The following is a 46,099-nucleotide window of genomic DNA, read 5'->3' on the forward strand; positions in this document are numbered from 1 at the left end:
TTTAAATGCGGAATAAGAATGTCGTTCAGGCAGGTAATAAAGCCCCACATAAAGAACAGTGTGGTAAGCGAGGCCAGAGCAAAACCGAATTTGCCACGGGTCTCTTGCCCCTCGGCCCCTGAAGGCCCTGGAGGAATTGAAACGGGAGCGCCGGACGCCATAGTGTTCTCCTTAATCTTATTATCATTATGGGGTTATCAATAACGGCTTATAGATGCCAATCATTGGGGTGCTTTGTGTCGCATCAGGTGTCACAAAGCGGCTGTGTCACAACACCGCTGTTGCAATATAGCTATCAGTAAAACGTCAGGCCTGCTCACCGGCCTTCACCGATAAGAAGATTGCGCCATAGCTGTCAAACGCCACCTGAAGGCCCCCAGCAGTGCTATCAGTTACAAGTGCCGCACCGCCAAGACCATGGCCACTGAGCTCAGTAGCCGTGCGGTAAGCGCTCAATTGCTGCGCCCGCTTATCATCAGATAAATTGAAGGCACAAAGCACAATTTCGTCACCAAGGCGCCTTTCAAAGGCAAGAACAGGCTCTTTGGTGTCAATAAATTTAATATCACCACCCACCAAAGCGGGCTGAGTACCGCGCCATGCCATAAAGCGGCGGAACTGATTCAGGATGGAATCAACCACCTTTTCCTGGCTTGCCACGCTTAAACTGCGATGAGTTTCCGGCAAAGGCAACCAGGGAGCGCATTCACCAAAACCCATAAAATCCCCTTCACTTTGCCATGGCATGGGGGTACGGCAACCATCACGACCTTTGAAGTTTGGCCAGAAGGCGATGCCGAATGGGTCTTGCAGCGCATCGAAGGGGATCTCGGCTTCGGTCAAACCAAGCTCCTCGCCCTGATACACACACAGGCTGCCGCGAAGACTGCCGAGCAGCGCCGACAGCATTTTTGCCATTTGCGGTGTGCCCTTGCCCTGACCCCAGCGGCTCAATACCCGCTCCACATCATGGTTACCAATGGCCCAGCACGGCCAGCCGTCGCCAATGGCATTTTCCAGTGCTTCCACTGTGCTGCGGATATAAGCGGCGCTGTAATCCTTGGTGAGCAGCTCAAAGCTGTAGGCCATGTGCAGGCGGTTATCGCCTTTGGTGTACTCGGCCATGGTGGCGAGAGAGTCTTCGCTTGAGACTTCACCTAAGGTCACTGTGCCCGGATAGCGGTCAATCAGCGCGCGCAAATCTTCAATAAAGCCCAGGGTTTCGGGGCGTTCATTGTTGTACCAGTGGTACTGATAGGCGTAAGGATTGTCTTCCGAGAAGCCCCGGCCCTGACGCTTGTCAGTGGGTTTGGCGGGATTGTCGCGAAGCTCGGCATCATGGAAGCAGAAAGTGATGGCATCGAGACGGAAACCGTCCACGCCCTTTTTGAGCCAGAACTCGACGTTATCGAGCACGGCGCGGCGTACGGCTTCGCAATGGAAATTAAGATCGGGCTGGCTTTTAAGGAAGTTATGCAGATAGTACTGCTGGCGTCTTGGTTCCCACTCCCAGGCGCAGCCACCGAAAATGGCCAGCCAGTTGTTGGGCGCCGTGCCGTCTTCGCGGGGATCGGCCCACACATACCAGTCGGCCTTGGGATTATCACGGCTCTGGCGGCTCTCGGCAAACCAGGCGTGTTCATCTGAGGTATGGCTTAATACCTGATCGATAACCACTTTCAGGCCAAGTGAGTGCGCTTTGGCAATCAATTCATCGAAGTCAGCCATGGTGCCGAACATAGGGTCGACATCCAGGTAGTCACTGATGTCGTAGCCGAAATCTTTCATAGGCGAGCGGAAAAACGGCGAGATCCAGATGGCATCCACATTCAGGCTGGCAATGTAATCCAGGCGCTGGATGATCCCTTTCAGATCGCCAATGCCGTCGCCGTTGGTGTCCTGCAGGCTGCGCGGATAAATCTGGTAAATGGCAGCGCCACGCCACCAGGGAGTATTGCTCATTCTCGCCCCTTTTCTTTCTTCTTATTGAAGCCTTTACGGCTTTTACCCCACTTGCCTGTTGGCCGATTGTTGCCTTTTGGTAAGCGTGGCTGACTCGGTTTCATGTTGCATGGAGGATACGTGACAAGCAAAACCCCCAGCAATACACCTGCATACGTATGCACAGTATCGATGCATGCAGCCACAGCAAACCTGACATTATTAATCTATAATTATCATCACGTTAGACATCAGACGATTTGTTAATCGCTTGTTGAGACCAGCCCCTTGATCCAGTGGCTAACCCCGGGGGCAGTCTTTGAATACGTATGCACTCGGTTGTGAAGCCAAATAAGGCGGGAGTAGTATCTTCACCGTTGCGCAACATGTTGGTCATAAAAACAGCTCTTATGCAGTCAATTAAGTGCTTGGATGCCCAATAACACCAATAAACAAAGACTGTTGTCCCAACACTTCAGGTTCGCAGGCACCCTAGGCCCGGCGACACAAAGGGGAAAGATGAATGATGCAATTTAAACCAAGTGTGCTCACCCTGGCGCTTATTGCCGCCGGCGCAAGCATGTCAAGCTATGGCGCCGAAGAAGCAGCCAAGACACAAACTGCCAATGAAGAGCCAATTGAGGTCATCCAGGTAACGGGTATCCGCCGCTCACTGCAAGAGTCCCAGGCCACCAAAATGGCCAACTCCTCCGTGGTGGAAGCCATTTCCAGCGAAGACATCGGCAAGCTGCCGGATGTGAGTATCGCTGAATCTCTGGCCCGCCTGCCCGGCGTTGCCGCTCAGCGTCTCGATGGCCGCGCCAACGTGATTTCTATCCGTGGTCTGGGCCCGGATTTCACCACCGCCACTCTCAATGGCCGTGAGCAAGCGTCGGTAAACGACAACCGTGGCGTTGAATTTGACCAATATCCTTCAGAACTGCTCGATCAGGTGGTGGTCTACAAGACCCCGGATGCAACCCTGATGGCGCAGTCCATTGGTGGTACCGTCGATATGCGTACCATCAGCCCCCTCGCCCATGGCGAACAGACATTCGTTGTCGGTGCCCGTGGTGAATACAACGATTTGGGCGCTCTGAACAGTGACAGCACCGACAAGGGCTACCGCTTCAACTTCTCCTATGTGGATCAATTCCTGGACGACACCCTGGGTGTAGCCGTGGGTTATGCCCGCATGAGTTCACCCAACCAGGAAGAGCGCTGGCAGGCCTGGGGTTACCCAGAGCTGGACTATGATGCCAACAACCCCAAGGTCCTTGGCGGTGCCAAGCCATTCGTACGCTCAAGCGAACTCGAGCGTGACGGCGTACTGGCCGTGGTTGAATATCAGCCAAACGATAAGTTCCACAGCCTGTTTGACCTCTACTATTCAAAGTTTAAAGACCAGCAGCAGCTGCGCGGTATCGAAATTCCCGGTCAGTGGGGCGCAGGCTGGGGTAACACCGGCATCACCGCTACCAACTCGGCCGATGGTCTGGTAACCGAAGGCGTTATCAACGCTGCCGGCGTAGTTGTACGTAACGACGTTAACACCCGCGACGCCGATGCCCTGTCTATTGGTTGGAATAACCAGTATCAAATCAACGACAACTGGGCAGTAGAAGCCGATATCGCCCTCTCCCGCGCCAGCCGTACCGACTTAGGTATGGAAAGCTACAGCGGCACTGGCCGAGGTAATGGCAATGGCGCCACCGATACCCTGGGCTTCATGTACGATGGCGATGGCCGTTATCAGTTCAGCCACAACCTGGATTACGCCGATCCGGCGCTGATCAAGCTGGGCGGCGCCTTCAGCTGGGGTAACCCAATTGGGCCCGACAGTCAGGACGGCTTCATCAACAAGCCTGAAATCGATGATGAACTCAAATCGATGCGTCTTGCCGCCGAATACACCTTCGATGACGGTGCGGTGCGCAGCATCGAGTTTGGCGTAAACTACACCGAACGTGAAAAGAGCAAGCTGGATCAGGGCTTCTACCTGACCCTGAAACAGTACCCAGACATGCTCACTGTGCCAGAAAAGTACCTGCTGGACCCAACCTCGCTGGAATTCTTCGGCATGGGTGACATGCTGAGCTACGACTCACTGGCGTTCTACAACGATGGCAACTACATCGAAACCAACGCCGATACCGTGGACTTGAGCCGTGCCACCAACTCCTGGAAGGTGTACGAAGAAGTGACCACCGCCTTCGTGATGGCCAACATGGAAACCGAAATCGGCGGTCTGCCGCTGAGCGGTAACTTCGGGTTGCAGGCAGTGCACACCGATCAGAGCTCTGACGGCACAGTTGCGACAGTTGATTCAGGCTCAGTGGTGAAAACACCAATCACCGCCGGCGACAGCTACCTAGAGTGGCTGCCAAGCATGAACCTGACGCTGGAAGTGGCCGAAGATCAGGTGGTGCGCCTTGCAGCCGCCCGTACCCTGACCCGTGCCCGCATGGACAAGATGAATGCCAACGTCAACTTCAGCTACAACGCCAATCCAACCGATGGCGTGAACTGGAACGGCGGCGCCGGTAACCCTATGCTGCGTCCCTGGCTGGCCCGCCAGTACGACATCAGCTACGAGAACTACTTTGCCGATCAGGGATACTTCTCTGTGGCCATGTTCTACAAGGACTTGGAAAACTACATTTTCGATCAGCAAAGCAACTTCAACTTCGGTGAAGTCTTCCCTGACGTACCAGGCAACCCAATCGGTAACGTTACCCAGCCTCAAAATGGTAACGGCGGCTATATCCGCGGTATCGAAGCCACAGTGCAGCTGGACTTTGGCTACTTCGCCCCGGCAATGGAAGGCTTCGGTGTGTACCTGAGCGGTACCTACAACGAAAGCGAAGTGAAGGAAACCGCCGACTCAGAGCCAACCACGCTGCCAGGCCTGTCTGAGAAGACCTTCAACGCCACCATGTACTATGAAAACAGTGGCTTCCAGGCACGGGTAAGCTCACGCTACCGCTCAGACTTCCTCGGTGAAGTGACCAAAATCAGTCTGCAGCGCGAAAACGTGAACATCATGGCCGAAACCGTGGTGGACGCCCAGATTGGTTACGACTTCTCTGAGAGTGGTATCGATGCACTGTACGGCCTGTCTGTACTGCTGCAGGTAAACAACCTCACCAACGAGCCGTTTATCTCCTACTTTGGCGATGACAAGCGCTTCGTACGTGATTACCAGAACTATGGCCGCAACTTTATGCTGGGCGTGAACTACAAGTTCTAAGCCACGCGGCTCCCTGACTGCCCTCGCCTTCGGTGAGGGCATTTTTTTATCCGCCATTGCCTGATAACGTTCAGTTAACATTGCGATGGCAGCGAGGGGAAAGCAGATGACAGAAAAGCACAGCGCCATTACCTCGGTACTGATTGTTGGCGGCGGCAGCGCCGGGTGGATGAGCGCCGCCCTGCTGGCCAGAGTCTTTAAAGGCAGGCTTGCCATCTCCCTGGTGGAGTCCAGCGAAGTCGGCACCATCGGAGTTGGCGAGGCAAGCATCCCGCCGCTGACGCTGTTTAATCAGGGCCTTGGCATCGACGAAGCCGAGTTTTTGCGCCATACCCAGGGCAGTATCAAGCTGGGGATTGAATTTCAGGGCTGGGGCGACAAAAACAGCTGCTACATGCATGCCTTTGGCGCCATGGGCAAAGATCTGGGGCTTATCCCCTTTCATCAGCTGTGGCTGAAACGCTTTCTTGGCAGTGGCGATACCGGCAATAGTGCCAACCCGGCGAACGACTTTTGGCGCTACTCGCTCAACAGCCAGGCCGCCAAGGCCAATCGCTTCGCGCCCATGGCGCAGATTAATGGCACGCCGCTCTCCGGCCTCACCCACGCCTACCATTTTGACGCCGGACTCTACGGCGCCTTCCTTAAGGACTACAGCACGGCGCGCGGTGTGACTCACATCGATGGCCATATCGCCTCGGTGGATCTTGAGCATAGCCACCACGAGCGGCGCATCGCCTCGGTCAGCTTAACAAGCGGTGAGGTACTCAGCGCCGATTTTTACATCGATTGCTCCGGCATGAAGGCGCTGCTGATAGAAGAGGCGCTGGGTGCAGGTTTTGACGACTACAGCGCGCTGCTGCCATGCAACCGCGCAATAGCTGTGCCGTCTGAGCGCACCGAGCCACTGACCCCATACACCCAATCCATTGCCTTTGAAGCCGGCTGGCGCTGGCGGATCCCCCTTAATCATCGCACCGGCAATGGAGTCGTGTATTCCAGTGAATTTATGTCAGACGATGAGGCCGAAACTAAGCTGCTTGAAGGCCTGGATGGCAAGCCACTTGGCGAGCCAAGGCGGATCCGCTTTACCACAGGCAGGCGTAAGCAGCAGTGGGCCGGTAACTGTGTCGCCATAGGCCTGTCCAGCGGCTTTCTGGAGCCGCTGGAGAGCACCAGCATACATCTGGTGCAATCTGCGCTGCTGCAGTTGGTGCGTTTCTTCCCGGCCAGCAGTGATTTCAAGGCCTGCCGCGACGGCTTTAATCGCGCATCACAGCAGGAATTTGAAGAAATCCGCGACTTTATCCTGCTTCATTATGTACTGAACCGCCGGGATGAACCCTTCTGGCGCGCCCGTGCGGCGGTGGCATTGCCCGAAAGCCTGGCCAGCCGGATGGCGCTTTTTGCCGAAAACGGCAGCCTTGAGCGCCACTCGGATGAACTCTTCTCTGCGCTTGCCTGGCAACAGGTACTGTTGGGGCAAGGATTGGTGCCGATAACCCACGCCCCGATAGCCGATACAGTGCCGGGGGCTGAGCTTGCAGAATATCTTGAAAATATACATAAAATTCAGCAGCGCGCGCTCTCATCGCTGCCACTTCACAGTGAGTTTTTGGCTAAACTGTCTCGCTGAAAGGATTTGAATTATGGTCAACGTTCGCTTTTCCCCGGGCCGCATCTTAGCCCCCACCTCCGCAGTCACCTTTACAGGGCGCCTTGTTGTCAGCAGCCTGATGTTGTTGCTGTTATCCGCCTGCGATGATGCGTCAGCTGTCAATATCCAGTCTCAGGAACATCAAGCTGGAAGCCAAATCCAGGTGTCGCCGCCAAACTGGTGGGCTGGCATGCAAACGCCCACTGTGGAGCTGATGCTCGAGGGTAAAAATCTGCAAGGCGCTAAGGTCAGTATTGAACGAAGCGGCCAAGCCCAAGGCGTAAGCATAGTGAGCACACAAACGGCCGACAGCCCCAACTACCTGTTTGTGACCCTGGATGTCTCCAAAGCGCAGCCCGGCACTTTCACCCTGAATATTGCCAAACAGGGCGACACCATCAGCCTTCCCTACCGCCTTGATGAGCGTAACTTAAGCCCGGCGCACCAGGGTTACTCCAATAAGGACGTGATTTATCTCATCACCCCGGACAGGTTTGCCAACGGCGATACCGGTAACGACAATGTGCAAGGCTATGCCGATCGCGCCAAACCCGACTTTGATGGTGGCCGCCACGGGGGCGATCTGGCCGGGATCGCGCGCAGACTCGATTATCTTAACGACCTTGGGGTCACCCAGCTTTGGATAAACCCTCTACTGGAAAATGCCCAGCCTGAGTATTCTTACCATGGTTACTCCATCACCAATCACTACCAAATCGATCCACGCTTTGGCAGCAATGATGATTATGCGGCGCTCGGCCTCAATGCCGGCAAGGCTGGCATGGGACTTATCATGGATGTGGTACTCAATCATATCGGCTCGGGCCACCCCTGGATGCGGGACTTGCCGTTTCACGACTGGGTAAACCCGCAAACTAAACACACCAGCCACAGGCGCACTGCCGTACAAGACCCCTATGCCGCCCCCGCTGATACCGCAGCCTTTGCCGATGGCTGGTTTGTGGAGTCGATGCCCGATCTGAATCAGCGCAATCCGCATCTGGCGCGATATCTTATTCAAAACACCCTCTGGTGGATTGAAACTGCCCGTCTCAGTGGCCTTCGAATCGACACCTGGTCTTACTCAGACAAAGCCTTCTTGAAGGCCTTTTCCCATGCAATGCTTACCGAATACCCCAAGTTGAGCATGGTGGGTGAAGAATGGAGCAGTAACCCTGTGGTGGTGAGTTACTGGCAAGCCGGAAAGCAAAACCCCGATGGCTATGACAGCGAACTGCCGGGGCTAATGGATTTCCCCCTGTATGAAACCCTGCTGCAGGCCGTAAATGAAGACGAAAGCTGGGGCACGGGCCTTATTCGGCTATACGAGGCCCTGGCCAATGACAAGCTCTACCCCAATGCCGAAAATCTGGTGCTGTTTGAAGGCAATCACGACACCAACCGCCTCTACAGCCTGCTTGGACGCGACATGAACAAGTTCAAGCTGGCGCTTGCCTATGTGCTGCTGTCAAATCGGATACCACAGATTTTCTATGGCACTGAGTTTGCCATGCAAAGTCCGGTTGAGGGCCGTAACGATGGCGCTGTGCGCGCCGATATGCCCGGTTTCACACAGCAAGCCTTTGGACAAAAAGAGATAAACGCCATGGCTGCGGAGGCCAAAGAAGCCTTTGCCTTCACCCGCGCATTATTGCATTACCGCAAAACAAGCGACGCCATTCACCATGGCAAACTGGTACACTTTGTTCCCGAAAACGGCCTCTATGTGCAGCTGCGGCTCGCACCCGAGAACCAGGGGCAAAAAGCTCAGAACAAAGGCAAAAGCCTGATGGCTATTTTCAATAAAAACAATGACTCAACCAAGTTGAACATGCAGCGCTTCGCCGATTTCCTGCCTATTGGCCACCCAATAGCAGATATTCTTGAACAGCAACATTTTTCGCTGCCAGCCACGCTGGACGTGTCAGCCCCAGTGACCTTATTGGAGTTTTAATGGCCATGGATTTGTTTACTACAGCACCCGCCTGTCACCCTGTTCGTTTTAAAGTGCGCAGCCTTTGCACTCTGGGAACATTGGCTGCCCTACTTACAATCAATGGCTGCGCCGCGCCCGCAGAGAGTGCTGACAATACCGAAATCAATGCCTACACCAGGCCCGACACTGCGCAAAAGTCCCCTCTTATCTACCAAATGCTGCCACGGGTGTTTGGTAACCAGAACCTGACCAATAAGCCCTGGGGCAGCATCACGGACAATGGCAGCGGCAAGTTTGCCGATATCGACGATGCCGTGCTGGCCGATATCGCCGATTTGGGTGTAACCCACGTGTGGTACACAGGAGTGCTGCACCATGCGTCGCTCACCGACTACAGCGCCTATGGCATAGATAAAGACGATGCCGACGTGGTCAAGGGTATCGCAGGCTCGCCGTACGCCATTCGCGACTATTACAACGTCAATCCGGATCTGGCTATCGACCCGGCAAAACGTTTGGATGAGTTCAAAGCCCTGATTGAGCGCACCCACACGGCAGGCCTTAAGGTGATTATTGACATAGTGCCCAACCATGTGGCGCGTCGTTACCACTCCACCAGCGCCCCCGAAGGCGTTGAGGATTTTGGTGCACGGGACATTACCTCGGTTGTGTTCGATAAACACAATAATTTTTACTATGTGCCCGGCAGCGACTTTCAGGTACCCCAGGACACCAACAGGCCACCAGCCGCAAACCTTGACGCAGTTGGTGCCGCTCAGGATGGCCACTTTGCGGAAAAACCGGCCAAATGGACCGGCAATGGCTCAAGCGCAGAGCAGCAGCAGGCCAACCAGCCGGGGCTGAACGCCCCCAAGCCAGACGACTGGTATGAAACCGTCAAGCTCAACTACGGCGTCCGCCCCGATGGCAGCCTTAGCTTCCCAACGCTGCCTGCTGAGCTTGCCTTTGCAGCAATAGCAGACCATCAGGCCTTTTGGGCACGGCAGACCGATTTACCGGATACCTGGCTTAAGATGCGTGATATCAGCCGTTTCTGGCTGAGTATGGGAGTGGATGGCTTTCGGTTTGATATGGCAGAAATGATGCCTGTGGCCTTCTGGAGCTTCCTTGCCAGCGATATTAAGGCTCAGCGCAGCGATGCTCTACTGATAGCCGAAGTGTATAACCCCAGGCTATATCCGTATTTTATCGGCTTTGGCAAACTGGATCTGCTGTACGACAAGGTCGGCCTGTACGACACCTTAAAGGCCGTCAGCCAGGGTAAGGCACCCGTAGGCCATATTCAGCAGCGATTAGGTGAAATCAAGCCCTACGCATCCCATATGCTGCATTTCCTTGAAAATCACGACGAGCAGCGTATCGCCAGCCCCGAATTCCTCGGCGACGCGCAAAAAGCCTTACCTGCACTTGCGGTATCAACCCTCGCGACCGAAGGGCCCTTTATGCTCTATTTCGGTCAAACCCTGGGGGAAGACGGCAGCGAAACAGGCGGATTTGGCAAACCCAGTCGCACCAGTATTTTCGATTATGTGGCTGCTCCCGCTATGGCGAGGTATCTGCAAACAGACGATAAGGGCACCTTTGGCAGCCACAGTCAGCCGCAGGAGCTGGCACTTCGGGCCAACTATCGCGCCCTGCTCGCTCTGGCTGCAGAAATCAAGTCTGACCCTGTTGCCAGGTTTTCAGTGTTTCAAGGCGCCAAGATGACCAATGGCCAATTACGTAAAAACAATTACGTCAGTATTGCCCGTGGCGACTATGTCATTCTGGCAAACTTCTCCGATGCACAGGTGACAGATATTGGCAATCCTGCCAAGCCATTCGCCCAATTTGAACGTATGACCAAGCCCCGACGTACTGAGGCTGAGGCTAAGGCTGAGGCTACGGCACAAAGCCCCGAAGATGCCATGCCAGAGCTGCTGTTACGCCAGCCCCAGGGAACAGAAGGCGAAGGACTGGCGCCCTGGGGCGTGAATGTCTATAAATTGCCTTCAAAATAATTAGTACCAACATAAAAACAGCGGATCTGGTTCAACCTCAGGTCCGCTGTTTTTGTCTCTATTTTAGCAGTGTGAAGGTTCTGACTGCGATCCTACACCTCGCATCCGGCGGCATGGAATCGAGTGTACGCGACCGTTTGGCTTTTACTCAGAAACAGGCTTTTACTCAGAAGCAGGCTGTTACTCAGAAGCAGGCTGTTACACAGGATCATGCCCTCACTCAGACGCTTTATCTTCCAGCCCAAGCCCCAGATTGAGCCGATACATTTCTGCCAGCAAGGCGCCAGCCTCCCGATGCGTAGAGGCTTCAAGCCCGGCCGTCACCCCTTGTTGATCGTCAGACTTACGCTGCTGCCCCAACTTGGCTTTGCCTTCAATTTTTTCGATTTGGATTTCAAAAGCAACGATGGCAGCGCTCAACCTGGCCACGTAATCCGCTGGCATCAGCACGCCCGATAACAGTCCTGGCTCAAAGCGGTTTACTGTTTCCATCAGGGTATCCATGGCCTGCGCCCCCTCAAGCAGCGTCACCCGTCCTTTTACCTGCACTGCGGTGTAGTTCCAGGTAGGAACCGCCGGGCCTTTGGCGTACCAGTTGGGGCTTATGTAGGCATGGGGCCCGGAAAATATCGCCAACACCGACTTGCCATCCAATTCTTGCCACTGGGGATTGGCTCTGGCCATATGGCCATAAAGTCTGGTGCCGCAATCACTTAAAATCAGCGGCAAGTGGCTTGCTTCAATGCCGCCTTCGGCAGAAATCAGCAGTGCAAACGGCTCACGCTTGATGAGTTCACAGGCTTGCGCCTGGTCGAGTTGTAACTTTGGCGGAATGTACACGAATAACTCCCTGCTGAACGGTTTGGCTAAAGGCCACAGATAAAGGTTTCGCAGACCGGCGTTGACGAAGTAACAGGCGAGCGGCCCCTGGGCAATAAGGAGTCCTGACATAGACAGCATGCCGATGGCTGCACCCTGCAATGCCAACACCAGCTTAACAGGCCGGACTGCAAGCCTGAAGCATAAGCAGCAAAATTAAATAAAATTCAGTCAGTAAGCGAGCCAACCCGCTATCGACAGCCTGCCAGGGCGTGTTACGCCAAGGTTATTGCGCCGGTATGAATACGTATGTAGAGAGTTGTCAGTCACATTGCTGCAACTTAGGATGAACACGCTGATTATGAGCCCCCTTGGGGGCTGGGTCGTTACGGAAGAATGGACCTTCCGGCTTTGGAGTACCTTCCCGGGTTTCGCTTCCACGAAACAGGGACAAGGTCTTGGGCGGCGAGCGTCTGAGGGAGGCTCTCGCCGCTGATTTTTTCATCAGGCATTCATAGCATGGCACGGGCGACTAACGCCCTGTATCCCAAAGCATAACTGTACCCATCAGCATCAATGCCCAATAATAACAGACAAGGCCGTTCCCAAAGAGCGCAGCCATTGTCGGTCAACAAGCAGGACACCTATGAATTCATCCCGGACCACCGCCTTTGACAGTGCCGAGGCAAGCCTTACCCAGCCCAGCGCGCATCTGAAACCCATGCTGTCGTTCTGGCAAATTTTCAATATGTGTTTTGGCTTCCTCGGCATTCAATTTGGCTTCGCCCTGCAAAATGCCAACGTCAGCCGCATTTTCCAAACCCTGGGCGCCAGCATCGATGACATTCCTATTCTGTGGATTGCAGGCCCCCTTACCGGCCTGTTGGTGCAGCCCATTGTGGGGCACCTGTCCGATAACACCTGGAACCGTCTGGGCCGTCGCAGACCTTATTTTTTAATTGGCGCCGTGCTGACCACACTGGCGCTTTTTGTCATGCCCCATTCCCCTTATCTGTGGGTTGCCGCAGGCATGTTGTGGGTGATGGACGCCTCTATCAATATCGCCATGGAGCCTTTTCGCGCCTTTGTCGGCGACAAACTGCCGGAAAACCAGCGTGCCAAAGGCTTTGCCATGCAAAGCTTTTTTATCGGTATTGGCGCTGTAGTGGCCTCAGCCTTGCCCTATCTGTTGTCTAATTACGCCGGAGTGGCCAATACCGCGCCCGAAGGCCAGATTGCCGATACAGTGCGTTACTCCTTCTACCTTGGTGGCGTGGTGCTGTTTTTGGCGGTAGGTTGGACCATAATCACCAGCCGTGAATACAGCCCTGAGCAAATGGCCGCGTTTGAGGAAGGTGATGCCAAGGGTAACAAAGTCGATAAGGCACACAGCCGCAGTGCTGCCCAGTATCGCAGTGGCGCCCTTGTCTGGTCAGTGACCGGCCTTATTATTACCGCCCTGACCGCCGCGCTCTCGCTTGATAAGCAGCTATATATTCTCGGCTTTGGGGTATTTGCCTTTGGCCCGCTGCAATATTACTGTGCTGGCGTGGTCAGTCGCTGCGCCGGTGAAGCCAATGCTGAGGCTCGCAGCAAGCAAGGCATGGTGTTCACTGTGGTGGATGACCTTTTCCATATGCCAGAGGCCATGAAGCGCCTGGCCTGGGTACAGTTTTTTTCCTGGTTTGCCCTCTTTGCCATGTGGATCTACACCACAGCGGCGGTGACCTCCTTCCATTACGGCACCTCAGATGTGCTTTCCAAGGCCTACAACGATGGCGCCGATTGGGTCGGGGTGCTGTTTGCCGCCTACAACGGCTTTGCGGCGCTTGCCGCCATGGTTATTCCGCTGATGTGCATGGTGTTTGGCCTGCGCGCGGCACACATGATTAACCTTTGCTTCGGCGGTATGTCGCTGATGAGCTTTTTCATCATCAAAGACGGCAGCATGCTGTGGCTGCCCATGATTGGTGTTGGATTTGCCTGGGCGTCGATTTTGTCTGTGCCCTATGCCCTGCTGTCCACCAGCCTGCCTGCGGGCAAGATGGGAACCTATATGGGGATTTTTAATTTCTTCATTGTGATCCCACAGCTGCTGGCCGCAACTGTGCTGGGATTCATCCTTAAAATGGTGTTCGCCAACGAGCCCATTTATGCCCTGATTGTTGGCGGACTCTCCATGGTGATTGCTGCCCTGTGTATGTTGCGCCTGCCAAGCACCGCGCCGTCCAACAACGCCTGATACCAATTAAAAACGGGAGACATTCACGTGCCATCCATGACCTCATTTTTACGCCCCAATGCCCGCCCCAATGCCCATCACGGTGCTCGCAAAGCTACGCAGCTGAGCGCCCTGTCCTTCGCCGTTGTGGCCGCCCTCGCTGCAGGCTGTAACGACAATACTCCCAAGCAGCCTGAAGGCAGCAGCGCAGCGCCAGTGACTGTGAGCATTGCCCCCGGCGCGCCCGGCGCAACGCCAACCTGGGCCTTTGCCGGCAAAACCGGTATCGGCACCAGTTATGAGCCCTATATCGATGGTAAGTACCAGGGCAGCGATGCCAATCCGCTGAGCCGGGTGTGGTTCTCTGTCGCCAATGGCGTACTGACCGAAACCATGTACGGCCTTATTCATAATGCCCAGCTGCGGGAGCTGTCTTTTATTATCAAAGGGAAAGACTTCATCGACTTTGAAGCCAAAGACACCAGCCACAGCCAGCGCTACCTGCATACCGATGCACAGGGGCGCCCTGAGTCGCTGGCATTGGTGCTTGAAAACAGCGACAAAGATGGTCAGTACCGTATCGAAAAGCAGCTTATTACCGACCCCCACCGCGACGCGCTGGTGATGAAAGTGACTATTACGGCCATGGCCGATGGCATCACCCCGTATCTGTACGCCGATCCGCAAATGGATAACGGCGGCGCCGACGATATCGCCTACCTCTCCAACGGCGGTTTTATGGCCGCCCAGGGCACAACGGCCGCAAACGCTGACACCAGTGCAATGAGCATTCGTGCCAGTGTGCCTTTCGTGGCCCGTCAGGTTGGGTTTGAAGGCGCTTCAGCCGGGGTGGAAAACATCCAAAAAGGCGCAGCCCTTAACGGCTTCAGCCAGACCTTTGAAGGCGCGCCCAATGAGGCAAAAAATCTTGGTAACATCGCCCTGACTGCTGAGCTTGCTTCGCTGAACAAGGGCGATACCCTCAGCTTTGAGGTGGTGCTCGGCTTTGGGAAGGCCAGCAGTATCGAAGCGGCCGCGAGCCTTGCCGATGAGGCCGCGAAGAAAAGCCTTGCCGCCGGTTTCGATGCCCTTGCCGATGATTTTGCCGGCAATGACAAGACCCCGGGCTGGCGCCAGTACCTTAAATCGCTGCCGGCGCTCAATGCCATGGCGCAGCAAACTGCCGATGGTGGCAGCCTGCTGAACCTCTCGGCCATGGTGCTCAAAGCTCAGGAAGACAAAACCCACGCAGGGGCGCTGATAGCATCCCTGTCCAATCCCTGGGGCGACACCATAGCGGCAGTCACCCCAAGCACAGGCTATAAAGCTGTTTGGCCACGGGACTTTTACCAGTGCGCCATGGCATTTTTGGCCATGGGCGATATCCAAACCCCCAAGGTTGCGTTTGAGTACCTCAAACAAATTCAGGCAGGGCCGGAGCTCGATGGCTATGAAGGCGTTCCCGGCTGGTTTTTGCAAAAGACCCACGTCGATGGCGAGATTGAATGGGTTGCGGTGCAGCTGGATCAAACCGCTATGCCGGTGATGCTCGGCTGGAAACTCTGGCAAGCGGGCGTGCTCAGCGATGATGAGGCCCGCAGTTGGTATCAGGAGATGCTCAAACCGGCAGCGGACTTTCTGGTGAGCGGCGGCGCTGTGAGTCTTGACTGGAACAAACGCAGCATCACGCCGCCCAAAACCCAGCAGGAGCGCTGGGAAGAGCAGGAAGGCTATTCCCCTTCCACCATGGCGGCGGTGATTACAGGCCTGAATGCAGCTGCCGCGCTGGCCCGTCATGCAGGTGATGAGCCCTCTGCCATGACTTATGCAAAAGTCGCCAGCGACTACGCAGCCCAGCTTTCATCACTTACGGTTACCAGCACAGGCCCACTGGCCGCACATCCCTACATAGTGCGTCTGTCACCCAATGGCGAGCCCAACAGCAGTGCCAAACTGGCCGACAACAACGGCAGGCCCGGTCTTGATCAGCGTGAAGTGCTGGATGCCGGCTTCCTTGAGCTGGTGCGCTACGGCGTGGTCAGCGCCGATAACCCGCTTATCCGCGACAGCCTGGCATTGGTGGACAGTGAATCCCTCAGTGACAACCTGAGGGTGAAATACAACTTTGTGACCCTAAGCGGCAACCCTTTCCCCGGCTTCAGACGCTACGGTAATGACGGCTACGGTGAAGACACCCAAACCGGTGCCAACTACGCTGAAAAAGGTGAAAACACCCCCAACCAGCGCGGCCGGGTCTGGCCATTCTTCACCGGCGAGCGCGGCCACTATGAATTGGCGGCGGTGACCCAAAATGGCAATGCCCTCAGCGATGAAGCGCGCCAGGCGCTGGTCAGCACCTATGTTGCCGGGATGGAGTCCTTTGCCAACGCCGGTGGCATGTTGCCCGAGCAGGTGTGGGACGGCATTGGCGATGCGACCCGTTTCCAATACAAACCCGGCGATGGCACCAACTCGGCCACCCCGCTGGCCTGGACCCATGCCGAGTATGTCAAACTGGTTCGCTCGGTCACCGATGGCGTTGTGTGGGATGGCTACCCGTTCAAAACAGACGCCAGCTTTGGTGAAGCCAAAGAGCCAGCCAACTAACGGTCTGCTCAAGTAGAACCATTGCAATAAAAAAGGAGCCCACAGGCTCCTTTTTTATTGTTAACTCAGCCGCTTTTCATTACAGCCAAGCAGTTTACCTTATGGTTGTAGCGGATAAGCGTCAGAGGTCTATACCGCAGGACTTTCGAACCACCAAACTGGTGGGAATGAGTTTTGGCGGTACTTTTTCGCCGCGAATAAGTTTAAGCAGTGACTCCACCAGCATTTCACCGGCAAGCTGGGTATTTTGCTTGATGGTGGTAAGCGGCGGATTGGCAAAACTCGCCACCGGAATATCATCGTACCCTACCACGGCCACATCTTCCGGCACCCTGAGCCCGGCTTCTTTAAGGGCGCGAATGGCACCGACGGCAATCAGATCGCTGGCGGCAAAAATCGCATCAAAGTGTGCCCCCTTGCGGATCAGCATATTGGCCGCTTCAAAGCCGGCATTCTCGGTGCTGATGGCGTCCACCTGACGGCGTTTATCCACCGCAAGCCCGGCATCTTTCAGCGCCCGCACGTGCCCAAGGTAGCGGTCGCGAAATTCTGGGCTGTGGCTTGAGGCATCGCCCAAAAAGGCAAATTCGCGCCTGCCAAGGGAAATAAGGTGCTCGGTGGCAATCAAACCGCCCTGCTGATTATCACAGGCCACCGACGCCACTGAGGATTTATTGTGCTCGGCGCCCCAAATCACAAAGTGGGTGTTTTGCGATAACAGCCGTTCCAGCTTGTGCTCATAGTCCACAAAATCGCCATAGCCCAGCAGGATAATGCCGTCGGCCTTGTTGCTGTCTTCGTAGTCGGCGTGCCAATCACTTGAGAGCTGCTGAAACGAGATAAGCAAGTCATAGCCTTGCTTGGCCGTGGCACGGGTAATGGAGCCCAGCATCGACAGAAAAAACGGATTGATGAGCGAGTCATCATTGGTGGGATCTTCACACAACAGCAGCGCCAGCGTGTGGCTGTTTTGGGTGCGAAGGTTACTGGCGTTTTTATCTACCTTGTAGTTGAGCTCGCGGGCGATGGCTTTGATCCGCTCTTTGGTCTCTTCACTCACAAGGGGGCTGTCGCGCAGCGCGCGGGACACCGTGGACTGGGAAACCCCGGCCCGGTAGGCGATATCGATGGAGGTCGCTTTGTTTGCCATATCCGGATTCTTGTTATTATCACAAAGGTCCAGTCACCGAGGCGTCTGGCCGCCGCGCCACGTTGGTGCGGCGACTCCATGGTAATTCAACAAAAATCCCTTGTATAGCAACAGCCTTCAGATCCCAAGCTCATCGAGCAGATCGTCAGCATCATCGGCCACTATGCCCTTGCTGGCCATTTGCGACCAGGGCGACTTGCCGTTGCCGTGCTCTTCAAGCAGTGAGTCGGGGTCAAACTCTTCGTCGAGTTCAAATTCCTGGGTTTTGACAAACTCTGTCTTATCCATGGCGAACTCAAGATAAAAGATGTGGTTGCTCTCGGTGCGAAACGAAACCCGTCTGGCAATGGGCTCATCGAGGTTGGCATCAATCGAGATGGTCAGCTCTTTATTGATGGTCAGCATCTTGGGCTGGCTTTGGCTGATGGAGGTTTGCAGCTCCTTGGAAACCTTACTGATAAAGTCGCCGAGGATTTGATTCATCAGCTCACCCATCACGTTGCCCACTTCGTCGGAAGTATGGGAGAACGCCAGTTCACTCTCGGGCATCCCCATGTTGAGCATATAACGGCGGTAAATTTCCACGGCAGCTTCGGCGGAGAAGTTAATCACCACCAGCCCGGAGAAGCCGCCATCGAAAATAGAGAAACAGCCCAAATCGGGGCGAAGCCGAGTCCGGCTGATGTTTTGTACCATGGCTGCGTGGGTCACCCGGCTGCCACTGGTGTGGGACAGCACATGGGACACCGAGTGGCACAGCTTCAGCAGAATGTCATCGGAAGTTACTGTTTGGGTTGCGCTCATCTTGGTTCGCCTTTTCTTGTGATTACTTAATCTTGAGCACAAATGGCCGATAAATCAAAGTCTAAACAAATGATTAGCCTGCCAATTGCTCAATTTGACGACAATTAGCCCGTAACAGGCTGATTTCCCACGCAGGAACCAGGCTCAGCTCACATTTTTATACCGTACAAAAGCCGCCGCTCTGGATCACGGAATTTAACTTTTCGCTGATTTTTTACAAAACCATAACCGGGAAAATGCAGGCTTATACGGTAAAATCACCGCGGTCTTACCCCTGTTACGGAGATGGCAATGATTTCCTTGCTCAGAAAGTTCACCATTTTGCAGCGGCTGATCCTGATGTTGGCACTGGCTGCCGTCGGTACTGTGTGTTTTGCCGCCTTCAATATCAAAGAACAGTACAACAACCTTGAAACCCAGAAATGGTTGCAAAACGATGGCCAGCTGGACACGGCGCTGTCGCTGATTGATGCCCATCATGCCCAGGTGCAGCGGGGCGATATCAAACTGGACGATGCCAAGCGTGAAGTGGCTGAGCTGTTAAGCCTCGCCCACTACGGCAATGGTGGCTACTTTCTGGTGGTGGATACCGACGGTACTGTGCTGGCAGCCGGCGGTCAGTCTCACCTTCAGGGCCAGAGGCTTACCGACAAAGCACTGCTTAAGCTGGCAAATCAGGCCCGCCTGTCAGGCAAAGCTACAGCCAAACTGGAAGCCATCAATCCGGATACCCGCAAGCAGGGTGAGCAGCTTGCCGAGGCCCGGGTTTACAGCCCCTGGCAATGGGCAGTTATCACCGGCGCTTTTGTTACCGACATCAATGAAGCCATGGAAACTGCCATCTGGCACACCCTTATCATCATGATGCTGATTTCCACGCCGCTGTTTGCCCTGTTCATGGCGCTGAATCATTCAATTACCTCGCCATTGGAACGTGCCATTAAGGCCATGGAAGACATCGCCGACGGCGATGGTGATCTGGGTGCCCGCCTCGATACCCGCGGCAACGACGAAGTGGCGCGCCTTGCGGCCGCTTTTAACCGCTTTGCCGAAAAAATCGGTCTCCTAATCAAAGACATCAAGCCGATGGGCGCCGAACTGTCAGAAGATGCCAGCGCCCTCACCCATGCGGTGGCCACCGCCAATCAAAGTGGCGAGCGCATTCACCGCGAAACCGAAAGCGTGGCCGCCGCCATTCATGAAATGCTGGCCACCAGCCATGAAATGGCCCAAAACACCCAGCAGGCCGCCGATTCGGCCTCCAAGGTGCAGTTGCAGGCCGAAGACAGCCAAAGCCTGATGAGCCAAACCGTGCATCAAACCGAGGTGCTGGTTGACAAGTTAAAGGCCGCCGAGCAAACCACGGTGCGCCTCAGCGCTGCATCCGGGCAGATTGGCAGCATTCTGGATGTCATTCGCTCCATTGCCGAACAAACCAACCTGCTGGCGCTGAACGCAGCCATTGAAGCGGCCCGCGCCGGTGCCCATGGCCGCGGCTTTGCGGTAGTAGCCGATGAAGTACGGGCGCTCGCCAACCGCACCCAGGACTCTACCAACGAGATCCAGAAAATCATCTCAGAAATCCAAACCGGCATCGGTGAAGTCACCCAATCCAACAGCGCCAATCAGGAACTGTCGGTTACTCTGCAAGGCCGAGCCCGTCAGGCAGGCGATGCCATGGATGCCATTTTGTCGCTGATAGCCCATATCAACGACATGAACACCCAGCTTGCCAGTGCCACCGAAGAGCAGTCGCTGGTGACCGAAGAGATAAACCGCAACATCAGCAATATCTCCGAGCAAATGCAGCTGTCGGTACAAAGCAGTGACAGCAACAGCCGCGCCGCCGCATCGCTGCAATCCATCAGTGGCGCGCTGGCCAAGGCGCTGAGCCAGTTTAAAGTCTGACACCCAACACAAGCCGATGAGGGATCTTTCAGGTCCCTCTTTTTATGCGCAAATTTTGTGTTAGGCTAAGATTTCCAGCCACTCAACGGGACACAGCAGGAGATACTCAGTGCGCTTGACTCTGGCAGTTCATCCCGAGCTTTACACCATTCACAGCTTCAGCCCCGAGGCATCGCCCCCGGCTGAGGTTTTCTCCCAGGACATGTTTTTTATCGGTAAAACCCGGGAAGAATTGTCGGTGGTGGTGCCATCCCACATGGATCTTGACAGCCTCGAGTGCGAGCCCAACTGGATTTGCCTGGAAGTGCTGGGACCACTTGGCTTCTCCATGACCGGCATTTTGTCGCGCATTTCAGCGACCCTGGCTGACGTACAGATCAGCATTTTCGCCATTTCTACCTTTGATACCGATTACATCCTGGTGAAAAAGGAAAAACTGCCACAGGCGCTGGCGGCTCTTAAGAAAAACAGCTACCAAATCATCGAGTATCCCGAGCGCCAACCCTGAGCCAATCCCGAGTACCTTGCCTGCATCGCCGCCTTGGTGGACAATAGCCGCATTCTTTGCCGGACAATCAACGCCATGTACGAAAAAATCGTCACCATCACAGCCCCCCATGGGATCCATACTCGCCCTGCCGCCTTACTGGTCAAGGAAGCCAAGTCGTTTGGATGTGACGTGATAGTCGAGTGCAATGGCAAACAGGCCAGTGCCAAAAGCCTGTTCAAGCTGCAAACCCTCGGCTTATATCAGGGGGTTAGCGTGCGGGTTTTCGCCCAGGGCCCCGAAGCCGAAGAAGCGGTGGAAAAGGTCTCGGCGCTGCTGGTTACCTTAAGCTAAGGGGCGGGAGGAGTTATGCAGGTTAACGGAATAGCCATCAAACCCGGTGTTACCTTTGGGGAAGCGCTGCATCTCAATCACGGCCACAAGCCGCTGGATTATCGGATGCTGCCCATCAAGCGGGTGCCGCAGCAGGTAAAGCGGCTCGATGACGGGCTGGCGCGCCTGAAAGAGCAGCTGCAAACCAGCCTCGATACCCTCTCTCCCGACAGTGAAGCCCATGCTCTGGTCGAAGCCGATCTCCTGTATCTGGATGACCCGGATCTTCGCGATCATATTGTCGATACCATCACCCAGCTGCAATTTTCCGCCTGTGTCTCCATCGAGCGTGTATTTGCCCACCAGGCAAGTGAGCTGGAGGCCATGGACGATCCTTACCTTGCCCAGCGCGCCGAAGATGTACGCTGTTTGGGTAAGCGCCTTATTCAATCGGTGTTTGGCAAAATCGGCGCCGAGCCCGGCAAACTCACAGTAGCTACCATTCTGCTCGCCGAAGATATCACCCCCGCTGAATTTGCCACCTTGCCGCTTGAGAATGTGGCCGGCATAGTGCTCAAGTCCGGCGGCCTGACCAGCCATACCGCCATTTTGGCCCGGGCAGCCGGAGTGCCAGCGCTGCTGAGCACCCCTTACAGCGAGCTTGGCATTGTTAATGGTGACGCCCTGGTAATCGATGGTGACAGTGGCACCTTATTTAAAAACCCCGCCAGCGAAGTACGCGCTGAACTTGAGCTGCGCGCCGCCCAGAGCGCTGCTGCCCGGGAGAAGCTAAACGCCTTTCGCGACCGTCCGGCCATGACGTCTGATGGCCATGAGGTCAGCCTGCTCGCCAACGTTGGTAATCTCAATGACATAGTGCAAGTGGCAGGCCTTGGCGCCGATGGTATTGGCTTGCTGCGCACCGAATTTATGCTGATGCACAGCGACACCCTGCCAGACGAGCGCACTCAATATCAGCTTTATTGCGATGCTCTGCATGCCCTCGAAGGCCGGGTGCTGACCATCCGCACCCTGGACGTGGGCGCCGACAAAGAACTGCCCTGCCTGTGCCAGGCAAAAGAAGACAACCCGGCGCTGGGAATGCGTGGCATTCGCTACACCCTCGCCAATCCGGCGCTGCTGAAAACCCAGCTGAGGGCGGTGCTAAGAGCCGCCAATCATGGCCATATCCGGCTGATGTTCCCCATGGTGACCCAGGTGGAGGAGCTCGATGCAGTCATGGCGCTGATAGAAGACTGCAAACGCGAGTTAGACAACGAAGAAAAGGGTTTTGGCGATCTTAGTCTCGGCATAGTGGTCGAGACCCCGGCGGCAGTACTTAACCTGCCTGCCATGCTGCCGCTGCTGGATTTTGTCAGCATTGGCACCAACGATTTAACCCAGTACGCCATGGCCGCCGACCGCGGCAATCCGTGCCTTGCCAAGGACTATCCGGCGCTGTCTCCGGCGGTACTCAGGCTTATCAGCATGACCCTGCAAAGCGCCCGCAGTCAGGATGTCAAAGTGTCACTGTGCGGTGAAATGGGCAGCGATCCCAAGCTGGTGCCACTGCTGCTGGGGCTCGGGTTTGATGAAATCAGCGTCAACGTCGGCGCTCTGCTTGAAATCAAAGCGGCTATTTGCGGTCAGGATTTTAAGCGCTGCACCCAGCTTGCCGGTCAGGCACTGATGGCCGACCGATTATCTGAGTTGGTGTCCTGTATAAGTGGCTATAAATAAGCTAAATGTTTCAGTATGATGTCATATCCGCTGCCACAAAGAGCAGCCATTGAATTAAGGGGCAAGCAGTCATGGGATTTTTCAGCCGAATTCGGCGACTGATTTCCGGGGCGCCAACCATCGAAGGTGGCATTGCCATCCATGCGCCTGTGTCCGGCGAGATCTACCCCATTGAAAAGGTGCCCGATGTGGTGTTTGCCGAGAAGATTGTCGGCGATGGCATCGCTATCGATCCCGAAGGCGATACCATTCTCGCCCCCATCGACGGCACTATCGGTAAAATTTTTGAGACCAACCACGCCTTCAGTATCGAGTCGCCCCAGGGCCTTGAGCTGTTTGTGCACTTTGGCGTGGGCACGGTGGAACTGCGCGGCAATGGCTTTCGACGTCTCGCCGAAGAAGGCCAGCAGGTCAAAGCCGGCGATCCTGTGCTGGCGTTCGATCTTGAGTACCTCAAAGGCCAGGTCGACAGTCTGCTGACCCCGGTGGTGCTGGCCAACATGGAAGATATTAAGTTTCTGGAGAAATCCCAGGGCCGGGTCGAAGCCGGAAAAGACATCATTTTTACCGTCGAAATTTGAAATTCCTTCAAGGGGCCGCCGGACACTTGAGGCCTTATGGCCCAAATGCCACAATGCGGCCCTTTCCTGTTATTAAGCGGAGTTCCCACTGTGACACTCTTTGGCATTAAAAACTGCGATACCGTAAAGAAGGCCCGCAAATGGCTCGAAGCCAATGGCCATGCCGTTCCTTTCCATGATTTTCGTGTCGATGGTCTGGCTGCTGAGCAGCTGAACGACTGGGTTGAGCGCATCGGTTTCGAGCCGCTGCTCAATAAAAAATCCACCAGTTTCCGCGCCCTGACCGACGAGCAAAAGCAGGACATAGACACCGCCAAGGCCGTTGCGCTGATGCTGGAATACCCGACTCTTATTAAACGCCCTGTGCTGGTCAAAGGCGATGCGGTGTACACCGGCTTTAACGACAAGCTGTACAGCGAGGTATTCGGCCAATGAGCCATGAGAACCACAGTGACGTGATTGAACTGACCCGCGAGCTGATTTCACGCCCGTCGGTGACGCCCCTCGATGAAGGCTGTCAGGAGCTAATGGCAAAACGCCTTGCCGCCATTGGCTTTAGCATTGAGCCCATGGTATTTGAAGATACCACTAACCTCTGGGCCCGCCGCGGCACCGAAGGCCCGCTGTTCTGCTTTGCCGGTCATACCGATGTGGTGCCGGTTGGCGATATGAACCGCTGGCACACGCCGCCTTTCGACCCTGTGGTGATTGACGGTTATATCCATGGCCGCGGCGCCGCCGACATGAAAGGCTCCCTCGCCGCCATGGTGGTGGCCGCCGAGCGCTTTGTGGCCGAGCATCCAGATCACCCGGGCTCCATCGCGTTTCTTATCACTTCCGATGAAGAAGGCCCCTTTATCAATGGCACTGTGCGGGTGGTAGACACCCTCGAAGCCCGCAACGAGAAAATCACCTGGGCCTTGGTGGGCGAGCCATCAAGCACCCATCAGCTTGGCGATGTGGTGAAAAATGGCCGTCGCGGCAGCCTTACCGGTAACCTCACTGTCAAGGGCATTCAGGGCCACGTCGCCTATCCGCATCTGGCAGATAACCCGGTGCACAAGGCCGCGCCGGCGCTGGCCGAACTTGCCCGCATCGAGTGGGACAAGGGCAATGAGTTCTTCCCGCCCACCAGTTTTCAGATTGCCAATATCAATGCAGGCACAGGCGCGTCCAACGTGATCCCGGGTGAGCTTAAGGTGATGTTTAACTTCCGTTACTCCACTGAAGTCACCGCAGAAATCCTGATCTCCCGGGTGCTTGGCATTCTTGATGCCCATGGCCTCGATTACGATATCGACTGGGTTTTCAATGGCCTGCCGTTTTTGACCGGCGATGGGCCGCTGCTGGAAGCCACCCGCGAAGCCATCTTCGAAGTAACAGGCATTCACACAGATCCGCAAACCACCGGCGGCACCTCCGATGGCCGCTTTATCGCCCCCACAGGCGCCCAGGTGATTGAACTTGGGCCGGTGAACGCCACCATTCACAAGGTGAACGAGTGTGTGAAAGCCAGCGATCTTGAGCTGCTGACCAGCTGTTATCAGCGTATTCTGGAAAAGCTGCTGTGCCGGTAGCCAGTCTCGGCGCCAGCGCCTCGCTTTATGGCATCAGCCAGCCTCAGCTGGTCAATGCCGATGGCTTTTTGATGCGTCCGGGCACCGCCCGGGCTTATCTTGCCATGAAAGATGCCGCTGCCGCCGACGGTTTGCAACTGGCCATCACCTCTGCGTATCGTGATTTTTCCCGCCAGCTTGCCATCTGGAATGGCAAGGCAGAAGGCAAGCGGCCGCTGTTTGATGCCAGTGGGCAGGCGGTTGATATCAAGGGCCTTGGCGATGATGAGATAGTCAGCACCATTTTGATCTGGTCGGCGCTGCCGGGCTGCTCCCGTCACCATCTGGGTACCGATTTGGATCTGTACGATGCAGCCCATATCAGCCGTGATGACCTTAAGCTTGATACCGCCGAATATGCTGCAGGTGGCCCCTGCCATGCCCTTGCCTGCTGGCTCGACAGCAACGCTGCCCGCTTTGGTTTTTTCCTGCCGTATCAGCAAGGCAAAAGTGGCGTCTCACCTGAGCCATGGCACTTAAGCTTTGCCCCCGAAGCCGAGCCTCTGATAGCAGGTTTTGATACGGCTGAACTTGGCCGTCATCTTAAGTCCCAGCCGCTGGCGCTCAAGGCCGCTGTGCTTGCACGCCTCGATGAGCTGGTTGACCGTTATGTCCGTTTTTATGCCACACCCTCTTTTACTCTGGATGATGTTTTATGACTTCCTTTGATGCCTTCAGGCACAGTTTTCAACTTCCCGACACCCACTTAAGTTACCTGGACATGGGCCAGGGCCCGGTGCTGCTGCTTGGCCACAGCTACCTGTGGGATAGCCTGATGTGGCAAGAGCAACTTGAGGTGCTTGCGAAACACTATCGGGTGATTGCGGTTGACCTGCACGGCCATGGCGAGTCCGGCTCAGTGCCGCCGCGGGTGAACAGCCTGCGCATTGTCGCCGATGACATGCTGGCGCTGATGGACAGCCTTGAAGTCAGCGAGTTTTCGGTTGTTGGTCTTAGTGTCGGCGGCATGTGGGGCGCAGAGCTGGTACTCAAGGCACCTGCCCGGGTGCAGACACTGGTGATGATGGACAGCTTTATCGGCTTCGAGCCGGAAGTTACCCGCGCCAAATATTACGGCATGCTCGATGTGATTAAAGCCGCCGGCAGCATTCCTGCGCCCATGATTGATGCGATTGTGCCGCTGTTTTTCTCAAACAGCCCCGATGAGCGTCTGACCAGTGCCTTTGCCGCCAAGCTTGCAACCCTTGCAGGCGAGCGCATCGCCGATATCGAGCGCATGGGCCGACTCGTGTTTGGCCGCCGCGATACCATGGATGATGTCGAGCAACTAACTCTGCCGGTACTGGTGATGGTGGGTGTGGAAGATAAGGCCCGCAGCGTGCTGGAAAGCTATCTGATGCACGACGCCATCGACGGCAGCAAGCTGGTACATATCCCCGCTGCAGGGCACATCTCCTGCCTCGAGCAAAGCGCCTTTGTTAACGAGGCGCTGCTCGCCTTTTTAAGTGAGCACCTGCGCTGATTTCGCCTTAGTTCGGTTATCAGGGGCCTTAGGGCCCTTTTTTGTTGCCAAAAGGTGAATTTTGCGACTTATCAACTAGCTTTAAACTGTCTTTCCCCTCAAAAGGACTAAGAGCCATGAGAAAAAGTACAGTCGCAGCGACCATTGCCGCCTTGCTTGCCTCTCCCGGGGTGTGGGCGGAAATCCAAATCAATGGCTTCGCTTCCATAGTGGCTGGCAGCAGCCTTGATGATGATAAATCCCTTTACGGTTACGACAGCGAAATCGACTTCAATCAAAACACCAAGTTTGCCATTCAGGTAGCGGCAGATCTGGGCGGTGGGCTCAGGGCAACAGCGCAGCTGCTCTCCCGTGGCCGTAACGACTATGATGTTGATTTTGAATGGGCCTATCTGTCTTACGACATCACCGACAACCTGATGCTGATGGCCGGCAGGCAACGCTTTAACCTCTACAAATACTCTGACTACATCGATGTAGGCTATGCCTATCACTGGATAATGCCGCCCCAGGGGGTGTATTCCTTGCCCTTCAGCAGCGGTGAAGGTGTGGGCCTGGTGTATTCCACCCTGTGGGGCGATACCGATGTTGGCATCACCTACAAGTACATCACCTCTTCCATCGACGACTATGTACCATCCGGCACCAATGTCGCCCCGGCGCCCTACTCCGCCAAGGGCCATATTGTGAACCTGAACTTCACCACCGGTGACTTCGAATACGGCCTGAATCTTGGGTACGTGGCTGAGCTGAGCTATGAATACCCGGATCTGATTGCGCTGGCGGCGGCTGTTGACGCCACAGGGCTGTTTCCGGCCGGTACCGGCGATGAGATTTTGCCAATAGATGACTCAGCATCCATTATCGGTGTGCATGCCAAGTACGACCCGGGCAGCTGGTTTATTCTCGCCGAATACACCAGCATCGACCTTGACCCCAGTGCCTTTGCACTGCAGGACTCGGCGTTTGTCTCGGGCGGTGTTCGCTTTGATTCCATCACGCTGCACGCCACCTATGGCTGGGATGAAAATAAACCTCAGTACGATGCCTATGACGCCATGCTGCCTGTCTACAACGCCATGCCGGCGCCGGTTCAGGCACAGCTGGCACCACTGATGGCAGGCACCAGGATGGCACTCGAAACCCAGCAGCAGGACAGCTACTACTACACCCTCGGCATGCGTTGGGATTTCCACCCTTCCGCCGCCTTCAAGCTGGAATACACCGACTTCACCAATGACAAGGGCCCAGCCTCCGATGGGCAATTGCTGTTGATGGGCGTGGATCTGGTCTTTTAAGGAGCAGCCTGATGAAAAAGCTAACCTCTTTGCTGAAACAAGGCCTTATCACACTGGGCCTGTTGGCACTGGCACCTGCGGCCATGGCAGAAGTGGCCGTGGTGGTACATCCCAGCAATGCAATTTCAATGGATAACGGCGATATTTCCCGCATTTACCTTGGCAAGCTCAAAACCTTTCCCGGCGGTGGCCCCGTAGTGCCGCTGGATTTGAAAGAAGGCAGCGCCACCCGCAGCGCCTTTGTCGACAAGGTGCTTGGCAAGTCGGAAAGTCAGCTCAAGGCCTATTGGTCAAAGCTGGTGTTTTCCGGCCAGGGCCAACCACCCAAAACGGTCGAAGATGCAGAAATGCTCAGTCTGGTGGCCGCCAACCCCAATATGATTGGCTTTGTGGATGCCGCCAACGTCAATGACTCGGTGAAAGTCATCGCCAGGTTCTGAGGCGTGCTCCGTGGATAAAAAACAGGCGCCACTACGGGCCTGTTTTTTTATTGAATTATCAGTATTTTCGTCCAGATCACAGCTTTTTAAGATGGATTGACCAGCCAGGGGAATATTTCCTGATACACTAGCGCCGTATTTCGCCAAATTACGACAACAAGATGAAACTACTCAAACCCTTGTTCGACAATAACCGTCGATGGGCACAGCGCATCCTGCAGGAAAATCCAGGCTTTTTCGAAACTCTGGCCAAGCAGCAAAACCCTGAATACCTGTGGATTGGCTGCTCCGATAGCCGGGTTCCTTCCAATCAAATCATCGACTTGCTGCCGGGCGAAGTCTTTGTGCACCGCAATATTGCCAACATGGTGATCCATACCGATCTTAACTGTCTATCGGTGCTGCAGTACGCCGTGGATGTACTGCAGGTAAAGCACATTATGGTAGTGGGCCACTACGGCTGCGGCGGCGTACGTGCGGCCATGGGCAGCGCCCGCCTTGGGCTTATCGACAACTGGCTGGGTCACCTTCGCGACATTCATCGCCTGCATAATGAAGAGCTTGCCAACCTCGATGAAAAGGCACGCTTCGACCGCCTGTGTGAGCTCAATGTGATTGAGCAGGTGGCCAATGTCAGCGCCACCAACATAGTGCAGGAAGCCTGGTCGCGGGGTCAGGAACTGGCGATACACGGTTGGATCTATGGCATCGACAACGGCCTGCTCACCGACCTTGATGTCACCGCCGATCGTAACGCATTTATGGCTCAGCAAAGCTGATGCGCCTTCGCTGCGCGACACCATGTTGCAATCAGGCAGTCAAGTGACTGCCTTTTTAATTTTTTTCGCGCCCCCTTATCGCTATCAAGTTGCCAACCCAGTTATAATCTTTGGGTTTTTCATCGCGCCCTTGGCGCCATGCACAGAATTTTAGGAGAATCACTTCCATGCCCGGTTTTGAAATTTTTGGTCCTGAGGAAAAGCAGGAAGTCGCAGATGTCATGGAGAACGGCTTTACCTTCCGTTATAACTTTGACGGCATGCGCAATGGCCGCTGGAAGAGCCGCGAATTTGAAGCGCTGCTGTGTGAAAAGATTGGCGTAAAACACGCCCACCTGCTGTCCAGCGGTACCTCTGCCCTGACCACCGCCCTGATGGCTGCCGGCATTGGCGCCGGTGACGAAGTGATTGTGCCTCCGTTTACCTTTGTGGCCTCAGTTGAAGCCATCATGATGGCAGGCGCCGTACCTGTATTTGCCGAAATCGACGAGACCCTGTGTCTGTCACCCGAAGGCATCCGCGCGGCCATCACCCCACGCACCAAAGCGGTGAACTTTGTGCATATGTGTGGCTCCATGGGCCACATGGATGAAATCAAAGCCATTTGTGACGAGCACGGAATTGTGCTTATGGAAGATGCCTGCCAGGCCATTGGCGGCAGCTACAAAGGCAAAGGCCTGGGCACTATCGGTCAGGTAGGCTGTTTCTCTTTCGACTCAGTGAAAACCATTTCCTGTGGCGAAGGCGGAGCCGTTATCACCAACGACGAAACCATCTATAACCACAGCCACATGTTCTCTGACCACGGTCACGACCACATTGGCAACGATCGCGGCGCCGAGAAGCACCCTATTATGGGTCTGAACTTCCGTATCAGCGAAATGAACGCCGCCCTGGGTCTGGCACAGCTGCGTAAGCTCGACACCATCCTCGACATTCAGCGTAAAAACAAAAAGCTGATTAAAGATGCCATGGCAGAAATCCCGGAAGTAAGCTTCCGCGTGATCCCCGATGTTGAAGGCGACAACGCTGGCTTCCTGTCCTTTATGCTGCCCACCGAAGCGCGCACCCAGGAAATCAACAAGGCCCTGGCCGCCAACGGCGTCGATGGCTGCTTCTACTGGTACGTGAATAACTGGCACTACCTGAAGAACTGGGATCACATTCAGAATCTGACTGCACCAGCCGCGCTGCCGATCACACTGGTGGCCGACAAGCCTGACTACACTCAGGTTTCTGTGCCAAAATCCGATGCAATCATGAGCCGCACCATTTCCATGCTCATCAAGCTCAGCTGGACTGAAGAGCAGATCCAGGAGCGTATTGCCAACATCAAGAAGGCATTTGCCCAATAATAGACGGGAGTCTTTTGCATGAAATTCAGAAATTTCAAAGCTGTACCTAAGATGATCTTCGGTCGCGGCGCCTTTAACCAGCTGGACGAAGTGCTGGCTGCCGAGCGCAAGAGCGACGATGATTTCGTGGTATTTCTGGTTGACGATGTACACCAGGGCAAGCCACTGGAAGGCCGCATTCCTGCCAAGGCCCACGACAAAATCATTTGGGTTAACGTAGACGAAGAGCCTTCTACCGAACAGGTTGATGCCCTGACCGAAGAAGTTCAGGCCTTCAACAGCAAGCTGCCGGTAAGCGTGGTGGGTCTGGGTGGCGGTTCCACCATGGATCTGGCTAAGGCCGTGTCTTTGATGCTGACCAACCCAGGTGGCTCTGCCGTGTACCAGGGCTGGGATCTTATCAAGGTAGCTGCCGTGCATCACATTGGTATTCCTACCATTTCCGGTACCGGCGCCGAAGCCTCACGTACTGCGGTACTCTGTGGCCCTGAGCGTAAGCTGGGTCTGAACTCTGACTTCACTGTATTCGACCAGATCATCATGGATCCTGAGCTGATTGCCGGCGTGCCTGTTGATCAGTGGTTCTACACGGGTATGGACTGCTACATCCACTGCATCGAGTCACTGGAAGGTACCTTCCTGAACGAATACTCCAAGGCCTTTGGTGAGAAATCACTGGAACTGTGCCGCGAAGTGTATCTGGATGACCACCCAGAGAAAGACGACAAGCTGATGATGGCTTCTTACATGGGCGGTATGTCTATCGCTTACAGCCAAGTGGGTGCCTGTCACGCCCTGTCTTATGGTCTGGGTTATGTACTGGGCTACCACCACGGTATCGGTAACTGTATCGCCTTCAACGTGCTGGAAGAATTCTACCCAGCCGGTGTGGCCGAGTTCCGTACCATGATGGAAAAGCACAACATCACCCTGCCAAAGGACATCTGTAAAGATCTGCCTGACGAAACTATCGCCCGCATGGTGAAAGTGGCCAAGAGCCTCGGTCCGCTGTGGCACAACGTCTATGGCGACGGCTGGGAAGAGAAAGTCACCGACGAGATGCTGACCAAGCTGTATCGCCGCATCTAGTTTTGTGTAGCCGGGCTCCTGCGGGAGCCCTGTTTCTTTGTGCTAAGGATTTATCCATGAACGTGACCCTGCTTATTCCGGCCCGCTACGGCTCCAGCCGTTTTCCCGGAAAGCCTCTGGCCCCCATCAATGGCAAACCCATGATCCAACACGTCTACGAGCGTGCCGGACTTGCCAAGGGCCTCAGCGCCATTTACGTGGCCACGGACGATGAACGCATCAAGGATGCCGTTGAAGCCTTCGGCGGCAAGGTGGTGATGACCGGCGCCGACGCCGCATCCGGCACCGACCGTATCGAAGACGCCATCACCCAACTGGGTCTGGCCGATGATGATTTGGTGATTAACCTCCAAGGGGATCAGCCCCTTATCGACCCTATCTCCATCGAGCAGATCATCGAGCTGTTTGCCCGTCACCCCGGTGAGTTCGAAATGGCCACTCTGGGTTATCAGATCAGCGACAAAGCTGAGCTTGACGATCCCAAGCACGTGAAGATGGTGTTCGATAACGATATGAACGCCCTTTACTTCTCCCGTGCCCGCATTCCCTTTGGCCGCGACGTGAGCGAGTATCCGGTGTACAAGCACCTGGGCGTATACGCTTACACCCGCCGTTTTGTGCACACTTTCAATAGCCTGCCGCTGGGGCGTCTTGAAGATCTCGAGAAGCTAGAGCAGCTGCGCGCGCTGGAATATGGCCATAAAATCAAGGTTGCCATCAGTGCCTTCGACTCACCGGAAGTGGATACCCCAGAGGATATCCGCCGCTGTGAGAACCGCCTGAAGGTAGACTGATGAACGCCTCCTCTATGTCTACCCTTGAAGTGGTGCTGATTATCGCCCTGGTGATTGGGGTGATTTTCTCGAACCTGGCCGTGCTCAAGTACAGCGCCAGGTTCAAGATGCCTCAGTTTGGCGATCCCAACAAAAAGGCCGATAGTACAGCTGATCAGCAGCAAGACGCTGACAAGGCTAACGTGGCTGCGGATCCCGAACTCAGTGAAGATCAATCCGAAGCTGGCGAAAAAGATGAGTCCAAAAAATAGGCTCAAAAGATAAGCTAAAAAGCGACCCCGGTGACAAACAGGAATAAAAAACGCCCCACAAGGGGCGTTTTTTTCATGAAAACTGCCAACAAACCTATCACTAATCAGAAGAGCTTTTCGAGTCCACAATCCATACATAAAAAGCATATAGGTTGGAAATAGATAGAAAACAAAATAGCGCCCAATACCAGTAGGGATCTTCATTCGCATAGATCCCACCACTACGGCCGGGAAAATGCCCCGTATACAAGGCATAAATCAACATCACTGATAAACCCACAGCAGAGGCTCTTGCGGTCTTTGCGTTAAGCCTTTGCTCAGGTGGTGACTTTTGACGAAACTTATCATCGAATCCCTGAACATTAGCCTTTATCAGACTCTGGATCTCTTGATACTCTTCAGGATATTGATCTTCATCGATTTCCTGTCTGGCGCGCATCAAGTCTGTTAGGCTATAAGCGGAATAGTCTGTCTTCTTGTTATCCATTAGCGCGATCCTCAGTGTAAGGCCGTTAAAAAAACAAGCCCTTTCTGAGCCCAGTAATATGCACCAGTCCAATGCCCAAACAAATGAGGGAGCTCACCAACCAAAAGCGAATGCCAAGACTGGTGAGATACGGTGCATCCAGTATGCCCGCGCCAAGTAACCCAGCCAGCACCAAGCCATACAGCCCACGCAGGGTATAGACGGCAGCAATAAGATAAAGCGCCAGGCGGGTAAACGGCAGCTTGCGAATAACACCCGCTCCGGCAAGGGCGAATAGTCCCCACAGACTCAGCACGGCCGCAATAAACAACGTCAGATAAGTGGCATAAGGATCCCCCGCCCTTGCCATCTGCGCCATCTGCTCACCCGCGCCCATGGCCCGGTACCAGTCTTCACCGCCGGCAATGGTTGCCAGGTGCAGTAGCGCCGCACCAAAACTCAACATGGCTGCCCACACCAGGGCTGGGTTTTTATATCGTTTCCCGGCCAACGGCCGGGCGATTTCATTTGCGGCAACCACAGTCATTCCTCTGCAATTTTGATAATGCTTCCAAGGCTAAATCGGTTCACCAAGCGTTAGCCAAAGACCATCAGTCCGTGAGTAAAAAACCAAGCTCAGCACAGGCCTTGCCGGGTACGATTTCTGTAATCTCATAGCGGGCCAGTTTTTCCCGAAAGAATGGGTCTTCGACCAGAATACAATCCAGCATGTCGCGGCTATCCACATTGGCCAGGATCACCCCGCCGGTACGTGGCGCCTTGCGTCCGGACAACAGAAAATGCCCTTTTGCATAGTGCTCATCCAAAAAAGCGATGTGCTCAGGAATATAGGCATCCACCTTGGTAAGCGGTACCAGATAGTGAAGCGATACAATAAACATCCCAATCCCTTTCAAATGACATTCAACGAGCTTCAAACGATACTCATGCAAAACTGGCGACTCTGGCGACTCAACCTGAGCCAATCAATCACTGGCCCTGAACGGCAATTACCACACTGCCTTTTTTGCGGCGGCTGTCTACCCGCCGATGGGCCGATGCAATATCCGCCAACGAATACACACTGTCGATAACCGGCACCAGCTTTCCAGATCCCAACAAGGTGTTTAGCAGTTGCAGATCCGCCGCCGATTCAGTCGCAACCCCGGCAATCAGCCTTGGGTTTATTACCGCCCACAGGTTGCCCATAAGCCCGGTATTCAGCTGAATAAGCTTGCCGGTTGAACCAAGAAGTTGTGCGCAGCTTTTAGGCGTAAGATTGCCGACAGCATCCAGAATAAAATCAATCGGATAAAGCTTTTCTGGGTCTAACAGAGGGGTGTTTTTTGAAGATGCTGTATCGTAGTTCAGCACTTCATCGGCCCCCAGCGCGCGCACCAGTTCAGTATTGGCGCTGCTGCACACGCCGCATATCCAGGCACCTGCGGCTTTGGCCAGCTGGATAGCAGACGTGCCTACAGCGCCAGAAGCTCCGTTAATCAGCAGCCGTTGCCCTGGGCGCAGACTGGCTTTGTGCCGCAGAAACTGGATTGCGGTAAGACCACCGAAGATGGCGGCCACCGCCTGCTGATGACTGAGGTTGGCCGGTGTCTGGCAGATAACGGCATTTTCATCAATACACAGATACTCGGCGTGGGCACCAAGCGCCATGCCCGCAGTACCAAACACCTGCTCACCGACCCGAAAGCGGCTGACACCACGACCAACTTCAGCCACCTCACCGGCAAACTCCATGCCGGGCGTGCGCCGTCTGGGTTTGGTTAACCCAAAGGCAAGCCGGGTTGCCAGCCCAAAACCCGGCGCCACATCCATGGCCCTGAGTCTGGCATCTCCTGCGGTTACCGTAGCGGCATGTACCTTTATCAGCACTTGCCGTGCGCCTGGGCGCGGCGGCGCGATATCACCAAGGGTAAGCACCTCGGGGCCGCCATAGCCCTGCCAACAAACCGCTTTCATATGCCCACACTCCTTGTCATGAGACTCTTGCCAGTGCTTGGACTGTTACTGTTTGGACTGTTACTGTTTGGACTGTCACTGTTTGGACAGTCAGTGTTTTGACCAGCTACTCCCTGCCCGGCTCGTACCTTTCATATCGTGGCAGCCCGGCATCAAGATCTTCCCAACTGGCCTTGTACGTTACAAAATTATGGGACATTGGCCGCTCATTAATATCGCTGTCGAGCGCCCCTAATCTCAGCCGGTAACGACCCGGTTTAGCCGTATTTTTACTGTAAATGGGCGCGCCGCAGCGTTTGCAGCAATACTTGCGTTTACCCGCTGCACTCTAATAAAAGGTTAAGCTAGCCTCTGCGTCGGTCACCTCAAAATCTGCAGCGTCGATAAAGCCGTTGGTTGCATAGGCAGAACCACTTGCTTTGCGGCACAAAGCGCAGTGGCAATGAATAATCTCACCTATTCTGCCTTTCAATACAAAGCTGAGCGAGCCGCAAAGACAACTCCCTTTGTACATAGCTACATCCTTTATCTTTTTGTTTTTGAGCTAGTTTACATCCAGAAAGTCACCAGCGAGTTCAAGTGTCAGCGCCGCTGCCGCTATTTGCCTGCAGCCAGCTGCATTCTGGCCACACCACAAAGGGGAAAAATCATCTCGCCCACGGGGCTCGGCGGCGGCCCTGAGCTGCCCCATCTCAATAGAGGCGAAGGGGAATTCCGGCGCGTCGTCAATCATGTACCCAAGCTCGTTCATGGCGCGATTGACAATGCCACGGGCCGGTTTTCCTGAAAACAGATTGGTCAGCGCCGTATGAGCCGCCCGCCCCGATTGAATTGCCTGACGATGCAAGGCTGAGGTCCTTGCCTCATCGCACAGCATATAGGCGGTTCCCACCTGCACCGCAGCAGCGCCAAGTTCCATCGCGGCCTTAACTGAGCGACTATCACAAATGCCGCCTGCGGCAATTACAGGCACGCTTACCTTACTCACGATTTGCGGCAGCAAAGCAAACAGCCCCATTTGGGTACTGATATCCTTTGATAGGAACATGCCCCTGTGGCCACCGGCCTCCAGCCCCTGAGCGATAATGGCATCGGCGCCCTGTGCTTCCAGCCAAAGGGCTTCGTCCACTGTGGTGGCAGTGGACACTACTTTAGTGCCCCAGCCCTTCACCCGTGCCAGTAACGATTTTTCCGGCAGGCCAAAATGAAAACTGATAAAGGGCGGCACAAATGGCTCTATGGCATCAGCAATCTCATGACTGAACGGCACCCTGCTGGCCCCACCAGCACTTGGGGCAATCTTAAGCTCACTGAAGTACGGTTTCAGTCTGCTGCGCCACAGCTGCTGGCGAGCCTCATCAAACGCCAGGCTTTGATGACAAAAGAAGTTAAGGTTGTAGGGCTTGTTGGTTTGCCGTGCTATTTGCTGAATTTCTTCGACAATCTTGGCTGTGCTCAACATGCCACAAGGCAGCGAGCCCAGGCCGCCAACCTCGCTGACTGCAATCGCAAGGGCACTGTCCTGCACGCCGGCCATCGGCGCCTGAATGATAGGCAACTGTGTGCCCAATAACGCTTTAAAATCCATTTGTTTGCGTATCCCTTTAAAAATGCCCAAAAACGCCTGGGTTTAACAACCGGAGTTTAGGTTTAAGACGTTAAGTATTGTGATTAAGTATTGTGATTAAGTATTGTGATTAAGTCCTGGAAATAAGCCTGGCAGCAAAGTGTGCTGGCCCCGGAGCCACACACCCGCTAAGTCACCCTTATCTTCAAAATGCGTTAATCAGCACAGGCATCATTATCAACACCATTATCCAGCGACCAATACAGCAACCCGGATCCGTCACTCTGAACACCAATCTGAGCGCTGCTCTGACCGCTCTAATAAGCAAGCTGACCGCGCACTGAACGTTAATTAGTGGCTTGGCTGACTGCCGCAAACGCAAGGAAGGCTTCGGCAGTCACGTCAGGGGATTCGACCATCGGCAAATGACCCACATTTGCGAGGATATTCACTGTTGCCTGCGGCACTATGCCCTTTAGCACAGCAGCGCCCGACACATGCAATAGTCTGTCTTTATCGCCCCAGGTGATCAGCACCGGGCCTGTGTAATGCGTTAACACTGTATCGAGTGGTGCATCTGGATGAGGTTTGCCTTGTCTCATCCTATGAATTTGTTCAAAAATTTTGCTGTTCAGTTCGACACTCTCAACCGCCTTGGCGGACAGGAAGCTGACGATAGGTGAAGGGATGAAGGGTGCTTCGACAAACAAAGCATCGAGCAAGGCTGAAAACTCGGCGTTGGTTCGGGGTAAAACAACAGGAGCTGCGCCATGTTGAGTGGCGGTAAACATTTCGCTGGCCTCAGCACCCTCTACACCCAAAGGGCTGATAAGCCATAGATCTTTAACGGTTTCAGGGTACTTCGCAGCGAAGTTCCCGGCAATATATCCGCCCATGGAACTACCGGCGAGACTAAACTTATCCAAACCTAAGGCATCGGTTATCCGCTTAAGCCTTGCCACCTGCGAGCCAACATCATAATCAAGGCTTATGTCCTTGCTACTGTTGCCAAAACCCGGCAAGTCAATCGCAATCACATCAAAATTATCGACCAGATAACGCGCGATACGGCTCCAATTGTCCTTATCAGCGCCGAAACCGTGCAGCAGCACAAGTGTCGGGCCACTGCCGCCGCGAAGATACTCAATTTTCAGTTCATCAACATTGAGCCGATTCACCTCAAGATGGGCGATGCTTCGCTCAGTCGCGATCAGGTATTGATACAAGGTTGAAACTGGCGTGATGGCATACAGCATAGCCACTGTAGCAATTAACCCTAGTAATCCCAAAGGCAGATACTTTTTCACGCGCGAAATCCCGTTAATTCTTGTCAGTAACTTGCTATTGAACAGCCAAAAGGCAGCTATCGGACATCTGCTATACCCACTTTATTGTGCATGCCTGGTCGTCACTATTAACGCTTGGCACGAATCTCGGGAAAAGGTCAGCGCAGGGAAAGCTGCCCAAGGTGGCGTTAATCGCGTGCATGCGGAAGCTCTTGGTTACACTCAATACCATGATGAAAAACGGAACTCGCTGGGGCGAAAAATCACCTGAATTGGCGTAATAAACATTGACGGAATGCCACAGTCACTTGTTAGGGCTTATATACCTTCCAGGTGTTGCCGACACGAATAAATCCTACCTCTGCAACAATGTGAGACCAATTATTCTCTGGGTTATATACAATGCTATGTATTTTCGCCAAGCTTTCTTCATCTTCAGAACCCGTGATCAATAATAAACCTCTAGTTGGAGCATAAACCACAATGTCCCCGTTTACTGGGATTTGTTCTTTTGTCCAAACTCCATCAAACAGAAGAAATGATGCCTCATACATACCATCGGCAACCAACATTGATAAACGTGATGTATCTCCTTCTAGATGAATATTCGGAATAGACTTTTTTAAATTGCCCTTTGCTAGTTCTCTTAGCTCATCACGTTTCACCCCAGTTTCGAGAAGATCTTCCTCCGTCATAAACCTAATTGCCTTGGGTGTATCAAACGCATATACAACATATAAAACATCATTTAGCTTTTCGTAAACAAGCCCTTTCTTGCCTGAGTCTTTAAACATATCTTCTATTTGTTGGATGTACACATTGTCTTTTATAACGGGAAATATATATTCCTTCCCAAATTTATTATTTTCTAAATCATCTGATAGATTTAAGGAGCTAGCATAATTCTGGATGATGATTTCAATATCTTTTGGAGAGTTTAGATAATCTTTGTACGCATTATCTAAAAAAGCAGTCAATTCTTTACCATTGGGCATGGTTATTTTGACTTCTAGTTCACCTCTGATCTCTGCCTTTGCACCGGAATGTAACTCCACTACAACTGATGAGTATTTTTTTGAAAATTCGGTTTTATTGAAAAAGTCTATGGAATAAGATGACGATATACAGCTTAGAAATATTACAGCTGACAAAAACAATTTTTTCATAATACTTAACTTCCTAATTTCACAATAAGCCCTAGACATAATGATTCCCTGTGCAGGTGTCGGCCTCCGTGTTTTCTCGTGGGTTAGTGAAACCAGAGCCACACTGTTTGATGAACTTTCTCTATCAGGAAAGGCAAACAATCACAGGAGGCCGACATGTCTAAAGCTAACACACTTTTTATCGGTTTGGACGTGCACAAGGAGACCACAGATGTGGCCTGGGTTTCTGATAAGTTGGATGATGCGGTTCACTACCATGGAACCGTTCCCACCAACCTGCGTTCACTTGATAAACTCTTTAAAAATCAATCCACCAAGGCCAGCAAGCTTTGCATCATTTATGAAGCAGGGCCTTGTGGCTTCTGGCTTTATCTCCAACGCCGTGGCATCAGCTGTTGGGTCGTAGCGCCTGCCTTAATCCCCAAAGCGCCTGGGGACAGGGTCAAAACCGATCAACGTGATGCCATGACCCTGGCCAGATTGGCTCGCAGCGGCGATTTAAAGTCCATCTATGTACGGGATGAGCGGGATGAAGCCATTCGTGACCTTATTCGTTGCCGAGAAGATGCCATGCTCGATTTACGTCAGGCACGGCAACGACTGAAATCCTTCCTGCTACGCCATGGTCACCCCTGCAGTGGTCGCCAAAACTGGACCGAAGCCTATCGACGTCATCTGGCGGATATCAGCTTTGCTGAGAGTGCCTCTAAAATCACCTTCCAGCATTACATCCATATCGTGACTGAACGCTACGAGCGTTTACAGCGACTGGAGTTGGAGCTGCAAAGTCTCGCCGAAAGCTGGCGTTGGTACCCACTGGTTGAACGCCTGACCGTACTGCGTGGCGTGCGTTTCTTATCGGCCATGACGCTGCTGGCGGAGCTTGGCGACCTGCGGCGCTTTGCCTCGCCCCGTTCCCTGATGAACTTTGTCGGCCTGACACCGAGTGAGCACTCCAGCGGACTGCGGGAGCGACGGGGCGGCATTACCAAGTGTGGCAATGGCCACGCCAGGCGTATCTTAATCGAATCGGCTTGGGCCTACCGTTTTCCCGCTCGGGTATCACAGGAGCTGGAGAGTCGACAGCAAGGCCATTCGATGCCATTGCAAACCCGCTCCTGGGAAGTCCAGCAACGCCTGTGTCGACGTTTCCATGATCTGAAAGCCAGGGGTAAGGAATACAACAAGGTGGTGACCGCCGTGGCACGTGAGCTGACAGGTTACATTTGGGACATAGCCCAAGGCTTTGATGCCGACATGCCACGAAAAGCGTGCTAGTTCAGGGTTAACTTCACTCTGGCAGTAAAGGCGGCGGCAGCGGTGCGAGCACCCCTCGAGGGCGTTAAGCGGTCACATCCGCGCTTCTAGACTGAGGCAAGGCTCCTGCGGCGAACACCCAATCAGTTCGAACAAGGCGAATAACCAAACTCGCGGCCTCACTATTAACAAGAGTGCAAGGTCAACCGCCGACACTTACTCGCCAAAGCCCGTCTGCCAGAGTGTCCTTACCGGAGATTTTCGGGTCTCCGGTAAGGACACTATTATCCATTTGACAGAGGGAATCATATCAACGCCTTGCCCACAGGCCGACCGAAAGGGAGGTCCAGCCCGAAGGGCGATTGTGCGGCAACTTGTTAAGCATTTTGCACCTGCGAGTACAAATCACCTAAAGTTAAATTTTCATGCCAAATACTAGCAAAGTCTATTTGGTATACCTTTTCAATGTCTTCTGCCAGAGTCTCTATTTCAAGTGAATCTGCCATCCATTTCTTAGGGTAAAGAGCTTTATAAATATCCAGTATCTTATCTTCTGGCTCGAACTTTAATTTCTGTTTTGGAGAAAAAGCGAAAGCATCGGTAAATAGTAATAAGAATTTCCTTATATCTTCTTTAGTTGAGTGTGGGAAGGCAGTCTTCCAATGCTTACCCGTACAAGAGCGCACCTTATACTTTTTAGGCACATCTCCTATATATACACTCCAAGCTATAGCGAGAGCTAAAACGATTATGATTAGTGCGATCTTCATCTTTTCTGCTTAACGTTTTGTGCTGGCGCGAGCGACAGCGAGTCGAAGGCCCGCCGCGCAGCGGTTTTAAGCGGGCCAGTTCCAGCCACTCGTTGTTACTAGTATTTGCCACCTTCTCTAAAAGTTACCAAGTGTGGTGACGACTCAAATTCCTTAAACCTGTCTGAAAGATGCTCATGGTCATAGTCATCTCCCATTGATTCCATAGTGTTTGCTGTTTCTATAAAAAACTCAGCAATTTTTCGAAGCTCATCTGGAGTAGCAATGACACTGAGCTCCTTCAGTCTCAGAAACTCCGGAATGTCTTCTTCATTTTCTACTCCAACATGACCGGTAAGTCTCATAAGTTTCCTTTTACTAGTAACGCTCAAAGCAGCCGCGCGTTGAGCGTCGGCTGCCTTTGCTTGTTAACTTGCATCTGCGTACCAACCGTCATAATCCTCATCTTCCACTAATTGAAGATTATAACCATAACTAACAATTTCATAATTATCTGAAAGCCTGAACACAGTGTGGCCAAACTTATTCAGTTTTACGGACAGCAAAAACTTCCCTGTGACCTGTTGTTTCTTTTTACACCATAGCATGTGCTTCTGTGTATAAAGAGGCCCTTTGTGGTCTGGGTAGTTAGAACTTGATATTACACTTTTCCCTAGGTGAAATAACTCCCAGCAAGGGTCTATCCAGATATATGGCTTTCCACGACCTGAGTTTTTCCGAGTTTGAATTTTCAGTGAGTTAGTCGCAGCAATGATCTGTAAGGGAGAGTTTTTAAACTTTCTAGCATCCTTACCATATTTTTGGAAATCGATTTTCGACATAAGCTCCCTGCAAGTTAACGTTCAGCGCAGGGGCGAGGTACGAGTCCCAAGCCCGCCGCGTTAGCGGGTTTTGGCGGGCTTTAAACTGCCGCGCCTTGTTACAATTTACTAAACTCTGCCACATTTTCCATAGCCAAAGATACTACCATGTCAGTTTCTTGTGAGATGTGTTCCAGTACAACGCTTAAAGCTTGAGCCTGATTTGGTGTTAACCATGAAAAGTTATAGGCGGAGTTAATTTCTTCAAAATTAGCGTTCTCGAAGTAGCACACTAATGCTTCAGCCAATGTATCTTCATCAGGAAGCGATAGAACTGCAGAACGGATCAGGGATGGAAACATCCATTGCACTGCGTTGGCAGAAAGTGTCCCCAACTCGTCGTAGAATATGTTTAATTGGTGATTTGAAAGGTAAGCAGTTTTTATTTCTCGTACCTGCTTATGAAGAATAGTTCTCATAGGGTCATTAGCAGGGAAAACATAAAGCGAGTCGTCGTCCGGCTTTTCGATATATGGAAAGCACGCATCTACCAACTCAAGAACTTCTTCCTTAGTGGAGTAGCCGATAGTGTCCATACGTTCCCTTAGAATTGTAACGCCCGCCACAAACGCGAGCAACGTGTTGCGAGTCGAGCCGCGAAGCGGCGTTTTGATGGCGATTGTTATGTTTTTTCACTACGCCAGAACCACGTTATAACAGTAAATAAAGCTGCTAATAATCCAAGAGTTGAACTGAAACCCATGGAAGATTTGTAAACAGCTTTCCTTGGTTTAATTTCTGCCAGCTGTCCTTTAAGCCCTTTCACTTTTAGCTCATCAACTTCCGCAGTATTCTCATATTCTGAAATTATTGATTCGTAAACCTCTATTGCTACAGACATTTTTTTCAGATTATCGTAGGCAATATTGGACTCGTAATAAGCTACAAAACTAATAACGCCGACAAGCAAAATACCCAATGCTTTTTTGATATTAATTTTACTCAACACTCTCAAGTTTCCACATGACAAAAAACATAACGCTTTAAACAGCGGAAAACGCGAGCGTAGCGAGTGGTTTTCCGATGATTTAACTTGCTATAAGCCTTACTCAATTTTGACACCACATTTGTGACATTGATCTTGCGGCCACCGTAACGAGAAAATACTCAGTCCGCGTAATACTTGCTGCGCACCACAGTGAGGACAGGCCAACTTAATAACATAGACAATAGCAAAAATACCCCAGCCCATTCCAAGCCAATATGTCCAGTTATCTAATTGGTAGAAGTTCGATGAGTCAAACTCATTTGAGGATGTGTTGTGTATCACTGTGATGAACAATTGAATCACCAGAATACCAATTAATCTCAACTTATATTTATTCATTGAACGCAGGTTTCCATGTTCTTATAACGCCCTGCTAAGGGGTGAGCAACGCAATACAAAAGCCGCCGCAAACCACCTTAATCACTAAAATCAACGCATAGTGAAAATGCCACGCGTTGCGAATCCCTCTTGAGCAGTTTGTTAGGGCTCTAATTGAAGTCTAGCGATGGAATTGTAAACAGCACGGATTTCATATGCCCGATTGTGCCTTCTTGTTTTTCCTTACGTTCACCTGTTCTTTCCCACGTAAAATAATTAACCATATAGTCTTCGTCATCAGATATTTCTGTCACAATACATCGTTTATCCCTCGGATGTTCAACTACGGCAGAGTGATTTAACTCCAAGACCTCGCGATCAACCCTCTGGCACAATGACCCAAAGTATATCTCGCTCTCTACGTGGTCACAGACAGCAAAGTTACTTCCACAAATCGAGCACCTACCAACCGTTTCAATAAATCCGGGGCTATTAAATAATGCCCAACCTGGAAACACGGCTTCCTCGATGGAAAGAAGTTGACTCTGAAAGTTGATTATTCCTTCATATTCTTTAGTTTTTAAAGCAACTGAAGTGTACTCTTGAGCATCGATTAGATGCGACCATGATTTTTGAAAGTCTTCGTCTTTTAATGTTACCCACATAAGTAAAACGGATCGCAACCCATTAACAACACATTGCATGTGGAAAAATTCATTAGCCATCTCCTCACTGCCAAATTCAATAGCCTGTGCTTTATACCCTTTAATGCTGCTAATAAAATGATCACACTCACTGATCTTTTCGTTCTGTAATTTTTTAGAGCGTGTAAAAAAACTTAATCGAGCACAAGAATCTACGAAATCCATAAATGACTCGCTTAAGGCTTCAAATGAAATCCTATCTCTTTTCATTGTCCTTTTTTCACCACTTCTAAAATCGACTGTTCTAGTTTTTCAATACCCTGAATATCGCCTTCATAAGAAATTTCAGTAGTTTTTGAGGACTTAGTTTCTTTATAAAGAACCTTTAGCTTAACAACTGGTTCTTCACTTTTGCCTTTGAAAAAATCAGTTAGATAATTGGAGACGACTCCACATAAGACAGACACCAAAGCACCATTCCCTGACAGTAACGATGATGTAATCAAAATCATTGGACCAAACCATTCTCCAGAGCGCTGTTCAACCAGCGTTTTAGGCTCGGTGAGTAGTTCAATATCAATATCTCTTCTAGCATATTTCCAAAAAGACAACGCGGTAGAAGAGTAATTATGTAAGTCACATTCATTTGAGCTGACAGGTAATACTGTCACCACGTTTTCATTGAAATCAATTTTCATGATCTCTGTAGTTTCAATTTTTATATTCAATTTTACCTCCTGAGCCCTAACGCCGCCGGCAGGGGCAGCTTTCCTTGTGTGCGTTTTGCGCGAAAATGGGAGCGCAGCGACCCGCGCAAAACGTGCACAAGGTAAGCTGTCCCGCGGAGGGCCGAAGGCCCGGAGCAAACTGCCCGGCTTTGTTATGTGTTTTAGTAGACTGCAAGCGAGCTACCCTGCTCTAGTGCTTCTTCATAATATGGTTGGAATTTAACACCAGACGGGCTATTCAGTGACTCTACTTTTAGCTCAGCGCCTCTGAGATCACTGATGTCTTTAAACCCGTATAGCTCAATTTCCCTACTAGCGAGCTCAAAGTCTTCGGTGTTGCCCCTCTGTGCAAGCAAGAGGATAGCTTTCAGCTCTTTTCCTTCCTCGGGAAAACGATATTCATACGAAGAATCTCCGCTGAATACACCTTTAAAACCATAAACAAAAATTTTTTTCACAGCTTCACTCAGTGGAACACATAACGCCCGGCTAAACCGCCGGAATGAAGTTGGTTGGTTTGCGCTAGCGTAGCGCCTTAGCGCAAACCAAGCAACGTAATGGAGGTCGGATTAAGCCGTTTGTTATGTGAAAATCATGACTGGTTGAATACCACATACGCCCATGCTTAGGCCCCTTGCAATGCGCTAATGTTTTAAATGTTTTTTCGCGCCTGCAAGGTTTTTTCCAGTAATGCGCTTTGTTTTTACAGTATGCACATAGAGTGCTGAAAGCCCACCTGCTGCTCCAATTAAACACGTCACGCCACGGAAGACACATAACGCCCGCATAACGGGCAAATATACGTAGGCTAAAATACCGAGCAACGCGAGGGGAGCCTACGTGTATTTGTCCCAAGCGAGCGCAGTGAGTGGTTAATGCGATTGTTAGGTGGCTTTTACCTTTGAATTGGAATGTAAAAGGCAGTTATACACACAGCAATTAACACGTAACTTACAACAGAGTGCACAGTGCCAGCGACATTTAATTTTTTGGATATACCCCAAAATTTAAAGCCGAGAATTCTTATTACTGGAGGCATTACCCAGCCGAAAGTTAAAAGGGTAAACCTTTTAATTTCCTTGTCCCTTTGTAATTTAGGGAGTTCAGTACGAAGTCTAAATTCAAAGAAGATTGCTGATATTAGGTATGCTAAAAATAGCGCGATTACAAAATATTCAGGGATTTTCATAAAGACACCTAACATTTTAATAATGAGAATGCTCATTTAGCACCTCTGACCAGTGCAAAACGAGTATGTTAATTGATTTAATAATTATCAAGTTACGTCATTTTGTCCAGATAAATTTACGATGAAAGTGAGCATTCTCGTTATCTCCTTGGATCCCGCCTATTATTTTTACATGTCAAATTTTAACCTGCTGATATTAAAATGAAATAATATTTTCACGGGTCGGATAACCGGAGAACTGTCAGGATCAACTCTGACTTGAAATCGTCAAAATCTCGATAATACTGTTCATACATACAGCATTTGGAGGTTGGTATGAGTCA

43 protein-coding genes and 3 pseudogenes are annotated in these 46,099 nt (G+C 52.8%); 24 read left to right on the top strand and 22 right to left on the bottom strand.

The annotated features are described in order from the left end of the window. Together MJ923_RS20350 and MJ923_RS20355 are read right to left on the bottom strand one after the other, a co-directional pair. A pseudogene (locus tag MJ923_RS20350) lies at positions 1 to 161 on the bottom strand (glucose/galactose MFS transporter); the annotation flags it as partial. Positions 162 to 306: 145 nt separating this feature from the next. Continuing rightward, positions 307 to 1,962: an alpha-glucosidase family protein gene (locus MJ923_RS20355; protein WP_240592627.1), complete on the bottom strand. Its 1,656-nt coding sequence runs from the start codon at positions 1,960 to 1,962 to the stop codon at positions 307 to 309. A 502-nt stretch (positions 1,963 to 2,464) separates the two neighbouring features. Between MJ923_RS20355 and MJ923_RS20360 the strand changes: the two genes are divergently transcribed. From MJ923_RS20360 to MJ923_RS20375, 4 genes are all read left to right on the top strand, one after another. Then, positions 2,465 to 5,191 (top strand): TonB-dependent receptor, encoded by a 2,727-nt coding sequence (locus MJ923_RS20360; protein WP_240592628.1) that lies wholly within the window; start codon positions 2,465 to 2,467, stop codon positions 5,189 to 5,191. A 106-nt stretch (positions 5,192 to 5,297) separates the two neighbouring features. Continuing rightward, positions 5,298 to 6,827, top strand: a complete 1,530-nt coding sequence (locus MJ923_RS20365) for a tryptophan halogenase family protein (RefSeq protein WP_240592629.1) — start codon at positions 5,298 to 5,300, stop codon at positions 6,825 to 6,827. A gap of 13 nt (positions 6,828 to 6,840) precedes the next feature. Further along, complete coding sequence (locus MJ923_RS20370; protein WP_240592630.1) at positions 6,841 to 8,802, top strand: glycoside hydrolase family 13 protein; 1,962 nt, start codon at positions 6,841 to 6,843, stop codon at positions 8,800 to 8,802. Further along, complete coding sequence (locus MJ923_RS20375; RefSeq protein WP_240592631.1) at positions 8,802 to 10,805, top strand: alpha-amylase family protein; 2,004 nt, start codon at positions 8,802 to 8,804, stop codon at positions 10,803 to 10,805. Before MJ923_RS20370 ends, MJ923_RS20375 begins: the two co-directional genes overlap by 1 nt. A 216-nt stretch (positions 10,806 to 11,021) precedes the next feature. Here the strand turns inward: MJ923_RS20375 and MJ923_RS20380 are convergent, their stop codons facing one another. Next, complete coding sequence (locus MJ923_RS20380; protein WP_240592632.1) at positions 11,022 to 11,756, bottom strand: FMN-binding negative transcriptional regulator; 735 nt, start codon at positions 11,754 to 11,756, stop codon at positions 11,022 to 11,024. A gap of 190 nt (positions 11,757 to 11,946) precedes the next feature. Next, the gene (locus MJ923_RS20385) at positions 11,947 to 12,129 is read right to left on the bottom strand and encodes a hypothetical protein (RefSeq protein ID WP_240592633.1); all 183 of its coding nucleotides are present in this window, start codon (positions 12,127 to 12,129) and stop codon (positions 11,947 to 11,949) included. Positions 12,130 to 12,270: 141 nt separating this feature from the next. Here MJ923_RS20385 and MJ923_RS20390 point away from each other — a divergent pair, with 141 nt between their 5' ends. Together MJ923_RS20390 and MJ923_RS20395 are read left to right on the top strand one after the other, a co-directional pair. Then, the gene (locus MJ923_RS20390) at positions 12,271 to 13,866 is read left to right on the top strand and encodes an MFS transporter (protein ID WP_420854500.1); all 1,596 of its coding nucleotides are present in this window, start codon (positions 12,271 to 12,273) and stop codon (positions 13,864 to 13,866) included. 36 nt (positions 13,867 to 13,902) lie between these two features. Continuing rightward, on the top strand, positions 13,903 to 16,452 hold the full coding sequence (locus MJ923_RS20395; RefSeq protein WP_240592664.1) for a glycoside hydrolase family 15 protein: 2,550 nt from the start codon (positions 13,903 to 13,905) through the stop codon (positions 16,450 to 16,452). A 121-nt stretch (positions 16,453 to 16,573) separates the two neighbouring features. On the opposite strand, the gene MJ923_RS20400 is transcribed toward MJ923_RS20395, so the two are convergent. Both MJ923_RS20400 and MJ923_RS20405 read right to left on the bottom strand, forming a co-directional pair. Further along, positions 16,574 to 17,602 (bottom strand): LacI family DNA-binding transcriptional regulator, encoded by a 1,029-nt coding sequence (locus MJ923_RS20400; protein WP_240592634.1) that lies wholly within the window; start codon positions 17,600 to 17,602, stop codon positions 16,574 to 16,576. Positions 17,603 to 17,719: 117 nt separating this feature from the next. Next, a complete protein-coding gene (locus MJ923_RS20405; RefSeq protein ID WP_126166818.1) occupies positions 17,720 to 18,406 on the bottom strand; it encodes a DUF3334 family protein in 687 nt (228 codons plus the stop codon). A gap of 291 nt (positions 18,407 to 18,697) precedes the next feature. Between MJ923_RS20405 and MJ923_RS20410 the strand changes: the two genes are divergently transcribed. The 16 genes from MJ923_RS20410 (at position 18,698) to MJ923_RS20485 (ending at position 32,560) form a co-directional block, all read left to right on the top strand. Beyond that, positions 18,698 to 20,314: a methyl-accepting chemotaxis protein gene (locus MJ923_RS20410; RefSeq protein ID WP_240592635.1), complete on the top strand. Its 1,617-nt coding sequence runs from the start codon at positions 18,698 to 18,700 to the stop codon at positions 20,312 to 20,314. A 109-nt stretch (positions 20,315 to 20,423) separates the two neighbouring features. Beyond that, positions 20,424 to 20,822, top strand: a complete 399-nt coding sequence (locus MJ923_RS20415; RefSeq protein ID WP_240592636.1) for an ACT domain-containing protein — start codon at positions 20,424 to 20,426, stop codon at positions 20,820 to 20,822. Positions 20,823 to 20,897: 75 nt separating this feature from the next. Beyond that, entirely contained in the window at positions 20,898 to 21,155 is a 258-nt protein-coding gene (locus MJ923_RS20420; RefSeq protein ID WP_126166815.1) for an HPr family phosphocarrier protein, read from the top strand. 15 nt (positions 21,156 to 21,170) lie between these two features. After that, entirely contained in the window at positions 21,171 to 22,874 is a 1,704-nt protein-coding gene (gene ptsP / locus MJ923_RS20425) for a phosphoenolpyruvate--protein phosphotransferase (RefSeq protein WP_240592637.1), read from the top strand. A 71-nt stretch (positions 22,875 to 22,945) separates the two neighbouring features. Beyond that, positions 22,946 to 23,455 carry a PTS glucose transporter subunit IIA gene (gene crr, locus MJ923_RS20430; RefSeq protein WP_126166813.1) on the top strand — a complete coding sequence of 170 codons (510 nt, stop codon included), beginning with the start codon at positions 22,946 to 22,948 and terminating at the stop codon, positions 23,453 to 23,455. Between the two features lie 90 nt (positions 23,456 to 23,545). After that, the gene (locus MJ923_RS20435) at positions 23,546 to 23,890 is read left to right on the top strand and encodes an ArsC family reductase (protein WP_240592638.1); all 345 of its coding nucleotides are present in this window, start codon (positions 23,546 to 23,548) and stop codon (positions 23,888 to 23,890) included. Next, the gene (gene dapE, locus MJ923_RS20440) at positions 23,887 to 25,032 is read left to right on the top strand and encodes a succinyl-diaminopimelate desuccinylase (protein WP_240592639.1); all 1,146 of its coding nucleotides are present in this window, start codon (positions 23,887 to 23,889) and stop codon (positions 25,030 to 25,032) included. Before MJ923_RS20435 ends, dapE begins: the two co-directional genes overlap by 4 nt. Next, entirely contained in the window at positions 25,023 to 25,730 is a 708-nt protein-coding gene (locus MJ923_RS20445; RefSeq protein ID WP_240592640.1) for a M15 family metallopeptidase, read from the top strand. The genes dapE and MJ923_RS20445 overlap by 10 nt, the downstream gene beginning before the upstream one ends. Beyond that, the gene (locus MJ923_RS20450) at positions 25,727 to 26,554 is read left to right on the top strand and encodes an alpha/beta fold hydrolase (RefSeq protein ID WP_240592641.1); all 828 of its coding nucleotides are present in this window, start codon (positions 25,727 to 25,729) and stop codon (positions 26,552 to 26,554) included. Before MJ923_RS20445 ends, MJ923_RS20450 begins: the two co-directional genes overlap by 4 nt. A gap of 116 nt (positions 26,555 to 26,670) precedes the next feature. Continuing rightward, positions 26,671 to 27,852 carry a porin family protein gene (locus MJ923_RS20455; protein WP_240592642.1) on the top strand — a complete coding sequence of 394 codons (1,182 nt, stop codon included), beginning with the start codon at positions 26,671 to 26,673 and terminating at the stop codon, positions 27,850 to 27,852. Positions 27,853 to 27,863: 11 nt separating this feature from the next. Further along, positions 27,864 to 28,292, top strand: a complete 429-nt coding sequence (locus tag MJ923_RS20460) for a type 2 periplasmic-binding domain-containing protein (RefSeq protein ID WP_240592643.1) — start codon at positions 27,864 to 27,866, stop codon at positions 28,290 to 28,292. Positions 28,293 to 28,453: 161 nt separating this feature from the next. Continuing rightward, a complete protein-coding gene (gene can, locus MJ923_RS20465; RefSeq protein WP_240592644.1) occupies positions 28,454 to 29,071 on the top strand; it encodes a carbonate dehydratase in 618 nt (205 codons plus the stop codon). 167 nt (positions 29,072 to 29,238) lie between these two features. Further along, entirely contained in the window at positions 29,239 to 30,426 is a 1,188-nt protein-coding gene (gene kdnA, locus MJ923_RS20470; protein ID WP_240592645.1) for an 8-amino-3,8-dideoxy-alpha-D-manno-octulosonate transaminase KdnA, read from the top strand. A gap of 18 nt (positions 30,427 to 30,444) precedes the next feature. Beyond that, positions 30,445 to 31,515, top strand: a complete 1,071-nt coding sequence (gene kdnB, locus MJ923_RS20475) for a 3-deoxy-alpha-D-manno-octulosonate 8-oxidase KdnB (RefSeq protein ID WP_240592646.1) — start codon at positions 30,445 to 30,447, stop codon at positions 31,513 to 31,515. 56 nt (positions 31,516 to 31,571) lie between these two features. Continuing rightward, positions 31,572 to 32,309: an 8-amino-3,8-dideoxy-manno-octulosonate cytidylyltransferase KdsB gene (gene kdsB / locus MJ923_RS20480; protein WP_126166804.1), complete on the top strand. Its 738-nt coding sequence runs from the start codon at positions 31,572 to 31,574 to the stop codon at positions 32,307 to 32,309. A 14-nt stretch (positions 32,310 to 32,323) separates the two neighbouring features. Continuing rightward, on the top strand, positions 32,324 to 32,560 hold the full coding sequence (locus MJ923_RS20485) for a DUF2897 family protein (protein WP_240592665.1): 237 nt from the start codon (positions 32,324 to 32,326) through the stop codon (positions 32,558 to 32,560). 100 nt (positions 32,561 to 32,660) lie between these two features. Here MJ923_RS20485 and MJ923_RS20490 read toward each other — a convergent pair whose 3' ends face one another. The 7 genes and pseudogenes from MJ923_RS20490 to MJ923_RS20520 form a co-directional block, all read right to left on the bottom strand. Continuing rightward, entirely contained in the window at positions 32,661 to 33,047 is a 387-nt protein-coding gene (locus MJ923_RS20490) for a hypothetical protein (protein WP_240592647.1), read from the bottom strand. A 25-nt stretch (positions 33,048 to 33,072) separates the two neighbouring features. Next, positions 33,073 to 33,567 (bottom strand): hypothetical protein, encoded by a 495-nt coding sequence (locus MJ923_RS20495; protein WP_240592648.1) that lies wholly within the window; start codon positions 33,565 to 33,567, stop codon positions 33,073 to 33,075. Between the two features lie 70 nt (positions 33,568 to 33,637). Beyond that, positions 33,638 to 33,928: a YciI family protein gene (locus MJ923_RS20500; protein ID WP_240592649.1), complete on the bottom strand. Its 291-nt coding sequence runs from the start codon at positions 33,926 to 33,928 to the stop codon at positions 33,638 to 33,640. A gap of 88 nt (positions 33,929 to 34,016) precedes the next feature. Further along, positions 34,017 to 35,003 carry an NAD(P)-dependent alcohol dehydrogenase gene (locus tag MJ923_RS20505; protein WP_240592650.1) on the bottom strand — a complete coding sequence of 329 codons (987 nt, stop codon included), beginning with the start codon at positions 35,001 to 35,003 and terminating at the stop codon, positions 34,017 to 34,019. Positions 35,004 to 35,109: 106 nt separating this feature from the next. Continuing rightward, positions 35,110 to 35,517, bottom strand: a pseudogene (locus MJ923_RS20510) (GFA family protein). 30 nt (positions 35,518 to 35,547) lie between these two features. Continuing rightward, on the bottom strand, positions 35,548 to 36,591 hold the full coding sequence (locus MJ923_RS20515; protein WP_240592651.1) for an NAD(P)H-dependent flavin oxidoreductase: 1,044 nt from the start codon (positions 36,589 to 36,591) through the stop codon (positions 35,548 to 35,550). A 326-nt stretch (positions 36,592 to 36,917) separates the two neighbouring features. Further along, positions 36,918 to 37,877, bottom strand: coding sequence for an alpha/beta fold hydrolase (locus tag MJ923_RS20520; protein WP_240592652.1), 960 nt, complete (start codon positions 37,875 to 37,877; stop codon positions 36,918 to 36,920). Between the two features lie 140 nt (positions 37,878 to 38,017). Here MJ923_RS20520 and MJ923_RS20525 point away from each other — a divergent pair. Beyond that, a pseudogene (locus MJ923_RS20525) lies at positions 38,018 to 38,137 on the top strand (IS110 family transposase); the annotation flags it as partial. A gap of 30 nt (positions 38,138 to 38,167) precedes the next feature. Here MJ923_RS20525 and MJ923_RS20530 read toward each other — a convergent pair. Then, entirely contained in the window at positions 38,168 to 39,022 is an 855-nt protein-coding gene (locus tag MJ923_RS20530; RefSeq protein WP_240592653.1) for a DUF1444 family protein, read from the bottom strand. A gap of 156 nt (positions 39,023 to 39,178) precedes the next feature. Between MJ923_RS20530 and MJ923_RS20535 the strand changes: the two genes are divergently transcribed. Continuing rightward, a complete protein-coding gene (locus tag MJ923_RS20535; protein WP_240592654.1) occupies positions 39,179 to 40,300 on the top strand; it encodes an IS110 family RNA-guided transposase in 1,122 nt (373 codons plus the stop codon). 356 nt (positions 40,301 to 40,656) lie between these two features. Here the strand turns inward: MJ923_RS20535 and MJ923_RS20540 are convergent, their stop codons facing one another. The 8 genes from MJ923_RS20540 to MJ923_RS20580 all read right to left on the bottom strand — a co-directional run bounded on the left by MJ923_RS20540 (position 40,657) and on the right by MJ923_RS20580 (position 45,045). Next, positions 40,657 to 41,049 carry a hypothetical protein gene (locus MJ923_RS20540; protein WP_240592655.1) on the bottom strand — a complete coding sequence of 131 codons (393 nt, stop codon included), beginning with the start codon at positions 41,047 to 41,049 and terminating at the stop codon, positions 40,657 to 40,659. A 98-nt stretch (positions 41,050 to 41,147) separates the two neighbouring features. Beyond that, entirely contained in the window at positions 41,148 to 41,393 is a 246-nt protein-coding gene (locus MJ923_RS20545; RefSeq protein ID WP_240592656.1) for an Imm32 family immunity protein, read from the bottom strand. A 63-nt stretch (positions 41,394 to 41,456) separates the two neighbouring features. Continuing rightward, the gene (locus tag MJ923_RS20550; RefSeq protein ID WP_240592657.1) at positions 41,457 to 41,870 is read right to left on the bottom strand and encodes a hypothetical protein; all 414 of its coding nucleotides are present in this window, start codon (positions 41,868 to 41,870) and stop codon (positions 41,457 to 41,459) included. A 98-nt stretch (positions 41,871 to 41,968) separates the two neighbouring features. Then, entirely contained in the window at positions 41,969 to 42,445 is a 477-nt protein-coding gene (locus MJ923_RS20555) for a hypothetical protein (protein ID WP_240592658.1), read from the bottom strand. Between the two features lie 86 nt (positions 42,446 to 42,531). Then, entirely contained in the window at positions 42,532 to 42,858 is a 327-nt protein-coding gene (locus MJ923_RS20560; RefSeq protein WP_240592659.1) for a hypothetical protein, read from the bottom strand. Positions 42,859 to 43,385: 527 nt separating this feature from the next. Beyond that, a complete protein-coding gene (locus tag MJ923_RS20570; protein ID WP_240592660.1) occupies positions 43,386 to 44,084 on the bottom strand; it encodes a hypothetical protein in 699 nt (232 codons plus the stop codon). 41 nt (positions 44,085 to 44,125) lie between these two features. Further along, positions 44,126 to 44,587: a hypothetical protein gene (locus MJ923_RS20575; protein WP_240592661.1), complete on the bottom strand. Its 462-nt coding sequence runs from the start codon at positions 44,585 to 44,587 to the stop codon at positions 44,126 to 44,128. 161 nt (positions 44,588 to 44,748) lie between these two features. After that, on the bottom strand, positions 44,749 to 45,045 hold the full coding sequence (locus MJ923_RS20580) for a hypothetical protein (protein ID WP_240592662.1): 297 nt from the start codon (positions 45,043 to 45,045) through the stop codon (positions 44,749 to 44,751). Positions 45,046 to 46,099: the final 1,054 nt, after the last annotated feature.

Source organism: Shewanella zhuhaiensis, from assembly GCF_022484835.1.
GTDB lineage: Bacteria > Pseudomonadota > Gammaproteobacteria > Enterobacterales > Shewanellaceae > Shewanella > Shewanella khirikhana.

Coding starts and splice junctions, on each gene's coding strand:
- kdnB (WP_240592646.1), top strand. CDS start 30,445: ATGAAATTCAGAAATTTCAAAGCTGTACCTAAGATGATCTTCGGTCGC.
- MJ923_RS20545 (WP_240592656.1), bottom strand. CDS start 41,393: ATGAGACTTACCGGTCATGTTGGAGTAGAAAATGAAGAAGACATTCCG.
- MJ923_RS20530 (WP_240592653.1), bottom strand. CDS start 39,022: ATGAAAAAATTGTTTTTGTCAGCTGTAATATTTCTAAGCTGTATATCG.
- MJ923_RS20360 (WP_240592628.1), top strand. CDS start 2,465: ATGATGCAATTTAAACCAAGTGTGCTCACCCTGGCGCTTATTGCCGCC.
- MJ923_RS20505 (WP_240592650.1), bottom strand. CDS start 35,003: ATGAAAGCGGTTTGTTGGCAGGGCTATGGCGGCCCCGAGGTGCTTACC.
- MJ923_RS20400 (WP_240592634.1), bottom strand. CDS start 17,602: ATGGCAAACAAAGCGACCTCCATCGATATCGCCTACCGGGCCGGGGTT.
- MJ923_RS20380 (WP_240592632.1), bottom strand. CDS start 11,756: ATGTCAGGACTCCTTATTGCCCAGGGGCCGCTCGCCTGTTACTTCGTC.
- MJ923_RS20405 (WP_126166818.1), bottom strand. CDS start 18,406: ATGAGCGCAACCCAAACAGTAACTTCCGATGACATTCTGCTGAAGCTG.
- kdsB (WP_126166804.1), top strand. CDS start 31,572: ATGAACGTGACCCTGCTTATTCCGGCCCGCTACGGCTCCAGCCGTTTT.
- MJ923_RS20450 (WP_240592641.1), top strand. CDS start 25,727: ATGACTTCCTTTGATGCCTTCAGGCACAGTTTTCAACTTCCCGACACC.
- ptsP (WP_240592637.1), top strand. CDS start 21,171: ATGCAGGTTAACGGAATAGCCATCAAACCCGGTGTTACCTTTGGGGAA.
- MJ923_RS20455 (WP_240592642.1), top strand. CDS start 26,671: ATGAGAAAAAGTACAGTCGCAGCGACCATTGCCGCCTTGCTTGCCTCT.
- MJ923_RS20540 (WP_240592655.1), bottom strand. CDS start 41,049: ATGAAGATCGCACTAATCATAATCGTTTTAGCTCTCGCTATAGCTTGG.
- dapE (WP_240592639.1), top strand. CDS start 23,887: ATGAGCCATGAGAACCACAGTGACGTGATTGAACTGACCCGCGAGCTG.
- MJ923_RS20395 (WP_240592664.1), top strand. CDS start 13,903: ATGACCTCATTTTTACGCCCCAATGCCCGCCCCAATGCCCATCACGGT.
- MJ923_RS20375 (WP_240592631.1), top strand. CDS start 8,802: ATGGCCATGGATTTGTTTACTACAGCACCCGCCTGTCACCCTGTTCGT.
- MJ923_RS20550 (WP_240592657.1), bottom strand. CDS start 41,870: ATGTCGAAAATCGATTTCCAAAAATATGGTAAGGATGCTAGAAAGTTT.
- crr (WP_126166813.1), top strand. CDS start 22,946: ATGGGATTTTTCAGCCGAATTCGGCGACTGATTTCCGGGGCGCCAACC.
- MJ923_RS20535 (WP_240592654.1), top strand. CDS start 39,179: ATGTCTAAAGCTAACACACTTTTTATCGGTTTGGACGTGCACAAGGAG.
- MJ923_RS20365 (WP_240592629.1), top strand. CDS start 5,298: ATGACAGAAAAGCACAGCGCCATTACCTCGGTACTGATTGTTGGCGGC.
- MJ923_RS20570 (WP_240592660.1), bottom strand. CDS start 44,084: ATGGATTTCGTAGATTCTTGTGCTCGATTAAGTTTTTTTACACGCTCT.
- MJ923_RS20515 (WP_240592651.1), bottom strand. CDS start 36,591: ATGGATTTTAAAGCGTTATTGGGCACACAGTTGCCTATCATTCAGGCG.
- MJ923_RS20420 (WP_126166815.1), top strand. CDS start 20,898: ATGTACGAAAAAATCGTCACCATCACAGCCCCCCATGGGATCCATACT.
- MJ923_RS20355 (WP_240592627.1), bottom strand. CDS start 1,962: ATGAGCAATACTCCCTGGTGGCGTGGCGCTGCCATTTACCAGATTTAT.
- MJ923_RS20410 (WP_240592635.1), top strand. CDS start 18,698: ATGATTTCCTTGCTCAGAAAGTTCACCATTTTGCAGCGGCTGATCCTG.
- MJ923_RS20385 (WP_240592633.1), bottom strand. CDS start 12,129: ATGAAAAAATCAGCGGCGAGAGCCTCCCTCAGACGCTCGCCGCCCAAG.
- MJ923_RS20500 (WP_240592649.1), bottom strand. CDS start 33,928: ATGTTTATTGTATCGCTTCACTATCTGGTACCGCTTACCAAGGTGGAT.
- MJ923_RS20555 (WP_240592658.1), bottom strand. CDS start 42,445: ATGGACACTATCGGCTACTCCACTAAGGAAGAAGTTCTTGAGTTGGTA.
- MJ923_RS20490 (WP_240592647.1), bottom strand. CDS start 33,047: ATGGATAACAAGAAGACAGACTATTCCGCTTATAGCCTAACAGACTTG.
- kdnA (WP_240592645.1), top strand. CDS start 29,239: ATGCCCGGTTTTGAAATTTTTGGTCCTGAGGAAAAGCAGGAAGTCGCA.
- can (WP_240592644.1), top strand. CDS start 28,454: ATGAAACTACTCAAACCCTTGTTCGACAATAACCGTCGATGGGCACAG.
- MJ923_RS20390 (WP_420854500.1), top strand. CDS start 12,271: ATGAATTCATCCCGGACCACCGCCTTTGACAGTGCCGAGGCAAGCCTT.
- MJ923_RS20485 (WP_240592665.1), top strand. CDS start 32,324: ATGTCTACCCTTGAAGTGGTGCTGATTATCGCCCTGGTGATTGGGGTG.
- MJ923_RS20460 (WP_240592643.1), top strand. CDS start 27,864: ATGAAAAAGCTAACCTCTTTGCTGAAACAAGGCCTTATCACACTGGGC.
- MJ923_RS20370 (WP_240592630.1), top strand. CDS start 6,841: ATGGTCAACGTTCGCTTTTCCCCGGGCCGCATCTTAGCCCCCACCTCC.